The organism is Streptomyces javensis (assembly GCF_039525925.1).
GTDB lineage: Bacteria > Actinomycetota > Actinomycetes > Streptomycetales > Streptomycetaceae > Streptomyces > Streptomyces asiaticus.
The window spans coordinates 1-50,897 of record NZ_BAAAIF010000075.1 but is presented as its reverse complement, the minus strand read 5'-3'; the positions used below and the strand labels follow the sequence as shown (position 1 = coordinate 50,897).

46 protein-coding genes, 1 pseudogene and 1 riboswitch are annotated in these 50,897 nt (G+C 72.2%); of the genes and pseudogenes, 20 read left to right on the top strand and 27 right to left on the bottom strand.

Annotated elements, in window-relative coordinates; translation table 11 throughout:
* The 7 genes from ABD329_RS40325 to ABD329_RS40295 all read right to left on the bottom strand — a co-directional run.
* On the bottom strand, nt 1–610 hold a 610-nt coding region (locus ABD329_RS40325; RefSeq protein WP_344317705.1), incomplete at its 3' end, for a S1 family peptidase.
* Between the two features lie 335 nt (nt 611–945).
* Nucleotides 946–1,296, bottom strand: coding sequence for an L-rhamnose mutarotase (locus tag ABD329_RS40320; RefSeq protein WP_198282106.1), 351 nt, complete (start codon nt 1,294–1,296; stop codon nt 946–948).
* Nucleotides 1,297–1,389: 93 nt separating this feature from the next.
* Nucleotides 1,390–3,282, bottom strand: a complete 1,893-nt coding sequence (locus ABD329_RS40315) for a discoidin domain-containing protein (protein WP_198282105.1) — start codon at nt 3,280–3,282, stop codon at nt 1,390–1,392.
* Between the two features lie 804 nt (nt 3,283–4,086).
* Complete coding sequence (locus ABD329_RS40310) at nt 4,087–5,451, bottom strand: GH1 family beta-glucosidase (protein WP_198276931.1); 1,365 nt, start codon at nt 5,449–5,451, stop codon at nt 4,087–4,089.
* Nucleotides 5,452–5,510: 59 nt separating this feature from the next.
* The gene (locus ABD329_RS40305) at nt 5,511–6,386 is read right to left on the bottom strand and encodes a carbohydrate ABC transporter permease (protein WP_198276930.1); all 876 of its coding nucleotides are present in this window, start codon (nt 6,384–6,386) and stop codon (nt 5,511–5,513) included.
* Nucleotides 6,379–7,377 carry a carbohydrate ABC transporter permease gene (locus tag ABD329_RS40300; protein WP_198276929.1) on the bottom strand — a complete coding sequence of 333 codons (999 nt, stop codon included), beginning with the start codon at nt 7,375–7,377 and terminating at the stop codon, nt 6,379–6,381. Before ABD329_RS40300 ends, ABD329_RS40305 begins: the two co-directional genes overlap by 8 nt.
* Nucleotides 7,378–7,390: 13 nt before the next feature.
* Nucleotides 7,391–8,713 (bottom strand): ABC transporter substrate-binding protein, encoded by a 1,323-nt coding sequence (locus tag ABD329_RS40295; protein ID WP_198276928.1) that lies wholly within the window; start codon nt 8,711–8,713, stop codon nt 7,391–7,393.
* Between the two features lie 182 nt (nt 8,714–8,895).
* Between ABD329_RS40295 and ABD329_RS40290 the strand changes: the two genes are divergently transcribed.
* Entirely contained in the window at nt 8,896–10,203 is a 1,308-nt protein-coding gene (locus ABD329_RS40290) for an ROK family transcriptional regulator (RefSeq protein WP_344317703.1), read from the top strand.
* A gap of 132 nt (nt 10,204–10,335) precedes the next feature.
* Here the strand turns inward: ABD329_RS40290 and ABD329_RS40285 are convergent, their stop codons facing one another.
* From ABD329_RS40285 to ABD329_RS40275, 3 genes and pseudogenes are all read right to left on the bottom strand, one after another.
* Nucleotides 10,336–11,376, bottom strand: coding sequence for a LacI family DNA-binding transcriptional regulator (locus ABD329_RS40285; RefSeq protein ID WP_037950327.1), 1,041 nt, complete (start codon nt 11,374–11,376; stop codon nt 10,336–10,338).
* A gap of 66 nt (nt 11,377–11,442) precedes the next feature.
* Nucleotides 11,443–12,744 (bottom strand): annotated as a pseudogene (locus ABD329_RS40280) (discoidin domain-containing protein).
* Between the two features lie 98 nt (nt 12,745–12,842).
* Nucleotides 12,843–13,988, bottom strand: coding sequence for a DUF1996 domain-containing protein (locus tag ABD329_RS40275; RefSeq protein WP_198276926.1), 1,146 nt, complete (start codon nt 13,986–13,988; stop codon nt 12,843–12,845).
* 440 nt (nt 13,989–14,428) lie between these two features.
* On the opposite strand from ABD329_RS40275, the gene ABD329_RS40270 reads away from it, so the two are divergent.
* Nucleotides 14,429–16,234, top strand: a complete 1,806-nt coding sequence (locus ABD329_RS40270) for a coagulation factor 5/8 type domain-containing protein (protein ID WP_198276925.1) — start codon at nt 14,429–14,431, stop codon at nt 16,232–16,234.
* A gap of 77 nt (nt 16,235–16,311) precedes the next feature.
* Nucleotides 16,312–16,785 carry a type II 3-dehydroquinate dehydratase gene (gene aroQ / locus ABD329_RS40265; RefSeq protein WP_198276924.1) on the top strand — a complete coding sequence of 158 codons (474 nt, stop codon included), beginning with the start codon at nt 16,312–16,314 and terminating at the stop codon, nt 16,783–16,785.
* 96 nt (nt 16,786–16,881) lie between these two features.
* On the opposite strand, the gene ABD329_RS40260 is transcribed toward aroQ, so the two are convergent.
* The gene (locus tag ABD329_RS40260) at nt 16,882–17,667 is read right to left on the bottom strand and encodes a DeoR/GlpR family DNA-binding transcription regulator (protein WP_198276933.1); all 786 of its coding nucleotides are present in this window, start codon (nt 17,665–17,667) and stop codon (nt 16,882–16,884) included.
* A 133-nt stretch (nt 17,668–17,800) separates the two neighbouring features.
* Between ABD329_RS40260 and ABD329_RS40255 the strand changes: the two genes are divergently transcribed.
* From ABD329_RS40255 to ABD329_RS40240, 4 genes are all read left to right on the top strand, one after another.
* Nucleotides 17,801–18,694, top strand: coding sequence for an SIS domain-containing protein (locus tag ABD329_RS40255; protein WP_198276923.1), 894 nt, complete (start codon nt 17,801–17,803; stop codon nt 18,692–18,694).
* Between the two features lie 192 nt (nt 18,695–18,886).
* Nucleotides 18,887–19,726: a class II fructose-bisphosphate aldolase gene (locus tag ABD329_RS40250; protein WP_198276922.1), complete on the top strand. Its 840-nt coding sequence runs from the start codon at nt 18,887–18,889 to the stop codon at nt 19,724–19,726.
* Nucleotides 19,727–19,882: 156 nt separating this feature from the next.
* A complete protein-coding gene (locus ABD329_RS40245) occupies nt 19,883–20,584 on the top strand; it encodes a glycoside hydrolase family 75 protein (RefSeq protein WP_198276921.1) in 702 nt (233 codons plus the stop codon).
* Nucleotides 20,585–20,686: 102 nt separating this feature from the next.
* Entirely contained in the window at nt 20,687–21,106 is a 420-nt protein-coding gene (locus ABD329_RS40240; protein ID WP_246618414.1) for an STAS domain-containing protein, read from the top strand.
* Here the strand turns inward: ABD329_RS40240 and ABD329_RS40235 are convergent.
* From ABD329_RS40235 to ABD329_RS40220, 4 genes are all read right to left on the bottom strand, one after another.
* Nucleotides 21,005–22,006, bottom strand: a complete 1,002-nt coding sequence (locus tag ABD329_RS40235; protein WP_198276920.1) for a sigma-70 family RNA polymerase sigma factor — start codon at nt 22,004–22,006, stop codon at nt 21,005–21,007. The genes ABD329_RS40240 and ABD329_RS40235 overlap by 102 nt on opposite strands.
* Before the next feature lie 123 nt (nt 22,007–22,129).
* The gene (locus tag ABD329_RS40230) at nt 22,130–22,369 is read right to left on the bottom strand and encodes a DUF6296 family protein (protein WP_198276919.1); all 240 of its coding nucleotides are present in this window, start codon (nt 22,367–22,369) and stop codon (nt 22,130–22,132) included.
* 93 nt (nt 22,370–22,462) lie between these two features.
* On the bottom strand, nt 22,463–26,968 hold the full coding sequence (locus ABD329_RS40225) for an HAD-IC family P-type ATPase (protein ID WP_344317700.1): 4,506 nt from the start codon (nt 26,966–26,968) through the stop codon (nt 22,463–22,465).
* Between the two features lie 78 nt (nt 26,969–27,046).
* Nucleotides 27,047–27,340 carry a hypothetical protein gene (locus ABD329_RS40220; RefSeq protein ID WP_198279095.1) on the bottom strand — a complete coding sequence of 98 codons (294 nt, stop codon included), beginning with the start codon at nt 27,338–27,340 and terminating at the stop codon, nt 27,047–27,049.
* Between ABD329_RS40220 and ABD329_RS40215 the strand changes: the two genes are divergently transcribed.
* The 6 genes from ABD329_RS40215 (at nt 27,339) to ABD329_RS40190 (ending at nt 33,873) form a co-directional block, all read left to right on the top strand.
* Complete coding sequence (locus ABD329_RS40215; RefSeq protein ID WP_198279096.1) at nt 27,339–27,794, top strand: hypothetical protein; 456 nt, start codon at nt 27,339–27,341, stop codon at nt 27,792–27,794. The two genes, ABD329_RS40220 and ABD329_RS40215, sit on opposite strands and share 2 nt — an antisense overlap.
* A 297-nt stretch (nt 27,795–28,091) precedes the next feature.
* On the top strand, nt 28,092–28,712 hold the full coding sequence (locus ABD329_RS40210) for a LuxR C-terminal-related transcriptional regulator (protein ID WP_344317699.1): 621 nt from the start codon (nt 28,092–28,094) through the stop codon (nt 28,710–28,712).
* 219 nt (nt 28,713–28,931) lie between these two features.
* Complete coding sequence (locus ABD329_RS40205; RefSeq protein ID WP_198279098.1) at nt 28,932–29,771, top strand: hypothetical protein; 840 nt, start codon at nt 28,932–28,934, stop codon at nt 29,769–29,771.
* Entirely contained in the window at nt 29,768–30,517 is a 750-nt protein-coding gene (gene cseB, locus ABD329_RS40200) for a two-component system response regulator CseB (protein ID WP_198279099.1), read from the top strand. Before ABD329_RS40205 ends, cseB begins: the two co-directional genes overlap by 4 nt.
* Nucleotides 30,518–30,519: 2 nt before the next feature.
* A complete protein-coding gene (locus ABD329_RS40195; RefSeq protein WP_198279100.1) occupies nt 30,520–31,860 on the top strand; it encodes a sensor histidine kinase in 1,341 nt (446 codons plus the stop codon).
* Nucleotides 31,861–31,998: 138 nt separating this feature from the next.
* Nucleotides 31,999–33,873: a transglycosylase domain-containing protein gene (locus ABD329_RS40190; RefSeq protein ID WP_198279101.1), complete on the top strand. Its 1,875-nt coding sequence runs from the start codon at nt 31,999–32,001 to the stop codon at nt 33,871–33,873.
* On the opposite strand, the gene ABD329_RS40185 is transcribed toward ABD329_RS40190, so the two are convergent.
* Together ABD329_RS40185 and ctaD are read right to left on the bottom strand one after the other, a co-directional pair.
* On the bottom strand, nt 33,860–34,207 hold the full coding sequence (locus tag ABD329_RS40185; protein WP_214665227.1) for a hypothetical protein: 348 nt from the start codon (nt 34,205–34,207) through the stop codon (nt 33,860–33,862). The genes ABD329_RS40190 and ABD329_RS40185 overlap by 14 nt on opposite strands.
* A 2-nt stretch (nt 34,208–34,209) precedes the next feature.
* Entirely contained in the window at nt 34,210–35,874 is a 1,665-nt protein-coding gene (ctaD, locus tag ABD329_RS40180) for an aa3-type cytochrome oxidase subunit I (protein ID WP_198279103.1), read from the bottom strand.
* Nucleotides 35,875–35,978: 104 nt separating this feature from the next.
* Here ctaD and ABD329_RS40175 point away from each other — a divergent pair, with 104 nt between their 5' ends.
* Together ABD329_RS40175 and ABD329_RS40170 are read left to right on the top strand one after the other, a co-directional pair.
* Entirely contained in the window at nt 35,979–36,575 is a 597-nt protein-coding gene (locus ABD329_RS40175) for an RNA polymerase sigma factor (protein WP_198279104.1), read from the top strand.
* Complete coding sequence (locus ABD329_RS40170; RefSeq protein WP_344317698.1) at nt 36,572–37,549, top strand: CU044_5270 family protein; 978 nt, start codon at nt 36,572–36,574, stop codon at nt 37,547–37,549. The genes ABD329_RS40175 and ABD329_RS40170 overlap by 4 nt, the downstream gene beginning before the upstream one ends.
* Nucleotides 37,550–37,682: 133 nt before the next feature.
* Here the strand turns inward: ABD329_RS40170 and ABD329_RS40165 are convergent, their stop codons facing one another.
* Nucleotides 37,683–38,471, bottom strand: a complete 789-nt coding sequence (locus tag ABD329_RS40165) for an Fpg/Nei family DNA glycosylase (RefSeq protein WP_198282075.1) — start codon at nt 38,469–38,471, stop codon at nt 37,683–37,685.
* Nucleotides 38,472–38,556: 85 nt separating this feature from the next.
* Here ABD329_RS40165 and ABD329_RS40160 point away from each other — a divergent pair, with 85 nt between their 5' ends.
* Together ABD329_RS40160 and ABD329_RS40155 are read left to right on the top strand one after the other, a co-directional pair.
* Entirely contained in the window at nt 38,557–39,711 is a 1,155-nt protein-coding gene (locus tag ABD329_RS40160; RefSeq protein ID WP_198282076.1) for a PP2C family protein-serine/threonine phosphatase, read from the top strand.
* Between the two features lie 115 nt (nt 39,712–39,826).
* Nucleotides 39,827–39,973: riboswitch (SAM riboswitch) on the top strand.
* 347 nt (nt 39,974–40,320) lie between these two features.
* On the top strand, nt 40,321–41,187 hold the full coding sequence (locus ABD329_RS40155) for a glutathione S-transferase C-terminal domain-containing protein (RefSeq protein WP_344317697.1): 867 nt from the start codon (nt 40,321–40,323) through the stop codon (nt 41,185–41,187).
* A 19-nt stretch (nt 41,188–41,206) separates the two neighbouring features.
* On the opposite strand, the gene ABD329_RS40150 is transcribed toward ABD329_RS40155, so the two are convergent.
* Nucleotides 41,207–42,148, bottom strand: coding sequence for a LysR family transcriptional regulator (locus tag ABD329_RS40150; protein WP_246618703.1), 942 nt, complete (start codon nt 42,146–42,148; stop codon nt 41,207–41,209).
* A gap of 73 nt (nt 42,149–42,221) precedes the next feature.
* Here ABD329_RS40150 and ABD329_RS40145 point away from each other — a divergent pair, with 73 nt between their 5' ends.
* Nucleotides 42,222–42,395, top strand: a complete 174-nt coding sequence (locus ABD329_RS40145) for a hypothetical protein (protein ID WP_198278970.1) — start codon at nt 42,222–42,224, stop codon at nt 42,393–42,395.
* A 34-nt stretch (nt 42,396–42,429) separates the two neighbouring features.
* On the opposite strand, the gene ABD329_RS40140 is transcribed toward ABD329_RS40145, so the two are convergent.
* The 8 genes from ABD329_RS40140 to ABD329_RS40105 form a co-directional block, all read right to left on the bottom strand.
* Nucleotides 42,430–43,173, bottom strand: coding sequence for a Mut7-C RNAse domain-containing protein (locus ABD329_RS40140; RefSeq protein WP_198278969.1), 744 nt, complete (start codon nt 43,171–43,173; stop codon nt 42,430–42,432).
* A 65-nt stretch (nt 43,174–43,238) separates the two neighbouring features.
* Entirely contained in the window at nt 43,239–44,108 is an 870-nt protein-coding gene (locus ABD329_RS40135) for a YihY/virulence factor BrkB family protein (protein WP_198278968.1), read from the bottom strand.
* A gap of 150 nt (nt 44,109–44,258) precedes the next feature.
* The gene (locus tag ABD329_RS40130) at nt 44,259–45,125 is read right to left on the bottom strand and encodes a MauE/DoxX family redox-associated membrane protein (RefSeq protein ID WP_344317696.1); all 867 of its coding nucleotides are present in this window, start codon (nt 45,123–45,125) and stop codon (nt 44,259–44,261) included.
* Nucleotides 45,122–45,757: a cell wall protein gene (locus ABD329_RS40125; protein WP_198278967.1), complete on the bottom strand. Its 636-nt coding sequence runs from the start codon at nt 45,755–45,757 to the stop codon at nt 45,122–45,124. Before ABD329_RS40125 ends, ABD329_RS40130 begins: the two co-directional genes overlap by 4 nt.
* 13 nt (nt 45,758–45,770) lie before the next feature.
* On the bottom strand, nt 45,771–46,193 hold the full coding sequence (locus tag ABD329_RS40120) for a septal ring lytic transglycosylase RlpA family protein (protein WP_020866287.1): 423 nt from the start codon (nt 46,191–46,193) through the stop codon (nt 45,771–45,773).
* Nucleotides 46,194–46,289: 96 nt separating this feature from the next.
* Nucleotides 46,290–47,447, bottom strand: coding sequence for an acetyl-CoA C-acetyltransferase (locus tag ABD329_RS40115; RefSeq protein ID WP_198278966.1), 1,158 nt, complete (start codon nt 47,445–47,447; stop codon nt 46,290–46,292).
* Nucleotides 47,448–47,471: 24 nt separating this feature from the next.
* Nucleotides 47,472–48,116 (bottom strand): TetR-type transcription factor C-terminal domain-containing protein, encoded by a 645-nt coding sequence (locus tag ABD329_RS40110; RefSeq protein WP_198278973.1) that lies wholly within the window; start codon nt 48,114–48,116, stop codon nt 47,472–47,474.
* Nucleotides 48,117–48,245: 129 nt separating this feature from the next.
* A complete protein-coding gene (locus tag ABD329_RS40105; RefSeq protein ID WP_198278965.1) occupies nt 48,246–49,034 on the bottom strand; it encodes an SDR family oxidoreductase in 789 nt (262 codons plus the stop codon).
* Nucleotides 49,035–49,106: 72 nt separating this feature from the next.
* Between ABD329_RS40105 and ABD329_RS40100 the strand changes: the two genes are divergently transcribed.
* Both ABD329_RS40100 and ABD329_RS40095 read left to right on the top strand, forming a co-directional pair.
* Nucleotides 49,107–50,297 carry an acyl-CoA dehydrogenase family protein gene (locus ABD329_RS40100; RefSeq protein ID WP_198278972.1) on the top strand — a complete coding sequence of 397 codons (1,191 nt, stop codon included), beginning with the start codon at nt 49,107–49,109 and terminating at the stop codon, nt 50,295–50,297.
* Between the two features lie 55 nt (nt 50,298–50,352).
* Nucleotides 50,353–50,897: acyl-CoA dehydrogenase family protein (locus ABD329_RS40095; RefSeq protein WP_344317695.1), on the top strand; the 545-nt coding region annotated here is incomplete at its 3' end.

Below are 50,897 nucleotides of genomic sequence, written 5' to 3'. Positions count from 1 at the left end.
CGCCGCCTGCGGCACCGGCACCCGCGTCGCCCGCGCCGCCCGCCGCACCGGCGGCGTCCCCGGCGCCCGCGCCGCCGCTGTCGCCGGGCTCGGCCGCCTCCTCGCCGTCGAACTTCTTGAACTCGCCCTTGCTGCGCTTGACGCTGACCGTGCCCTCCATCTGGCCGGTGGCCTTGGTCAGCGTGTCCCACTTCGTGCCGGTCACCGTCCGGTCGGCGGTCACCTGGACCTTGTTGGTGACCGGGTCGATCGACCAGGCGGTACCGGGCACCGACGCATCGCTGCTCAGCGTCTGGGTGGCGGCCTTCAGATCGGCCATGCTGTTCTGGACGACCTTCGCCACGGCGCCCTTGGCCCGGACGGACTCGGCGGAGTCCTCGTCCACCACATTCATGACCAGCTGGCGGCTGCCGTTGTCGTAGTACCAGCCCGCACCGTTGTCACCGAGGTCCGATGCGAGACTCCTCGCGAGCTTCACCGCGGCCGGGGACGAGAATGTCTTGGCGCCCGACGACTCGTCCGGGTTCGCGTTCGCGTTGGGCAGCAGAATGGCGGCTGCCCCGAGCGCGGTGATGGCGGCTCCGGAAATGGCGAGGGTCCGCTTGTTCACACGTCGGTGGCTCAACTCAGTGACCTCCAGTCGGGGATGCGCGGCAGGCGTGTGCGGAGCGCTTGCCGCGTTCCGCCACGCCCCCGCGCGGGGCCACCACGTCGTACGTGGACGCGTTCGCCCCGTTCTCACCCGTACTCAAGGTCTGATGAATGGCTGCGCCGAACGATCCGGATCGGTAGGCTCCGCCGGTTCGGCCGATCGTCGTGACGCCTGCGACGGGCTACTCCCCTCCCCGCCCCTTCCCACAACTGGGCCTCCGCCCCCGACCCCGGGGCCCAGGGGCGAAGCCCTGCCACACGGCGGACGCGGACGCCCCGTAGCCGGGACCCCGGCTAGCCGCGCTCGGCGGCCTCGGCCTGGGCGCGTAGCTCCCACACCTCGCCGAGCGCCATTCGGTCCCCCTCGGCGGGGGAACCGCCGGTGTCCTCGAAGTGGTCGACATACGCGCCGATGAACTCCTGCCAGCGCTGGTTGGCCGGGTCCTCGTCCAGCGCCGCCATCGCGGCCGCGAAGTCCTCGCAGTCCACGAGGTGGAAGAGATGGCGCCCGCTGCGCCAGATCCGCCAGTTGGTGATCCCGGCCCGGCGCAGCGCCGCCAGCAGGTCCTCCGGGACCGTGGCGTGCACCTGCTCATAACCGGACTCCTGGCCCTCCTTGAGAACCGAGTGCAACGCCACCCGCATCGGCGCACCTCCTCCTTCTTCTGCTTCTTCTTCCACTGCTTCCGTTGCCGGGCGGCCACGGCGGCCGCCCGTCAACGATCCATGATGCAGCGCTCACCCCTTCTGTTCGACGCGCACCCAGTCCACCTCCGCCTGCACTCCCCCGGCCGCGATCCGGTCGACGCTGGACTGCGGCAGGCCCCAGTAGGGGGTGGTGACCTTGTTCCATCCGGCCGGGTACGCCCCGCCCAGGGCGAGGTTGAGGATCACGTACTGGTTGTGGCCGAAGACCCACTGGCCTCGGGTGGATTCGAGCTTGTTGCGGCTCGTCTCCTGGACCACCCGGTCGTCGACGAGGAAGCGCATCCCGGTCGGTGTCCACTCCACCGCGTAGGTGTGCCACTGGTCGGCGCGGCCGCCGCCCGGATAGGTCTGGCGGGCGCCGATATTGCCGTCCGCCGAATAGCCGGGGCCGTGCAGGGCGGTGCTGGTCCAGTCGGCGTAGCCGATGTTCTCCATGATGTCGGTCTCACCGGAGGAGGGCCAGGACACCGAGGGATCGTCCACATCGCTGCCCAGCAGCCAGAACGCGGGCCAGTAACCATCGCCGACCGGAAGCTTCATCCGGGCGCTGACCCGCCCGTAGGTGAAGTCCAGCTTGGTGTGGGTGTCGATGCGCCCGGAGGTGAAGTCGTACGTGCCACCGCCCGCCTGGGTGCACCCCTTGCAGTACTTCGCCCTGAGCACGAGGTTGCCGTTCTCGGTGCGGATGTTGTCGGAGGAGTCGACATACGCCTGCGACTCGCCGTTGACCGATCCCATCTCCTGGCCGGTCCGCACCACACGCCACTTCGAGCGGTCGAGGGAGGCGCCGGTGAAGTCGTCGAAGAACGTCGTCCGGTACGCCCCGGACTGTTCCCCGGGGAGGGCCGGGTACGCGGCGGAGGCGCTTCCGCCGGTGCCCCAGACCTGGAACTCGTAGAGGGAGTAGCCGAATTGGGCGGTGGCCGGGGCCGGGTTGTAGAAGGAGCGGCGCTCCTTCCCCAGCATCCGCACATACCGACCGGTGGCGGGTTGCGACAGCTTCACGGTGTCATGGCGGCCCACCGCGTCCGTGGGGGACTTCACATCCGCGCGGCGGGCGGCCACCTCGGCGGCGGAGGGCTGGTACACCGTGCGCCAGGTGCGGTTGTCGTCGGACACCTGCACCTGGTAGTCGACGGCGTAGGCCGCCTCCCAGTAGAGGTCGACGGTGTCGATCGTGGAGGTCGCGCCGAGGTCCACCGAGACCCAGCGGTTGGCGTTCCAGTCGCTGGACCAGCGGGTCTGGTCGTCCTTGAGGTTGGCGGGCCAGCCGCCGTCGGTGACGAAGGCGGGCGAGTTGCCCGCGTGCTGGTAGTAGTTGGAGTAGGCGGGGTGGTTCAGGGCGAGATTGGTCCGGGTCGTGGACGCCGGGGCGGGCTCGCCGCCGTACACCTTGAACGAGTAAAGCGAGTAGCCGTAGGGCGTGCCGCGCTCGATGCCGCGCATCCGTACGTAGCGGCCGACGACGTCCTGCGGATGGGTGTGGGCGGTGAGGGATCCGCCGGTCCCGGCGTCCTCGGTGTAGAAGGGGGCCCAGTCGGTGCCGTTCCTGGACACCTCCAGGACGTACTTCTTGCCGTAGGCGGCCTCCCAGTCCAGGACGACCCGGTCGATCCGGATGGTGGCGCCGAGGTCGACGCGTATCCACGCGTCGTCGGTGAACGGGCTGGCCCAGCGGGTCGATCCGTTGCCGTCGAAGGCCAGCCCCGGCGCGGTGCCGTCGTTCTCGCTGCCGGACGCGGTGACGGCGCCGGGATTCGCGGCGTACGCGGCCGCCGCCCGGTCGGTGTCCCAGGTCGCCTGGGCGGCGGCCGCGGTGGAGTGCGAGGTGGGTGTGGCGAGGGCCGGGCCCGTGGTCAGGACCGCCACCGTGGCGAGGGTGGCGAGTGCGCTCAGCAGGATGCGGGGGGTACGGGATGGCATGCGGCTCTCCTCGATGAGGTCGTGGGGGTGCACGTGTGATGCCGATGGGTGTTCGTACCAATGGCCGATGTGCCGATGTGCTTTGCGTTGTGCCGATGTGCTTTGCGTTGTGGCTGTGTGCGGCGGGCGGATCTTCCCCTCCCCGCCCCTTCCCGATACCAGGGGCTCCGCCCCTGGACCCCGGTAGCCGCGCCGAGCCCCGCCACGCGGCGGACCCGCACATCGCTGCCGCGAGAAGGGGCGGAGCCCCGGAACGGGTCTTGGAGCGAAGCCCCAGTTACGGGGCCTGGGACGAAGCCCCAGTTGCGGGGCCTGGAGCAGAGCCCCGCCCCGGGGCCTGAGGCGCAGCCCCGGTACGGGATCTGAGGCGCAGCCCGCCCCAGGGCCCGGGCCGAAGCCCCGCAACGGGGCCTGGAGCGAAGCCCCAGTTACGGGGCCTGGAGCGAAGCCCCAGTTGCGGGGCCTGGAGCAGAGCCCCGCCCCGGAACCTGAGGCGCAGCCCCGCCCCGGAACCTGAGGCGCAGCCCGCCCCAGGGCCCGGGCCGAAGCCCCGCAACGGGACCTGGGACGAAGCCCCAGTTACGGGGCCTGGAGCAGAGCCCCGGCCGGGATCTGAGGCAGAGCCCGCCCCGGGGTCCGGGGCGGAGCCCCGGGACGGGGGCCGGGACGGAGCCCCGGGACGGGGGCCGGGACGGAGCCCCGGGATGGGGGCCGGGGCAGAGCCCCGGTTTCGGGAAGGGGCGGGTAGGGGAACAGCTCGCCGCAGGCGGCACGGCCCCCGCGAGCGAACCCATCCGCCGCCCCCTAGGCGGCGCGCCGGGCCCGGCCCCGGTGGTCGCGGATGATCTCCGCGTAGCGGTGGCCGGTCCCCTTGATGGTGCGGACCTGCGTCCGGTAGTCGACATGGACGAGGCCGAAGCGCTTGTCGTATCCGTAGGCCCACTCGAAGTTGTCCAGCAGCGACCAGGCGAAGTACCCGGCCAGCGGCGCGCCCTTGCGGACCGCCGAGGCGCAGGCCGCGAGGTGCTGGACGAGGTAGTCCTGGCGCTCGGGGTCGTCCACGGTCCCGTCCGGCCGTACGACATCGGGGTAGGCGGAGCCGTTCTCGGTGACGTACAGCTTGCGGGCGCCGTATTCGCCGGTCAGGCGCAGCAGCAGGCTTTCGATACCGCCGGCGTCGACCTCCCAGTCCATGCCCGTGCGCGGGACGTCCGGGCGGCGGACGGCGCGGGCGTGCGGGGCCGGGCCGGTGGGGTCGTCGGTGACGGTGGCCGGGAAGTAGTAGTTCAGGCCCAGCCAGTCCAGGGGCGCGGCGATGGTCTCCAGGTCGCCGGGGCGCTCCGGCAGTTCGCCCCCGTACACCTCACGCATGTCGGCGGGGAAGCCACGGCCGTGCACGGGGTCCAGCCACCAGCGGTTGGTGTGGCCGTCCATGCGCCGTGCGGCGGCCTGGTCCTCCGGCCGGTCGGTGGCCGCCGCCACGGTGTTGAGGTTGTTGACGATGCCGACCTCGGCGCGTGGTGCGGCGGCCCGGATCGCCTGGGCGGCGAGGCCATGGCCGAGCAGCAGGTGGTACGAGGCGCGGACCGCCGCGGTCAGATCGGTGAGCCCGGGCGCCATCACGCCCTCGAGGTGGCCGATCCAGGCCGAGCACAGCGGTTCGTTGAGGGTGGTCCAGTGGTGCACCCGGTCGCCGAGGCGGTCGGCCACCACCGCGGCGTACCCGGCGAAGTGCTCCGCGGTGTCGCGCTCGGGCCAGCCGCCCCGGTCCTGGAGCACCTGGGGCAGGTCCCAGTGGTACAGGGTGACGGACGGGGTGATGCCCGCCTCCAGCAGGCCGTCGATCAGCTCGTCGTAGAAGGCGAGGCCCTTGGCGTTGACGGGCCCGTCGCCGCCCGGCACCACCCGTGGCCAGGCGATGGACAGCCGGTAGGCGTTGGTGCCGAGCCGCTTCATCAGCCCGATGTCCTGGCGCCAGCGGTGGTAGTGGTCGCAGGCCACATCGCCGTGGTCGTCGCCCGCCACCTTGCCGGGGGTGTGCGAGAAGGTGTCCCAGATCGAGGGCGACCGTCCGTCCTCGGCGACGGCTCCCTCGACCTGGTAGGCGGAGGTGGCCGTGCCCCACAGGAAGTCGTGCGGGAAGGCTGTGAGGTCCAGGAGTTCGGACACGTACGTCCTTTCAGAGGTGGGAAGGCCAGAGGTGGGAAGGCCGGAGGTGGGAAGGCCGGTCACTTCACGGCTCCGGCGGTGAGTCCGGCCACGAGATAGCGCTGGAGCAGCAGGAAGCCCGCGACCACGGGGACACTGACGACGAGCGAGGCGGCCATGACCTGGTTCCAGTACACCTCGGTCTGGGTGGCGTAGCCCTGGAGGCCCACGGCGAGGGTGCGGGTGGTGTCGTTGGTCATCACGGACGCGAAGAGCACCTCGCCCCAGGCGGTCATGAACGCGTAGACGGCGACGGCGACGATGCCGGGGATCGCGGCCGGGACGACGACCCGGAACAGCGCGCCCAGCGGTCCGCAGCCGTCCACCAGCGCCGCCTCGTCCAGATCGCGCGGCACCGAGTCGAAGTACCCGATGAGCATCCAGATCGAGAACGGCAGCGAGAAGGTGAGATAGGTGAGGATGAGGCCGCCCCGGGAGCCGAAGAGGGCGATACCGGTGGCGTTGCCGATGTTCACGTAGATGAGGAACAGCGGCAGCAGGAAGAGGATCCCGGGGAACATCTGGGTGGACAGTACGGTGACGGTGAACACCCGCTTGCCCCGGAACCGGTACCGGCTGACCGCGTACGCGGCGAAGACGGCGATCACCACCGAGCAGACGGTCGCCGCGCCCGCCACGATGGCCGAGTTCAGGAAGTACTTGGCGAGCGGGACCGTCGACCAGATGTCGATGTAGGGGCGGATGGTCAGCCCGCTCGGCAGCCAGCGGAACGTCCCCGAGACGTCCTCCAGCGGCTTCAGGGAGCTGGAGACCATGACGTACACCGGTAGCAGGACGAACCCGGTGAGCAGGGTGAGGAAGATCCGGCGGGCCCAGAGGAAGGACCGGGGGGCGGCCATCGGTGAGCGGGGCCGCGCCGGGGAGGTGCTAGACATCGGCCGTCTTCCTTCGTCGGGAGGTCAGCAGGAGGTACAGGCCCGTCACCACGAGCAGGAAGAGCAGCAGCAGGACGGACATGGCGGACCCGGTGCCGAAGTTCCAGGTGGCGAACGTCGTCTGGTAGACGTGGATCGAGATGAGGTCCGCGGCCTCCGGTGCTGCCTTGCCGAACAGCACATACGGGGTGTTGAAGTCGTTGAACGTCCACAGGAACAGCACCAGCACCAGCACCTGGTTGACCGGGCGCAGCGAGGGCAGGGTGATGCGGCGGATCTGCTGCCACATCCCGGCGCCGTCGAGGGCGGCCGCCTCGTAGAGCTCCCTGGGGATGTTCTGGAGACCGGCCATGACGACGAGGAACGCGAACGGCCAGCCCTTCCACACCGACACGGTGAGCAGGGCGAAGAAGCTGTTGTCGCCGATCAGCCAGAACGAGGGCTTGTCGGTGAGGCCCAGCTGGTCGTGGAGGACGTGGTTCACCAGCCCGTTGTCATGCTGGAACATGAACGCCCAGGTGATGACGGCCGTGTAGACGGGCAGGGCGTACGGGACCAGGAACAGGGTGCGCAGCACGCCCCGGCCGCGGAAGGTGTCCTGGAGGAAGATGGCGGTGGCGGTGCCCAGCAGCCAGCACAGCCCGACGGACAGCACGGTGAAGCCGCAGGTGACCCAGAACGAGTGGAGCAGCGCCTCACCGGCCGGCGCGTTGATGTCCACCGAGATCTTGTAGTTGTCGAAGCCGGACCAGGGCGCGGCGCTCCAGTCCCGGATGGAGAACCGGGTGAGCGCCTTGAAGCTCATCAGGATGCCCATCACCATCGGCACCAGATGGACCAGGAGCTCGAGGACCAGGGCGGGCAGGAGCAGCAGATACGGCAGTCCGATGCGGCGGATCCGCCCGGGGCGGCGCGGGCCTCGCGCCGCCCCGGGGGTGCTCCCCGACACGGTCCGCCGGTCTGCCTCGGCGGTGGCGGTCGTGGTGGTCATGAGGTGTCCGCGCTCACTTCGCCGGCATCTGCTGCTGGGCCTTCTCCAGCTTGGCCTTCACCGATGCCTTGGTCACCGGGCGTCCGGCGGCGGCGTCCGCGAACAGTTCCTTGACGGCCGTGCCCACGGACGTCTCGAACTGCGACTCGTCGGCCACCTGCGGCAGCGCCTCGGCGCTCTTGGCGAGGGTGTCGCGCAGGGCGGCGGTCGCGTGGTTGTTGAACGCGGGGTCGGACTGGGCGGCCTTGACCGGTGGGATGGAGCCGTACGCCTTGTTGAGGATCTTCTGCTCCGCGTCGCTGGTCATGAACTTCACGAACTTCAGGGCGCCGTCGTGGTTGTCGGTGTTCTTGAAGACGGCCAGGTTGATGCCGGCGACCATCGAGTTGACGGTGGTGCCGGTGCCGGGGGTGCCGGAGCGCACGGGCGCCGGGGCAACGCCCCACTCGTCGTCCTTCATGCCTAGGGAGGCGAAGGTGGCGGAGGCGGTCTGCCACAGGACCATGGCCGTCTTGCCCTTGGCGAAGTCGCTGAGGGACTGGTTCTGCGCGTACTCGGCGTTGCCCGGGGCGATGATCTTGTCCTTCGCCATCAGGTCGACATACTGCTTGATCGCGGTGACCGCGCCGTCCGAGGTGAAGTCGGGCTTGCCGTCGGCGGTGAAGAAGTCGGCGCCGTGCTGTTTGGCGAAGACGAACACCTGGTGGATGTTCTCCGAGAGGTTCGCGCCCTCGGCGCCGAGGCCCCACTTGCCGTCCTTGGAGAGCCTCTTGCCGGCGGCGACGACGTCGTCCCAGGTGGCGGGGGGCTTGGAGATGCCCGCGTCGGCGAACATCTTCTTGTTGTAGTAGAGCGCGTACGCCATCGAGTACAGCGGCACCGCGGCCGGGTCCTCGCCCTTCACCCCCGTCGAGCCCAGGGCGGAGTCCACGAAGCGGTCCTTGCCGCCGATGCTGCCGAAGTTCTTGTCGTCCCACGGCAGCAGTGCCCCGGACGCCTGGAGCGAGGCGCTCCAGGTGTTGCCGATGTTCAGCACGTCCGGGCCCTGGCCGGAGGTGGTGGCGGTGAGGATCCGGTTCAGCAGCTCGGACCAGGGGATGACCTCCAGTTTCACTCTGATCCCGGTCTTCTTCTCGAACTTGTCGAGCTCGGGCTTCAGGACCTTCTTGTCCACCGTGATGCTGGCGCCCTGGTTGGAGGCCCAGTACGTGAGCGTCTTCGGCGAGTCGTTGGATCCGCCGCCACCGGCCGTCGAGGAACCGCCTCCGCAGGCCGAGACGGCGAGGGCGAGTGACAAGGTGACGGCGCCTATGGCCGCGACTCGGATGCTGCGCATGGCTCCTGGTGTCCCTTCCGGGAGTGGTGAATGCCAAGAAGGACCCGGGTACGCCACCGCGTTCAACTCCCGAAGCCTCTCACGGCTTAATTTAGGACGTGAGTTAAACCTCAAGAGAAGGTCGCGTCAAGAGATCCGGCGGAGGTATCTTGCGGCGCGGAGCCCGGAGTTGAGGAGGCCAGGTGACGGCGAGCAACGGCCGTACGGTTCGTGACCTGCGGCGGGAGAACCGCGCCGCCGTGCTGCGCCGGTTGTACCTCGACGGGCCCATGAGCCGCTATTCGCTGGCCCCGGCGACCGGGCTGAGTTCAGGTTCCATCAGCAATGTGGTCGCCGAACTGCTCGCCGAGGGGCTAGTGGAGGAGGCCGGGAGCGTCGACTCCGACGGCGGCCGCCCCCGAACCCTACTGCGGATCACCCCGCACAGCGGCCACCTGATCGGGGTGGATGTCGGCGAGACCCGGGTCCGCGTCGAGCTGTTCGATCTCGCGTTGGCCGAACGGGCCCATGCCGACCGGCCGTTGCCCACGCGCGGCGCCGGGCACCGGGACCGCTACGACAGCGAGCTGATCGCGGGCCATATCCGCGACGGCGTCGCCGAGGTCCTGGAGGCGGCCGGGCTCAGTCCCGATTGCCTGCTCGGCGTGGGCATCGGCGTCCCCGGCATCGTCGAGCACTCCGAGGAGGGCGGTGCGGTGGTGCACTGTCAGCCGATCGGCTGGGAGGCGGTCCCGCTGGAGCGGATGCTGCGCCGGCCGGACCACCTCCCCCGGGAGGTCCCGTACTTCATCGAGAACGGCGCGAAGACGCTGGGGCAGGCCGAGATGTGGTTCGGCGCCGGGCGCGGCGCGCGCAACGCGGTGGTGGTGCTCTTCGGGTCGGGCGTCGGCGCCTGCGTCGTCACCGACGAGGTCCAGCACGGCCGGGCGGTGGAGTGGGGCCATCTCACCGTGCGGGTGCGGGGCCGCCGGTGCCGCTGCGGGGCACTGGGCTGCCTGGAGGCGTACGCGGGCGCGGAGGCGCTGCTGGAGCGCTGGCAGGAGGCGGGTGGACGGCCGCCGTCCGACACCGACGAGGAGACCGCCCTGACGGCGATGCTGGCCGCCGCGTATCCCGCGGATGGTGGCGATCCGGACCCGGTGGCGGCCGCCGTCCTCGCCGAGACCGCGGAGTACCTGGGCGCGGGTCTTTCCGATCTGATCAACCTCTTCCAGCCCGAGCGCATCCTGGTCGGCGGCTGGGCCGGGCTCCAGCTCGGCCCGCGCTTCCTGGACTCGGTGCGCCGCCACGCGCTCTCGTACGCGCTGCCGTACCCGTCCGGACGCGTCGGCATCGACCTGGGGGCGCTGGGGCCGGACGCGGTGACGGTGGGCGCCGCGATCCTGCCGCTCGCGGACTTCTTCGCCCGCGGTGGGCGCCGTCTGCCCGCCGGGCCCTCGCCGGAGCCGTCCCCGGCGTGGCGCGCGACCTTGGGCACGCGGCTGGCGTAGCGCTACGCCGGCTCCTACGTACGCACCGCCACGCCGAATCCTACGTCCGCACGGCCACGCCGAATCCTACGTCCGCACGGCCACGCCGACTCCCACGCACATACCGCCACGCCGACTCCCACGCACGCACCGCTAAGCCGACTCCCGTACCACCAGCTCCGGTTCGAAGAGGACCGCGACCGGATCGGTGCGCAGGCCCCGGACGTGCTCGTCGAGCAGCCGGGCCATCGCCGCCGCCATGTCCTCCACCGGCTGACGCACCGAGGTCAGCGGCGGCCGGCAGGTGGCGGCCACGCTGGAGTCGTCGAAGCCGACGACCGCGACATCCTCGGGCACCCGCCGGCCGCGCTCCCTCAGCACCTGGCAGACCCCCTGGGCCATCAGGTCGTTGGCCGCGAACACCCCCTCCACGTCGGGGTGTTCGGCGAGCAGCGCGGTCATCGCCGCCACTCCGCTGTCCAGCGTGAAGCCGCCCTCGGCCACCGGAACGTACGGGTGGCCGCCGCGCGCCATGGTGTCGCGGAATCCGGCGAGCCGCTCCTGGCTCGCCGCCACGGCCCACGGCCCCGACACGGTGGCCACCTTCCGGCACCGCCGGGCCAGCAGGCGCTCGGCGGCGATGCGGCCACCGTCCCAGTGCGCCAGGTCGACATGGCTCAGCGCCACCGGCCGCACGGGCCGGGCGAACAGCACGGCGGGCAGTCCGGCCTCGGCGAGCAGCGCGGGCAGTGGATCGTCGGGGTGGGTGGACACCACGAGGGCACCGTCCGCGTTCCCCTGCCGCAGATACCTCACCACCTCCTGCCGGGCCTCGGGGGACTCGGCGAACATCAGCACCGGGTGCATCGAGCGCGGCCGCAGGAACCCCACCACGCCACCGACGACCCGGCCGAAGAACGGGTCCGAGAACACCCGCGCGGCGAAGGCGTTCTGCTCCTCCTCCGAGGTGTCCCCGGCCCCGGAGACGACGAGCGCCACGGTGCCGGTGCGCCGGGTCACCAGCGATCTGGCCGCCCGGTTGGGCGCGTAGCCGGTCCTCTCGATCGCCAGGCGGACCAGGTCCTGGATGGCCGGATCCACGTTGCGGACGCCGTTGACGACCCGGGACACGGTCGCCCGGGAGACACCGGCCTCCCGGGCGACATCCTCCAAGGTCGGGGCCTGTCGGTTCATGTCGGCACCCTAGTAGCCGTGCGCCTCGGGGGCATAGAGCGCTCTCCCGCCACCCACTTCGGTGGCTCAGCGGCGGTAGACGCCGAACTCGTAGAGCGAGTAGCCGTAGCCGGTGCCACGGGCCGTGCCGTGGACGCGGACGTAGCGCCCGGTGCCCGAGACGTCGAAGTCATCCACACCGCCGTTGCCGTCGGTCACCTCACGGACGGTGCGCCAGCCGCTGCCGTCGTCGGAGGTCTGGATGGTGTACGCCTTGGCGTAGGCGGCCTCCCACACCAGCTGGACATGGGTGAAGGAGGTGGACGCGCCGAGGTCCACCTGGAGCCACTGCGGATCGCTCCAGTCGGCGGCCCAGCGGGTGTCCGCCTTGCCGTCCACGGCGTTGGCCGGGGTGCAGGGGCAGTCGCCGCCACCCGTCTGGTACGAGGAGGCGGTGGCGGGCCTGCCGAGGGCCACATCGGTGCCGTTCACGGCGGGCGGGACGACCCGTACGGAACGGGTCTCGATGCCCACGTTGCCCTTGCCGTCGGTGGCCTTGACGTACACCTTCCACACTCCGGGGCGGTCCGGCGCGGTGAGCCTCAGCCTGCCGCCGCCGAGGTCGGTGGCGGGCAGCGGGATGAGCCTCTTGTCCTTGTCGAGGTACATCGTGCTGCCCAGCACCTGGTAGGAAATGGCGTCGCCGTCGGGGTCGGTGGCCCTGACCGCGAGCGTCAGGTCGCGGCCCGCCTCCACCTTGGCGGCATCGCCCTCCACGGCCAGCGAGGAGATGACCGGCGGCGTGTTGTCGCGCGAGGTGTCCGCGCCGTACGCCTTCTTCACCGCGTAGTACGACAGCCGCTTCTGGCCGGCGGGCAGCAGATTGAACCAGACGCCGCCGAAGTCGTCCTCGGTGCCGTAGTGGAACATCGTGGCGCCGAGCGCGACGCCCTTGTGGCCGGTGACGCAGTTCCACGCCTTGCCGTAGCCCGCGGCCTAGCCGCCGCTGCCCGGGCCGCCACCGGGCTGGAGCCAGAATCCGGCGATCACCTTGATGCCGTGGGCGGCCGCGGAGTCGAAGAGGGGTTTGCTGGTGGCGTCGGTGCCCCAGGTGCGGATGGTGTTCACGCCCATCGACCGCAGATCGGGGAGGTAGCGGTCGGCGTCCGCGATGGCGGGGCCCCAGGTCAGGCCCTTGATCTGATACGGCTGGCCGTCCACGGTCAGCCGCCAGTCGCCCTGGGCACCGGTGACCTTGACGACGCTTCCGGCGGCGTGTGCCTGCTGGCCGGGCAGCGCGAGGGCACCGGCGACCAGCAGACCGGCGGCGAGGGGCGCCGCGATACGGCGTGGGGCGGTACGGCGTGGGGTGGTACGGATCCGGGTCATGGTGGTGTCTTTCGGTGTGTCGGCGGGGGGAGTCGAGTGCGGACGGCCCGGCCGCGGCGGTGTGTCCCGCGAGCGGCCGGGCCGCGGTGGTACGGCGGCTACGGCAGCTCGTAGTCCTCGTCGAGGGCCGCCCCGGCCTCGGGATGGGTCTGGTCATAGCCGCGGGCGTCGCACTGGAGCGCCCCGACCACGCAGTGGTCGACCAGCGCCTTGAGCGTCGGCGCGTCCCAGGCGTTGAAGAAGTCGTAGTGGAACGACCAGCTCGGACCGCTGGCCAGCCTCGCCCGGGAGAGGTCACCGTTGACCGGGAAGGCCATCTTGAACTCGACCATCGGCAGCGCCACCGGGTGGTCCGCCGGACACACATTGTTGTTCGTACCGGGGTTGACCACCGGGTAGGCCATATGGCTGCGGTGGTCGGGCGTGTCCAGGTACTTGCCGTCCCAGCAACTGGGCGCCTGGAAACGGATGTTGAGCTGGACCTCGGGACGGCTCGGGCAGTCCTTGGGGAACTCGACGTTGAAGTAGCTGTCGCCGCACTCCCAGCCCTCGACGAAGCCGGGGTGGCGGCGGAACTCCTCCGCGGTCTGCATCGGATCGCCCACCACGAACCGCAGCCCCTTGGGGAACGGCCGGACGCTGGTGTAGTCGGTCACGCCCGCCTTGTAGTAGATGGTCTGCGGGCCGGTGGGCAGTACCGGCTTGTCGCCGTCGAAGAGCGTGGGCATCCAGTAGCCCGACTTGTCCCCCGGCGCCTTGCAGGTGGTGCGGCCGGCGTCGAGGGAGGCCGTGGTGCTGGCCGCGTCGGTCGTGGTGTTGCCCATGAAGGTGTGGTCATGGGACGCGCCCGGCCGCTGCGGATACACGATGGGGTCGTCCGGCTTGGTGTGGCTCACCGAGCAGTTGGCCTGGAACTCGTGGAAGTAGCGGTGGGGCGGCTCCTTCGTGGACGGGGTGACACCGGTGACCGGCGGGTTCGCGGGAATGTAGCCGTCGCCGTCCGGGTCCTCGGGCGAGGAGGCGGACGACGACGCCATGGTGTGCCCGGCGTGGGCCGCGTGCCCCGCGTGGGCCGCATGGCCCGCGTGCCCCGCATGGGCCGCGTGGGCCACCGTGACACCGCCGCCCGCGGACTTCGCCGCGGGCGGCTCGGCGCTCATCGCGATACCACCGAGCCCGAGCGAGGTCAGCAGCAGCGCGCCCGCGATCAGGGCGTTTGAAACGATCTTCGATCTCCGTGCCATGGCGACTCCTGCCACATGGAGAGAGGGTGAAGGTGGCCGGGCGGCCCTCGCACGGCGAGGCTCGCGACGCCGTGGGTGCGGGCCGGACCGCCCGCATGACGGACCGTCACCGGCCCGCGACAACTATGGGAGAGCGCTCTCCGAGATGGGAGTGTCCGGGCGGGGACGCGAAGGTGTCAAGGCGTCGAGCGGAAAGGATCAGACGCCGATTTCCGTTTCCCTCTTGAACACAACAGCCAGACGCGGCCGATCACAAATCTCCCCAAGTTCCCCCGAACCAGCGGACTCACCAGGGCAGTTGACGTTCAAAAAGCAACAACATGTAAGGACTGCGGTCACAACTCTTGACGAGTCGTTCACATGGATGAAGCATGCGACGGCAAGAGAGCGCTCCCTCACCCCCCATCCCGTTCATTTACTGAACCAGGAGAGACGCCCCCATGACGCCTTCCCCCACGTCTTCCTCCGCCGACCGCTCCGCGGTCGGCCGCCGGGCGGTGCTCGGCGCCGCGGCCGCCGTCGCATCGGTTCCCGCCCTCGGCGGCCTGGCCACTCCCGCGGCCGCCGCCCCCTCGGGCCGGTCCAAGAGCCCCAAGGCCCTGCCGGGCGGCGGCGACCTCGGCCCGAACGTGATCGTCTTCGACCCGTCCACGCCCGGCATCCAGGCCAAGCTGGACGAGGTGTTCAAGAAGCAGGAGTCGGCGCAGTTCGGCACCGGGCGCTACGCCCTGCTGTTCAAGCCCGGCAGCTACAGCGGGCTCAACGCCCAGATCGGCTTCTACACCTCCATCGCCGGGCTGGGACTGTCCCCCGACGACACGACCATCAACGGCGACATCACGGTGGACGCCGGGTGGTTCAACGGCAACGCGACCCAGAACTTCTGGCGCTCGGCGGAGAACCTCGCTGTCGTACCGGTCAACGGCACCAACCGCTGGGCCGTGGCGCAGGCGGCCCCCTTCCGGCGGATGCACGTCCGCGGCGGGCTCAACCTCGCCCCCGACGGCTACGGCTGGGCGAGCGGCGGCTACATCGCGGACAGCCGCATCGACGGCCAGGTCGGACCGTACTCCCAGCAGCAGTGGTACACCCGCGACAGCGCGATCGGCGGCTGGCTCAACGGCGTGTGGAACATGGTGTTCTCCGGTGTGGAGGGCGCGCCCGGGCAGACCTTCCCCAACCCGCCGTACACCACGCTCAACACCACCCCGGTCTCCCGGGAGAAGCCCTTCCTGTACCTCAACGGCGGCGAGTACCGGGTCTTCCTGCCCGAGAAGCGCACCAACGCCCGCGGCGTCACCTGGGGCAACGGCACCCCCAGAGGCACCTCGCTGCCGCTGTCGCAGTTCTACGTGGCCAAGCCCGGTGTCACCGCGGCCACCCTCAACGAGGCGCTCACCCAGGGGCTGCATCTGCTGCTCACCCCCGGGATCTACCACCTGGACCGGCCGGTCCAGGTGAACCGCGCGAACACCGTCGTCCTCGGGCTCGGCTACGCCACGCTCATCCCCGACAACGGCGTCACCGCGCTGAAGGTCGCCGACGTCGACGGGGTCCGGCTGGCCGGTTTCCTCATCGACGCCGGACCGGTGAACTCCGCCACGCTGCTGGAGGTCGGCCCGCAAGGGGCCTCCGCCGACCACTCGGCCAACCCCACCACCGTCCAGGACGTGTTCATCCGCATCGGTGGCGCGGGCCCCGGCAAGGCCACCACCAGCATGGTGATCAACAGTCGGCACACCATCGTCGACCACACCTGGGTCTGGCGCGCCGACCACGGCGACGGGGTCGGCTGGGAGACCAACCGCGCCGACTACGGCGTCCGGGTCAACGGCGACGACGTGCTGGCCACGGGGCTGTTCGTGGAGCACTTCAACAAGTACGACGTGCAGTGGTTCGGACAGCGGGGCCGGACCATCTTCTTCCAGAACGAGAAGGCGTACGACGCCCCGAACCAGGCGGCCGTCCAGAACGGCTCCATCAAGGGCTACGCCGCCTACAAGGTGGCCGATTCGGTGACCACGCACGAAGGGTGGGGGCTCGGCAGCTACTGCTACTACAACGTCGACCCGAGCATCGTGCAGCACCACGGCTTCGCCGCGCCGAACGCGTCCGGGGTGAAGTTCCACAATCTGCTGGTCGTCTCGCTCGGCGGCCAAGGCCAGTACGAGCGCGTCATCAATGACACCGGATCTCCCACCTCGGGTACCTCCACCGTGCCGTCCACCGTGGTGTCATATCCCTGATCTACGATGCCTCGCGGGTCGGTGCCCCCGGTGAACCGCCCCTCGACGTGCCGACCGCCCAGGAAGGACCACACACCATGACCACCACTCCCGTGCGCGACCGCTCCACGATCATGGTGCTCAACGGACCGAACCTGAACCTCCTGGGCCGTCGGCAACCCGAGATCTACGGCACCGACACGCTGGCCGACATCGAGAAGCTGGTGGCCGAGACGGCCGCACCGCACGGTCTGACGACCGACTGCCGGCAGAGCAACCACGAGGGCCAGCTGATCGACTGGATCCATGAGGCCCGGGAGCGCCACGCGGCGGTCATCATCAACCCCGCGGGGTACTCCCACACCTCGGTCGCCCTGCGCGACGCCCTGGCCACCTGCGACGGTCTGCCGATCGTGGAGGTGCACATCTCCAACATCCACCAGCGGGAGACCTTCCGGCACCACTCCTATGTCTCCGCGCTGGCCAGCGGGGTGATCGCCGGTTGCGGTGTCCAGGGCTACGCGTTCGCCGTCGAGCGGGTGGCGGCCCTGCTGGCCGCCGCCAGGGCGTAGGCGTACGACAGCCGCCGGGGCGCAGGCGTACGACAGTCGCCGGGGCGTAGGCGTACGACACCTCAAGCCCTGAACGGATTTGGGTCCTGATCGGCCTCAGGCCCTGACCACGCGGACACCGGCCTCGGTGTACGGAGCGACCAGCTCCTCATCGGCGCCGGTGTCCGTGATCAGGACATCGATCTCGTCCAGTGCGCAGATCCGGGCGAACGCCCGGCGGCCCAGCTTGGAGCTGTCGGCCACGACCACCACCCGGGTGGCCCGGCCGGCCATCAGGTGGTTGATGCTGGCCTCCCCCTCATGGTGGGCGGTCGCGCCCTGGACCGTGTCCAGGGCGTCCACACCGAGGATCGCCAGATCCAGCGACACCTGGTCCAGCACCCCGGTGGCCAGCGGCCCCATCAGCTCGAAGGACTGCGGACGGGCCACCCCACCGGTGAGCACGATCTTCACCTGGGGGCGCACCGCCAGCTCATTGGCGATGTTCAGGGCGTTGGTGACGACCGTGACGGCGGGACCGCCGCCCGGTGCGGAGAGGTCGCCGCGCGTGGAGAGGGCACGGGCCACCTCGGTGGTGGTCGTCCCACCGTTGAGCCCCACGATCGAGCCCGGTTCCGCCATCCGGGCCGCGGCGGCGGCGATGCGCTGCTTCTCCGAGGCGCGCCGGGCGGTCTTGTAGCGCAGCGGCAGGTCGTACGAGAGATTGTGCGCGACCGCGCCGCCGCGGGTGCGCGTCAGCATCTGCTGCTGAGCGAGTTCATCCAGGTCGCGCCGGATGGTCGCGGCGGACACCGCCAGTTCGGCGGCCGCCTCCTCGACATCGATCCTGCCGTCCCTGGCCAGCAGATCCAGCAGGGCATTCCAGCGCTCGGGGCGTTTCACGCCGATCACCCTACCCGCTCCTCGCATCCATTGACTCTGGACTTCCGTGCGTGATTCTGCGCATTATCGGCCCGTACGAAACAACTCCACGCATCCAAACTGCTCGGGTCATCCGTGCGACGAGGGGAGCTTCATGAGCCACACCGAGGCCGAGATCGCGAGCCAGCCCGACTGCTGGCGGCGCGCCATCGCCCTGGCCCGGGATCCGGAGGGGCCCGTACGGGCGGCACTGCCCCGGGCGGGTGAGCGGGTGGCCGTGGTCGGCTGCGGCACCTCGTGGTTCATCGCCCAGTCGTACGCGGCGCTGCGCGAGGCGGCGGGCCAGGGCGAGACGGACGCGTTCGCGGCGTCGGAGATGCCGCTCGGCCGCGCCTACGACCGGGTGGTCGCGCTGTCCCGGTCCGGCACCACGACCGAGGTGCTGGAGCTGCTGGGCGCGGTGCGCGGCCGGGTGCCCACCACCGTCGTCACGGCGGTCCCCGACTCCCCGGTCGTGGGCGCCGCGGACGCCGCGGTGGTGCTCGACTTCGCCGATGAGCGGTCGGTGGTGCAGACCCGCTGGGCCACCACCGAACTCGCCCTGCTCCGCGCCCACTTGGGCGCGTCCCTGGACCATCTGGAGGCGGATGGGGAGGCGGCGCTCGCCGAGCCGCTGTCCGGGCCGCTCGTGGACGCCGGGCAGTTCACCTTCCTCGGGCGGGGCTGGACCTATGGCGTCGCCCAGGAGGCCGCGCTCAAGATGCGCGAGGCGGCGGGGGCGTGGACCGAGGCGTATCCGGCCAAGGAGTACCGGCACGGCCCGATCAGCGTGACCGGCCCGCGGAGCGTGGTGTGGTGGCTGGGCGAGGGGGCTTCGGACGTGGCGGACGAGGAGATCACCCGCACCGGTGGCCGGGTCGCCGGCTTCGGCCGCGACCCGCTGGCCGAACTGGTGGTGGTGCAGCGGCTCGCGGTCGCCATCGCGGCGGCGCGCGGACTCGACCCCGACGAGCCGCGCCATCTCACCCGCTCGGTGATCCTCGGCTGAGCGGGGCCGAGCGGAGCCGGGTGGGCCGAGCGGAGCCGGGTGGGCCGAGCGGAGCCGGGTGGGCCGAGCGGAGCCGTGGGCTGAGCGGAGCCGAGCGGGGCCGAGCGGGGCCGAGCGGTCCGCCCGGGTATGGGCGGACCGCGGAATACGGGACAGGGCCGGAACACGGGAATGGGCGGAAGGAGCCGGTAGATGCCGCTGGTGGCCACCGGAGAGATCGTCGGGGCGGCCGCACGGGCCGGGCTCGGCGCGGGCGCGTTCAATGTCATCCAGATCGAGCACGCCCAGGCCATCGTGGCCGGGGCGGAGGCGGCGGGCGCGCCGGTGATCCTCCAGATCAGCGAGAACGCGGTGCGGTATCACGGTGCCCTGGCCGCCATCGGGCGGGCGACCGTGGAGGTGGCCCGCGCGGCCCGGGTGCCGGTGGCCGTGCATCTGGACCACGCCACCGGGCCGGAGCTGGTGCGGGAGGCGGTGGGCCTCGGCTTCGGCTCGGTGATGTTCGACGCCTCGGCCCTGGACTACGACGGCAATGTGGCGGCGACCGCCGAGGTGGCGGCCGACTGCCATGCCCACGGGGTGTGGGTGGAGGCCGAGTTGGGCGAGGTGGGCGGCAAGGACGGCGTCCACGCGCCGGGCGCCAGGACCGAACCGGCCGAGGCCGCCGCCTATGTGGCGGCCACGGGTGTGGACGCGCTCGCGGTCGCGGTGGGCACCTCGCACGCCATGGTCGTCAAGGCCGCGGTGGTCGATCTGCCGCTGGTCGCGGCGCTGCGCGCGGCCGTGCCGGTACCGCTGGTGCTGCACGGCTCCTCCGGGGTGCCCGAGGCGGATCTGACCCGGGCGGTGGAGGCGGGGCTGACGAAGGTGAACATCGCCACCCATCTGAACGTGGCCTACACCCGGGCGATCCGCGACCATTTGACCGACCACCCCGAGGTGGTCGACCCCCGCCGGTATGTCGCGGCCGGGCGTGCGGCGGTGGCGCGCGAGGTGACCCGGCTGCTGAAGCTGGTGCGGGCCACGCCCTGACCTGAGACGGTCTGCGGGAAGTTGCTGTGACGGCCGCCGATTCGCGCGGCAATACGCATCGACTTCCGCGGCGCCCAGCATATTGACATGAGCTTATCAACTCGCCCAAGATGCCCCCGTCGAGGTTAGGAAAGGTTCCTAACAAAGGGGTGTCCTATGCGCAAGCGTTTAGCGTTCGTGATCGCCACGGCCGGTCTGCTGGCCGGCTCCGTCACCGCCGGCGCCCACGCCAACACCCGGGGGCCCGCGCCGGCCCCCGCGTCCACCAAGGAGGGCACGGTCACCGCGGCGCAGCTGCTCGCCAAGGTGCAGAGCTGTTCCCAGATATCCAGTGGCAAGTACCGCACCGACGAGGAGACATCGGCCACCGTCCCGGTCTGCGGGGCCAATGGGGCGGTCTTCTGGAAGGCCGACATGGACGTCGACTGCGACGGCCAGGTGACCTCCCGGTGCAACGAGGACACCGACCCGTGGTTCCAGGACGACACCGCCTTCCACCAGTCGGACGGCAAGCCCCTCGTCGCCGACAAGCTGCCGTACGTCGTGGTGCCGAGCCCGAGCTCCACCTGGGACTACCGGCAGGCCGGCATCAAGGGCGGCGGGGTGGTCGCGGTCATCTACAACAACAAGGTCGAGTACGCGGTGGTGGGCGACACCGGTCCGAACAAGATCATCGGTGAGGCGTCCTACGCCACGGCCAACGCGCTCGGCATCGACCCCGACCCGGAGACCGGCGGCGCCGAGTCGGGGGTGACGTACATCCTGTTCAAGAACTCCTCCGTCTCCCCCATCGAGAACCACAGCAAGGCCGTGTCGGTCGGCGACGGCCTGGCGAAGCAGTTCGTCCAGAACAACTGACCCGCCATCATCGGAGAACGTGCGGCGCGGCCGCGTGTTCTCCGATGATTTTTCCCGGGCCGGGCGGTCTGCACCGGTGAACGCCGCGACAGGAGGTGGACGTTGACCGGTCCCGAGCCCGAGAACCCGCCCATGCCGTCCCCGGCCGTGCTGGTGCTGGCCCAGCCGGTCACCCGCGCCGAGGTGGCGCGGCTGTGCGAACGGTTGACCGCGCTGGCGCGCCGGGCCGGTCCGGGGCCGGTCACCGTGGACGTGAGCGGGGTGGGACGGCCGGACCTGGCCGTGGTCGAGGCCCTGGCCCGGCTGCGGCTGACCGCGGGCCGGCTGGGGCGCGGGATCCAGCTCCGCAACGCCCGCGGCGAACTGCGGCGGCTGCTCGCCTGGACGGGACTGGACGAGGCCCTGACGGCCCCCACGGCGTTAGGCCACGCCCTCGGGCCCGAGCCAGGCGGGGAGGCCGAACAGCGGGAAGAGGCGCTCGGTGTCCAGGAAGGAGTTGAGCCCGGTGATCCGGCCCCCTGATATCTCCAGGACCTGAAGCGCCCAGGGCTCATGGCGGCCGTCGGCGCCGCCCGGGCGGTACTGGCCGAAGGCGGGCATGCCGTTGGCCACGGTCGGGACCAGACGGGAGCCGCGGCAGCCGATGCCATGGCCCAGCAGCCACTGGCGGATGTCCTCGTGGCCGCGCAGCCACAGCTCGTAGGGCGGCATGGAGAGCGTGGCGTCCTCGTGCAGCAGGGCGGTGAGGGAGTCCAGGTCATAGCGCTCGAAGGCGTCCACATAGCGGGCCAGCAGCGCGCGCTGCTCCTCATCCAGCGGCTTGACCGGGTCGGAGTCGCTGACCTGGCTCGCGGCGAGGGTGGCCCGGGCGCGCTGAAGCGCGCTGTTGACCGACGCGACGGTGGTGCCCAGCAGCTCGGCGACCTCGCTCGCCTTCCACGCCAGCACCTCGCGCAGGATCAGCACCGCCCGCTGGCGGGGCGCCAGATGCTGGAGCGCGGCGATGAACGCGAGCCGCACCGCGTCCCGCTGGGCCGCCACCTCGGCGGGGTCTCCCCCGTCCGGCAGCACCTGGCCGTCCGGGACCGGCCCGATCCAGGTGGCCTCCGGCTGCTCGGCGAGCGCGGCCGGGAACGGGGTGGCCGCGGAGGTCAGATCCATGGGCCGGGCCCGGCGCTTGCTCCCACTGAGCATGTCCAGGCACACATTGGTGGCGATGCGGTAGAGCCACGACCGCAGCGCGGACCGGCCCTCGAAGCGGTCCAGGCCCCGCCAGGCGCGCACCATCGTCTCCTGCACCGCGTCCTCGGCCTCGAAGGCCGAGCCCAGCATCCGATAGCAGTAACCGGTCAGCTGCGTGCGGTACGGCTCCAGCTGGAGCTCGACACCGGCCGCGCCGTCCACCGCCGCCACATCACTCATCGCCGCACCTCGATCGTTTCGATCGTTCTTCGGACTCCCATGGGCGCCAAACCTAGCGGGCCCCACTGACAACGGCGCCGACCTGCGGAAACGACAGACGGCCCGGGGCGCCGGACGGGTGACTCAGGACACCGGGCGGGCACTGACCGCGGCGGCGTGCACCTGATGACCGCCGCTGGCGATCATCCGTACCTCCGCGCGGTCGCTGATCTCCGCCCGCACGATGCCGGTGTCGTCCACGTACACGGGGTGGCCGCCCGGACCGCTGCTCTCCGTACGGTGCACCACCACGACGTCCTCGGCTCCCGGGTCCGGGACGGTCGTATCCAGGAAGACCAGCTCATACCGCTCTCGGCTCCGCATCACGCCCTCCTCCGCACCGACCCGCCCCCGTCATCTCAAACCGGGACATTCAACACTATCGCTCGGGCCGGGCGGCGCAAGAGGTTCGGTCGCTCACCGCGGTGCGGCGGCCTCCGGCCCGTCCGCGGCGGCCGTGCGCTCCCCCGCCGCCGCCTCCTCGGGCGGCGTCCTGTCGAGGCGCAGCATCGGCGCGAGGACGGGGCCGAAGAGGGTGGCCACGGTGATGGAGCCCAGGGTGATGGCCCAGGCGAACGGACCGAGCGGGGTGCAGTCGAAGAACTGGCTGACGCCCGGGGTCTGGATGATGGCGGCGAGCACCGCGGCGGAGCCCAGGCCGGCGATCAGGACGTGCCGGTCAAGGCCGCCCGTCGTCAGGGTCTGCGCCAGCTGGGTGCCGACCAGGGCGGCGAGCGCCACCGTACTGGCCCGGCGGCGCCGGCCGGTGGCCCGGGCGCCGGTCCACGCCAGCCCGGCCCCGGCGGCCGTGATGACGCCCCGCAGCAGCATCTCCTTGGTGAGCGCCACGCCCAGCGAGCGGCTGGGGCCCTCCTTGAGCAGCCGTTCACCGGTGTGCCCGGTGGGCTCGCGCACCGCGATGGCGAGCGCGGGCGCGAGGTCGGTCAACAGGTTGACCAGCATGATCTGACGCGCGCTCAGCGGCGTGGTGCCGGTGAGGGCGGAGGTCGCCACGCTGAAGGTGACCTCGCCGAAGTTACCACCGATGAGGATGGCGAGGGCGGCCCGGACCGAGGCCCACATGGCGCGCCCCTCCATCAGGGCCGAGACGATGGTCTCCAGGCGGTCGTCGGTGACGACCAGGTCCGCCGCGGCGGTCGCGGCGGGGGTGCCGCGCCTGCCCAGGGCGATCCCGACGTCCGCGAGCCGGATCGCGGGGGCGTCGTTGGCGCCGTCGCCGGTCATGGCCACCACCCGGCCGAGGCGCTGATACGCCTGGACGATGCGGACCTTGTGGTGCGGGCTGCACCGGGCGATCACGTCCACCGTGGGCAACAGCTCGTCCAGCCGTTCGTCGTCCATCTCGTCCAGCTCGGGACCGGTGCTCACCTTGGGCTCGGGGACGTCCATGACGGTGGCCGCGATGGCGTCGGCGGTGGCGGGGTGGTCGCCGGTGAGCATCACGGTCTGCACGCCCGCCTCGCGCAGCCGCTCGGTGGCCGGACCGGCGCTGGTGCGGACCGGGTCGGCGAGCGCGATGAAGCCGAGGAAGTCCAGGTCCCGCACGGTGTCGTCGGTAAGGTCCTCGCCCTCCCGCATCGGACGCTCGGCCACCGCCAGCACCCGTCGCCCCGCTCCGGCCAGCTCCTCGGCGGCGTCGGCCAGCTTCTTGATGTCCTCCGCGTCCAGTGGGGTGGTCCGTCCGGTGCCCGGTGCGCGCCGCCGGGCGACCCGCTCCAGAACCCCCTCGGGCGCACCCTTGACGCTGAGCAGGGCGCCGCGCGGGGTGCGCCCGGCGGTGGCGTGATAAGCGCGGGAGGGTTCGAACGGCAGCGAGTCGGTACGGCGCCAGCGGGGCGCCCCGCGCCGCACCCCGACCCCGGCCCGGCGGGCTCCGACGCTCACCGCGCGGTCGGTCTGGTGCGCCATGGGCTCGGCCTGGCGGGCCGGCGGGGTCGCGCGCAGAGCGGCGGCGAGCACCGCCTTACGGGGCGCGTCGAGCCGGTCGGCGGGGAGCGGGCCGGCGCCGTCGCTGACGGCGGCGAGCTGGAGGGTGCCCTCGGTGAGGGTTCCGGTCTTGTCGAAGCACAGCACGTCGGCGCGGCCGAGGGCCTCGATGGTGCGGGGGTTGCGGACCAGGGCGCCGAGGTCGGCCAGCCGCCGGGCGGCGGCCAGCTGGGCGGCGTTGACCAGGAACGGAAGCCCTTCGGGGACGGACGCCACGGCGAGGTTGACGGCGGAGGCGAGGTTCTCGGTGGGCGGCAGGCCGTGCAGCAGTCCGGCGCCGGCGACCGCGGCGGCGGAGCCGACCGCGATGGGCACGCTGGAGCGGGTGAGCGCGGTCAGCCGGGCCTCGACACCGGTGACGGGGGCGGCCTGGCGGGCGGTGGCCAGGCTGCGGCCGACCTCGGTGGCCGGTCCGGTGGCCACGACGACGGCCTCCGCCCGTCCGGCGGAGACCGTGGTGCCCTCGTAGAGCATCGACCGGCGCTGGGTGATGTGGGCGCCGACGACCGGCGCGGGGGACTTGTGCACGGGGAGGGACTCGCCGGTCAGCGAGGACTCGTCGACCTCGAGCCCCTCGGCCTCCAGCACCCGGCAGTCGGCGGGCACCACGTCCTCCGGGCCCAGCACGACGATGTCGCCGGGGACCAGGTCCCCGGCGGTCACCAGGCGTTCCGTACCGCCCCTGCGGACCCGGGCGCCGATCGCCGACCGGGCGAACAGCTCGGACAGCGCCCGCTCGGTCCTGACCCGCTGGAATCCGCCGACGAGCGCGGAGACGCCGGTGATGGCGGCCACCAGCGCGGCGTCGGTGCGCGAGCCCACGGCGGCGGCCAGGGCGGCCCCGGCGGCCAGTACCGGGGTGAGCGGGTTGGCGAGCTCCTCGATGAACGCGGCGGGCAGGGTGGTGCCGGTGGGCTCGCCCCGGCGCGGCCCCTGCGCGGTGCGGGACGCCGCCTCCTCCGGGGTCAGCCCGTCGGGCCGGGTCCGCAGCCGCTCCAGCACCCGGGGGACGGGCATCAGGTACCAGGGGGTGGTGGTCACCGGCGGGTCCATGGGGCGGGCGAGGAGCTGGCGCGCCCGCCAGTTGCCCAGGGCGAAGGCCAGGGTCCCCGCGGTGGTGCCCGACGCCGCGCCGCGCGCGGTGGCCTGGTCAGGAGGCGCCTGGAGGGCGGCCACCGCGCCGATGGCGCTGCCGCCGGCGGACAGCAGGGCGCTCTCCCGGTCGACCCGCGCGGCCACGCCGACGGCGTCCACGATGAGCCCGGCCGACTCCAGGTCGGCGCCGACGAGCAGATGGGCGCCCCAGGCCGGGGGTTCGCCGTCGCGGTGCACCCCGATGCCGCAGTCGGCGGCTCCCAGGGCCCGGCGGTTACCGGAGAGCAGCAGCACCACGGCGCCGTCGGCCTGGAGGGAGCGTACGGAGGCCACCAGGCGGCCGCCGGAGGGCACCACCGCGTCGGCGAAGGTGATGCCCGTGGGCTGCTGCCGGTCGGTGGCCAGGACGATGCGGGACCCGGCCCGGCGGGCGGCGGCCGCCACGGCCTCGGCGCCCGGCACGGTCTGTGGCGCGAGGCCCACCACCGCCTGGAGCTTGCTCCCCCGGGCCAGGCCGAGCACCCGCTCGCTGCCCCTGCGGCGGAGCCTCGCCGCGGTCTGCCGCCCGGTGCGGCCCGTCAGCTCCAGCCGGTCCAGGGGACCGAGCACCCATCCGCCTGCGCGGCGGGTCTCCAGGGGCTCATCGGAGTCGAAGAGGTCGAAGAGCCGCTCGGCGGTCCGCTCGGGGTCGGCGCCGCCGAGGAGTTCCAGGTCAATGGGCTCGTAGCGGTCGCCGCGCAGCGCCGCCTCGTCCAGCACCACGGTGTCGACCTGGCCCAGCCGCCGCAGCGAGCTGCGGTCCATGGCCAGGACGCCGCGCAGCGCCAGGAACCGGCCGAGGCTGGTCGCGAACCCCTCCCGGCCCGCCCCCGGCGCCTTGGGCACGGAGGAGAACCCGACGGCGAACCCGCGGCGCGGGCCGGCGAAGGGCACGGTGAGGACGCCAGCCATGGCCCCCACCGCCATCGAGCGCTCCGCGAAGCGCTCCACGGTGTCCTTGGGGGACGGCCCGGGCCGCTCGACCACGATCGGCTCGGCCACCACGTCCTGGGGGCCGTGCACCAGCTGCGGCTCCATCGCGGCCCAGGCCCGGCCCTCCGCCTCCGCCTCCCGCCACAGGGCCATCCGCTGGATGAGGTCGAGCGCGAGCCCACCGCCCCGGGTGGCCACGCCCTGGGTCAGCGCGGCCAGCACCGGCAGCGCCGCCTCGGTCGGCTCGCCGCGGGTGATGGCCAGGGCGAGGCGCCGCAGCCGGGGGTGGTTCTGGATGATGGCCATGGTGGCGGCCACCTCGGTGGGCAGCCTGAGCCAGGGGGTCAACCGCAGGGCGGTGGCCACGCCCAGCCCCACGACGTCCGCGGCCACGACGGCCAGCGACTGGGCCTCCCTGCCCCCGCCGGAGGGGTGGTGGGGCTCGGGGGCCCATTCGTCGAACTCCTCGCTGGGCGCGACGGGCTCCTGGACCTCCGCTCGCTCGATCCGGGCGATCAGGTCCTGCTCGGACGGGGGCGGCTTGCCCACGGCCACCACGACCCGCTCGGAGGGCGAGTTCACCCGTGCCCACCGCACCCGCGGATGCTCCTCGAGCGCCCGCTCCACCCGGCGGGCCACCTGCTCGCCGCCGATGCCGTGCACCCCGCGGACCTCGATGTAGTACCGCCCCGGGTAGGACCAGACCCCGCGCTCGGAGGGCCGGACCAGCCGTCCGACGGCTCCGGCGGCATCCCGTACGCCAGCGGCAACACCGCTTTTGATGGGCGCGAGCAGCAGCGAGGGCGGCAGGGGCAGGCGCAGTGCTGACAGCGACGGCAGCGGTGACATCAAGGGACCTCCGCTCTCCGGGCGGCCTGCCCGGTTCATCCCTATTACCCTTAAAAGGGCAGAAGATTCCATTCGTCATCACCGTGTGGACGTGAGACCAGTGAGTACTCCCGCTACTTCACGCAAGCGCAGTTCCTCGACCGCCGCGAAGAAGACGGCATCACCGGCGCGCGGCGGCAAGTCGGCGACGAAGTCCCAGACCACGTCGGCCGCCTCGAAGCCATCGCAGGCCAAGAGGTCGACGAGGGCCACCAGGCCGTCGAAGACCACACAGCGGCAGCGGACGGCGAAGGCCGCCAAGGGCCCCATGGAGACATCGCGCAGCGACGGCAGGCGCCGCCTCACCGTCACGGTGCCCACGTTCAACGCCATGGGCCACGCCACGAAGGAGGGGTTCGACACCGTCGGCCATGCCACCAGGGACACCCTCGACACCGTGGGCCACGCCACGAAGGAGACCTTCGGGACGGTCGGCCACGCCACCACCCGTGCGACCGGTGGCGCGGCGAAGGTGGCGATGAAGCCGATCGAGATGGCCCGCCGGGTGCTGCCCGCCAAGGGCGGACTCCCGCTGTACGTGGGGCTCGGCGCACTGGGCGCCGTGGAGATCATCGAATGGCCGGTGGCCCTCGGCATCGGGGTCGGTTACGCGGTGCTGCGCAAGGGCGGCATCATGGCCGAGCCATCCGAGCAGCGCGACGCGGGCCGCGGCCAGGGTCGCACGGCCGGTCGCACGACGAGTCGCACGACCGGCCGCTCGAGCTCGAGGAGCGCCCGGTCCGGGAGCCGTTCGCAAACGCGTAGGTCCGCCAAGGCCGCGGCGTAACGTTTCGACCAGCGGCTTCCCGCCGGAACGATTTCGTCCGCAAAGCGGTCAAGAAACGGGCAGAACTCTGTTGGAAACGGGCACCCCACAGTCACCGTAGCGTTGGTATACACCAGGAAGCGGGCCTAACACCCGTTACTGAATTCCCCCTGGGGTCCGGCGCATTGCGTGGCCGCGATGCGCCGACCCTCCGTCACCTGGGGGTTCACCCGAGACGGACTGACCACTCCGTCACGAACCGACCGAAAGCGGTGACTCCTCTTGGCCCTCCCCCACAGCGCTCAGAGTGCCCCTCGAGTGCCCGGACAGGCAGTGTCCCCCGCCTCGCGGCACGCCACCGGAATGGCCACGCTCGCCCCCGACCTCCATGTGGTGGCCGGGGACGAGGACTTCTTCCGACACTTCGGGGCCTCGTCCGCCGAGTTGTGCGGCCGCAGCCTGTTCGACCTGCTGCACCCCAGCTCCCCCTCCGTACTGCGGGAACACTTCTCGCGACTGCACGACGGGCGGCGCACCCGCTTCACCGAGCGCGTACTCGGCTACCACTCACGGGGCCAGGTGTTCTCGGGAAAGCTGACCGGCACGGCCATCCAGGGCCGGTCCGACCGACTCGCGGCCATCGTCGTGATGGTCAAACCGGATGACGAACGACCAGAGGAGGAATCAACCCCCACCAGCCAGAAGTTGCTGTCGCCGCTGGAGGCCCGGATACTCGAGGGCGTGGCCACCGGAGCGTCGACCGTGCAGATGGCCGCCAAGCTCTATCTCAGCAGACAGGGCGTCGAATACCACGTGGGATCCATGTTGCGGAAGATGAAGGCACCCAACCGGGCGGCCTTGGTCTCGCGTGCCTACGCGGCGGGCATGCTCACCGTCGGCACCTGGCCGGCCCGCGTTCGCCCGGAGTTCATCAAGTGACGCACACCATGTGACGCCACGTCACACCGAACAGGCCCGGGGCACAGCACCCCGGGCCTGTCGTCTTCGGCGGCCCGGCCGATACGCCACGATTCCGCGGCCCGGCCGATACGCCGCGATTCCCGCGACCCGGCCGATACCTCATCATTCCCGCGACCCGGCTGATACCTCACGGGTCCCGCGTGGCACGCCTCCGTCGCTCAGTAGGCTGAGACGGCCATGCGTTCACTCCCCACCGGATCGCGCACCGCGCGACGCCCCCGCCCCAGGCCGACCCGCGGCCTCCTGCCCACCGTGGTGGCCGCGTGCGCCGCCGTGATGACCGCCGCGGGGTGCGCGGCGCAGGCGGGGGTGCGGGACGACGGCGCGGCGCCCTCGCTCTCGGCACCGGCCAGCGCGGTTCCGCTGTGGCCCCGGTACACCCCCCCGACCGTGGCCACGCCCCGGGAAAAGCCCGACTTCGCCCGCTATCTTCCGGTGGACAAGGTCAAGGTGCCCTCGGGCGGACTGGCCGCCCTGTCCGCGAAGAACTTGCTGCTCCACGACCCCAATGTGCCCGCGGTGGTGCAGAAGGAGGTCTCGCTGTGCCCTGACGGCGGCCACTGCCCGCTGCGGGACACCGCCCATCGCGATCTGACCGGCGACGGCCGGGACGAACTGGTGGTGGCGGCCGATCTGCCGGCGTTCGAGCGGACGCTGCTCCAGGTCTACACCGCCTCGGGCCGCACGGTCCGCCCGGTGCTGATCTACTGGGGCCCGCCCGGGCTCACCGGCGAAACCTTCGGCCGCGATCTGCTGATCTCCGCGATCGGCGGGGACGGCCGGGTCACCACCCGCTTCCGCTGGAACGGCACCGTCATGGCGGCCGTGACGCCCGAGGACGGCACGGCCACCCGGACCCCCGTCCCGGAGGACGGCGCGGCCGCCCGGACCCCGGTCCCGAGGGAGGGCGCGGCCGAGCGGACCGCCGGCCCCGGCGTCGCACCGGAGGTCCTGCCGAGCAGCACCGCCGCGGCGGCGGACACGGGTACCCGTACGGAGACGAGGACGACGCGATGACCACCGCCTTCACCCCGCCCGGCCCGGGCTCCCCCACCGAGGCGCATCTGCTGCTCGTCGAGGACGACGAGGTGATCCGCAACACGGTGCGGATGGCCCTGGAGCGGTACGGCTTCACCGTGTCCACCGCGGGCGACGGCCTCACCGGGCTGGAGATCTTCCGGGAGAGACAGCCCGATCTGCTGCTGCTGGATGTGATGCTGCCCGAACTGGACGGCATCGGACTGTGCCGCAGGGTCCGCGAGTTCAGCCTGGCGCCGATCCTGATGATGTCCGCGCGCGGTGACTCCCTGGACGTGATCTCCGGTCTCGAGGCGGGCGCCGACGACTATGTGGTCAAGCCGTGCGAGAGCGCGGTCCTGGTGGCCCGAATCCGCTCGCTGCTGCGCCGCGCCTCATTCACCCCCGTGGCCCGCGCCCCGCGCGCCGGGCCCACGGGATCGGACGGCACGGCCGATCCCGACACCCTCACCTTCGGCGACCTCACCATCGACACCCGCGGTATGGAGGTGCGCCGCGCGGGGGAGCCGCTGGCCCTGACCCCCACCGAACTGCGGATGCTGCTGGAGTTCGCCGGCTCGCCGGGTGTGGTCCTGGAGCGCCGTACGCTGCTCAGCCGGGTCTGGGACCACGCGTGGCAGGGCGACACCCGTGTGGTCGACCTCCATGTGCAGCGGCTGCGGGCCAAGATAGGCGCCGAACGGATCGAGACGGTCCGCGGCTTCGGCTACAAGCTGCGGCGCTGACGATGACGCTGAGATGGCGGATCGTCGCCCTGGTGGCGGCGGCGACCTGCGCCGCCGCGGCCGCGGTGGGCGTCCTGGTGCACCACGCCTCGCGCGACCGCGAACTGTCCCAGGCGCGCGACGGGGCGCGGACCACACTCGACCGCGCCGCGGTCATCTACGCCCGCACCGGCGGCGTCCAGGGCTCCGGCGCGGTGCTGGACGCGCCCGGGCTCCCCGGGGACCTGCGGCGCCTGGTGGAAGAGGGCCATCAGGGCACCGAGTTCACCACCGGCCCGGGCGGACCCGCGATGTGGGCGGCCCGGCCCGCCGATGACCAAGTCCTGTCCGTACGCGTCGACATGAGCACCGCGATGCGCGACATCGGCGCGCTGGACACCAACATCATCCTGGCCGGGCTGATGACCACCGCCGTGGTACTGCCGCTGGGCGTGCTGACCGCCGAGCGGATGAGCCGGCGGCTGCGGCTGGCGGCGGCCACCGCGCGCCGGATCGCGGCCGGGGACCTGGACGCCCGGATCTCCCCCGCCACCCGCCCGCACGACGAGATCGCCGAAATCGCCGGGGCCGTGGACTCGATGGCCGCCGCGCTACAGGAGCGGCTGCTCGACGAGCAGCGGTTCACCGCCGATGTGGCGCATGAGCTGCGCACTCCGCTGATGGGCCTGGTCACCTCCGCCGAGCTGCTCCCGCCTGGCGAGGCGGCCGGGTATGTGCGGGACCGGGTGCGGGTGTTGAGCACACTGGTCGAGGAGCTGCTGGAGATCTCCCGGCTGGACGCGGGGGCGGAGGAGGCCGATCTGTCCCCCTGCCCCCTGGGGCCGGTGCTCGAGGAGGCCATCGCGGGCACCGGGCTGTCGGCACGGCTGCGGACCGGAGCGGTGGAGGTCGGCGGGCAGCGGGACCGCGAGGACACCGGGCAGCGGGACGCCCCGGCGGAGGACACCGGGCAGCAGGACGTCACGGACGGCCCGAAGGTGTGGACGGATCCCCGCCGGCTGACCCGTATCGTCGCCAATCTCGTGGTCAACGCCCATCGCCACGGCCGCGAACCGGTCGAGGTGACGGTGGCGGCGGACGGCCGGACCGTGACGGTCCGCGACCACGGCACCGGCTTCCCCGACGATCTGCTGGAGAGGGGCCCGCAGCGGTTCCGCACCGGGGTCCGGGAGCGCGGCCGGGGCCATGGACTCGGGCTGACCATCGCGGTCGGCCAGGCCAAGGTCATCGGCGCCACGCTGGAGTTCGGCAACGCACCGGACGGCGGCGCGGTCGCCACGCTGCGCCTGCCCGAGCGGCCCGAGCGGCCCGAATCGCCGGAGCCCGGACCGATACACGGCTGATACACCGTCGAGCGGAAGTCGAGACCCGGCCGAGCCCCCGCCGAGACCGTCCGTTGCGGTTCCGAAGATCTTCGCTGAGGAGGATGGCGCCGACCCGCGCGAAACCTCGCGGCCGGGATCGACGGAGGAGCGATCGGCATGGCAGGTCCCCTGACGGCACTACGCGTACGGTTCACACCGGACTCGGAGCAGACGCCGCGGGACACCAGACCCCCGGGCGGGCGGCGCGGAGCGAGAGGTCGCGGGAGGCGGAAGCGGACCGGCATCCGGAGGTTCTTCACCTGGCGGAAGCTGCTGGCCTATGTGGCCGCCCTGTGCGCCCTGCTGATCGGGGCGTTCACCGTGCTCTACTACTCGATCGACATCCCCAGGGCCAACGCCCAGGCGAAGGCGCAGAGCAACGTCTACAAGTTCGGCGACGGCACGATCCTCGCCCGCACCGGCGAGATCAACCGCGAGATGGTCAACCTCGACCGGGTACCCACGGGTGTCCAGCACGCGTTCGTGGCGGCCGAGAACAAGTCCTTCTACAAGGACTCCGGCGTGGACCCGATGGGCATCCTGCGGGGGCTGGTCAACACCGTGACGGGCAAGGGCACTCAGGGCGGCTCGACCATCACCCAGCAGTACGTCAAGAACTACTACCTGAGCCAGGAGCAGACCGCCACCCGCAAGATCAAGGAACTGGTGATCTCCCTCAAGGTCGATCAGCGCAACTCCAAGGAGGACATCCTCAGGGGGTATCTGAACACCAGCTACTTCGGCCGTGTCGCCTACGGCGTCCAGGCCGCCGCCCGCGCGTACTACGACAAGGACGTGGACGACCTCAGCGTCGAGGAGGGCGCGTACCTCGCGGCGCTGGTGCAGGCCCCCAGCCAGTACGACTGGGCCGTCGCGAGCCCCAAGGCGAAGCGCCTGGTCACCCGCCGCTGGAACTACGTCCTGGACAACATGGTCGACATGCGCTGGCTGGATCCCGCGCAGCGGAAGCGGATGCGCTTCCCCGTGCCGGTGGCCCCCGAGCCCGCCCCCGGTCTCGGCGGCCAGGCCGGGTATCTCGTGGACGCGGCCCGCAATGAGCTGATCGCCTCCGGCGTCAGCGAGCAGGAACTCGCCGCGGGCGGCTGGACCATCACCCTCAACGTCGACCCGGACAAGCAGCGGGCGCTCGAGGAGACGATGCACCAGGGGCTCGACGGCTCCGCCAAGGGCGAGCGGGGCCGTGCCGACGCGGCCGCCACCCAGGGCGGCGCGGTCTCGGTGGACCCGAGGAACGGGCGGATCGTCGCGCTCTACGGCGGCCGGGACTACACCCGGCACTATCTGTCCAACGCGACCCGCGGCGACTACCAGGTGGGCCCCGTCTTCGAACCGGTCACCACCGCCGCGACCCTGGGCGCCAAGATCCGGGACGGGGCCGCCGCCGACGGGCTGCCGGACGTCAAACGCACCGCCGGGGCGCTGGGCATGGACACCGACGGCGGCGGCTTCGCCACCAAGGAGTCCATCGGGCTGGGGCTGATGGGCTCGAGCCCGCTGAGGATGGCCGGTGTCTACGCCTCGTTCGACCACAAGGGCAAGCGGGTCACCCCGAGCATCGTGAAGTCCGCCCGGCGCGGCGATGAGACGGCCGGGCCGCCGAAGGCGGTGGGCGACCAGGCGATCACCCCCGCGGCCGCCCAGCTGATCACCCGGAGTCTCATCGAGGACGGCGGAGCGACCGCGGTACGCGCCGTCAAACGGCCCTCGGCGGGCAAGGGCGGGGTCTCCGACGACAAGAGGGCCGCCTGGTACGTCGGTTACACCCCCGACCTGGTCACCGCGGTCGCCCTCTTCGGCGAGGACGCCAAGAAGCGGAAGCAGATCCCCTTGAGGAACGCCCGTGTCCAGCGGGTCGCCGAGCTCTGGAGCGACTACACCGGCCGGGCGCTCGGCGACGCGCCCCCGGCCTGGTTCGACTTCGGCCCGGGGGCGGTTCCGGTCCCGACGCAGACGGCGCCTAACGCACGGTGAGGGCGGCGCCGAGGCCGCCGGCGAGGGCCGCGGCCCCGAGCAGGCAGGTCAGCAGCAGCCGGCGGCGCAGCGTGCGGTAGACCTCCCGGTACTCCGCCCGCAGCTCCTCGCAGCGGCGCACCACCGTGCGCAGGGTCTGCTCGGTGACGGCCAGCTGGTCCTGGATGTAGACCCGCTCGACCTCCGCCCGCTGGGCGGAGGTCAGCCAGTCGAGCCGGCCGGTGAGGCGGCGGGCCCGCTCCCGGGCCGCGTCCCGCTCGCCCTGGAGCAGCAGATAGCCTTCGATCTGGTTGATTCCGGCGGCGATACCGGGGGGCTCGGCGGCTCTGGCCATACTCACGCCACACTCTCCTTCTGGCCGACATCGGGATGGTGCAGATCGAACGCGGGGGATTCGGAACGGATCTTCGGCAGGCTGACGAAGTTATGGCGCGGCGGCGGGCAGGAGGTCGCCCATTCCAGCGAACGTCCATAGCCCCAGGGGTCGTCGGTGACGACCTTCTCGCCGTACTTGGCAGTCTTCCAGACGTTGTAGAGGAACGGCAGGAACGACAGGCCGAGGACGAAGGAGCTGATGGTCGAGATGGTGTTCAGGGTGGTGAAGCCGTCGGCTGCCAGATAGTCGGGAATTCTGCGGAGCATTCCCTCGGCGCCGAGCCAGTGCTGCACCAGGAACGTGCCGTGGAAACCGAGGAAGAGGGTCCAGAAGGTGATCTTTCCCAGTCGTTCGTCCAGCATCTTGCCGGTGAACTTGGGCCACCAGAAGTGGAATCCGGCGAACATGGCGAAGACCACGGTGCCGAAGATGACGTAGTGGAAGTGGGCGACCACGAAGTAGGTGTCCGAGACATGGAAGTCCATCGGCGGCGAGGCCAGGATCACGCCGGTCAGACCGCCGAAGACAAAGGTGATGAGGAAGCCGACCGCCCAGAGCATCGGGGTCTCGAAGCTCAGCGACCCCTTCCACATCGTGCCGATCCAGTTGAAGAACTTGATGCCGGTGGGCACGGCGATCAGGAATGTCATGAAGGAGAAGAACGGCAGCAGCACACCGCCGGTGACATACATGTGGTGCGCCCAGACGGTGACCGAAAGGCCCGCGATGGAGATCGTCGCCGCGATGAGCGAGATATAGCCGAACATCGGCTTCCGGGAGAACACCGGAATGACCTCGGAGATGATGCCGAAGAACGGCAGCGCGATGATGTACACCTCCGGATGGCCGAAGAACCAGAAGAGGTGCTGCCAGAGCAGCGCCCCGCCATTGGCCGCGTCGAAGATGTGCGCCCCGAATTGGCGGTCCGCCTCCAGGGCGAACAGCGCCGCCGCGAGCACCGGAAAGGCCAGCAGCACCAGCACACCGGTCAGCAGCACATTCCAGGTGAAGATGGGCATGCGGAACATCGTCATGCCCGGAGCGCGCATGCAGATGATCGTGGTGATGAAGTTGACCGAGCCGAGGATGGTGCCGAAGCCGGAGAGGGCCAGACCCATGATCCACATATCGGCGCCGACACCCGGTGAGCGGACCGCGTCCGACAGCGGGGAGTAGGCGAACCAGCCGAAGTCGGCCGCGCCCTGCGGGGTCAGGAACCCGCCCACCGCGATCAGCGAGCCGAAGAGGTACAGCCAGTACGCCAGCATGTTCAGCCGCGGGAACGCCACATCGGGCGCACCGATCTGGAGCGGCATGATCCAGTTGGCGAACCCCGCGAACAGCGGGGTGGCGAACATCAGCAGCATGATCGTGCCATGCATGGTGAACGCCTGGTTGAACTGCTCGTTCGACATGATCTGCGTACCCGGACGGGCCAGCTCGGCGCGCATCAGCAGCGCCATCACCCCGCCGATGCAGAAGAAGGCGAACGAGGTGATCAGGTAGAGCGTGCCGATCGTCTTGTGATCGGTGGTGGTCAGCCATTTCACGGCCGTGGCCCCCGGCCCGGGGCGGCGCGACGGCGGGGCGGCCGGCGCCGCCGCGACAACGGTGTTGTTCCTCATGACCGCTAGGTGTCCGGCACCCCGTGGATCATCACTCCGGTGGCCGGTCGGAATCGCCCGCCGCGAGGTGTGATGATCTGCGGTGTGCCGGACACCTTCGGATCATGAGCACCGACGACGCCTTCGACGCCGCCTACCGTGAGCATTACTGGGCGGTCAGCCGTTTTGTGGCACGGCGGCTGGACGACCAGGCATGGGACGTCGAGGAAGTGGTCGCCGAGGTCTTCGCGGTGGCCTGGCGGCGCCGGGCCGAACTGCCCGAGTCACCACTGCCGTGGCTGTACGGAGTGGCCCGGCACTGTCTGGCCAACACCGTGCGCGGCAAGGGCCGTTACCGCAGACTGCTGCTCAAACTGGGCCACCACGAGGTGACGCGCGGCGGGCGCACCGTGGCGAGCCCGGACGCCGAGCGGCCGGGCTCCTGGGTGCTGGAGGCGCTGTCCCGGCTCGCCGAGGCCGACCAGGAGGTGCTGCGGCTGACGGCGTGGGAGGAGCTGACCGTCGAGGAGCTCAGCACCGTGCTGGGGTGCGGCCGGTCCGCCGCGGCGATGCGGCTGCACCGGGCGCGGCGGCGGCTGCGGGAGCAGATAGAGAACCTGCGCCGGGACGACCGGGTCTCGGTGGGGTGCACGAGCGGCAAGGGCGACAGGGCCCATAGCGCTGACCGGGCCGGCGAGGCCCACAAGGATGGACACGCATGACCGACGAACTGGATCTGCTCCGCGAGGCCAACCCCGTGTCCGCCGACACCGGCCCCTGGCGGGACCGGCCGCTGAACGCGCGCGCCGAGCTGCTGCTGCGGCGGCTGCCGTCCCAGGACCGGGGGCGCCGTACCGTCCGGCGCGTCGTCTGGAGTCTGGAGGCCGCGGCGGCCGCGACGGTCCTCGCCCTCGCGCTGACCGTCTCGGGCACCCCTTCCTCCGCGGTGGCCGCGTCCAGACCAGTGCCGCTGGTGGCGCATGTGTCCCGGGCGGACGTATCGCTCACCGAGATCGTGCGGCGGGCGCGGGCGGCGGCCGAGGAGTCCCCGGGGAGGAGCGAGCGGGGCAGCCATTTCCAGAGCTGGGCGCTGAGCATGAAGTCGGGCGAGGACGCGGTGACGCTGCCCCGGGAGTCGCTGACCCGCTGGAACGCGGACGGCAGCGGTTCCACGCTGGAGGTGGCCACCGATCCGCGCCATCCGGGCCGCCCGGTGATCGAGGACGGACCCCCGCCGCGTACGGTTCACGACGGCAAGGTGCTGAGCGAGGAGCGCTATCCGCCCGGTATCAACGGCGCCAACGAGAGCTATTTCGAGGACCCCCCGACCGGTGCGTCCGCGCTGCGCGAATATCTCGCCGTCTGGACCCCGGACGCGGACCGCGACCCGGCGGAGCTGCTGTCGGCCGTCGGGTCCTTCCTCACGGTGTGGACCCCGGGACCGCGCCAGCGGGCGGACATCGCCACCCTGCTCTCCGGACTGGAGGGGCTTCGCCCGGCGGGCAGGGTCACCGACCGGCTCGGCCGGGAGGGGCAGGGGTTCCGGTTCACCGGCACCCCCGGTGGCCGTTATCTGATCGTCCTCGACCCGGACGACGGCAGGGTGCTGGACATCGAGGAGACGTTCACCCGGGACGCTCCCGAGTACCGGGTGAAGGCGGGCGATGTGATGTCCTACACGGCCTATATCTCCTGACCACCGGCGGCGTCGGGAGGGGCGGGCGAGGCGCGGGGGCGCGATCGGGGCGCGGGGACGCGGGGACGCGGGGACGCGGGGACGCGATCGAGGCGCGGGGGCGCGGGCGGGGTAGGGGTGGCGCGGGCGGACGTCAGGCGTCCTCCCGCTGGCAGTGGGGGCACCAGAGACTGGTCCGCCCCGCGATCCGGCCGCGGCGCAGCGGATTGCCGCAGCGGGGGCAGTGCGGATCCGGATCGTCACGCCGCCCGGTGAGCCAGTCCGGGTCGTCCGGTACCCGCCCCGCCCGTACCGAGGCGCGCAGCACCTCGCGCAGCGCGCCGTGCAGCCGATCGCGCTCGCCTTCGGTCAGCGCGTTCACCGGCCGCCGCGGGTGGATCCGGGCGTGCCACAGGATCTCGTCGCCGAGCAGATTGCCGAGTCCGGCGATCACGGCCTGGTCGGTCAGGGTGGCCTTGACGCGTCCGCGCCGCCCCTCCAGCAGCCGGTCCAGATCGGCCCGGCTCAGCGAGAGCGCGTCCGGGCCCTGGTCACCGATGATCCGGTCGATGTCGTCGTCGGTGGCGGCGAGCCAGATGCCCTTGAGCTTGCGCTGGTCCTCGTAGCCGAGGCGGTGGCCGTCGTCGAGGTCGAAGGCGACCCGCTGGAACCGGCCGGCCGGGTCGGAGTCCGCCGCGCAGACCAGCCGTCCGGTCATGCCGAAGTGGAGCACGACCGTGGGCCCGTCGGTGGGGGCGATCAGCCACTTGCCGTGGCGGCGCGGTGCCGCGAAGCGGCGGCCCTTGAGGTCGCGCTTCAGCCGCTGCGCGGTCACCCCGTGCAGCACCCCCGGATCGGCCACCTCCGCCCGCTCGACGCGGCGGCCCTCGGCGCAGGAGGCGAGCGTCCGCCGGAATCCCTCGACGTCCGGAAGCTCGGGCATAGCGTCAGGCTACGCCCGGGGCCTCCGTCGCGCGTTGTGGAGAGCGCCCCCGTTCGGGGGTCTTCATCGGATAAAGTACCCAATTATGCGATTCATGCGCGCCGCCCCGGGGGTGAGCGGTCGCAACCAGACGCTGTTCGCGATCACACGGTGTCTGCCGTTCCTGGTCCTGGCGGCGGTACTCGGCATCGAGCTCTCCCCCGCGCACACCCTCTACACCGGCCCCCTGCTCTCCCCGGCGCCGGCGCTGGCGGCGGTGACCATGGGGCCGGTCGGCACCGGCGGGGTGGCGGTGCTGGCGGGCGCGGTCAGCGCGATCACCGCCATCCACAACGACGCCTGGGGCACCCCGCAGGTGTACACCAATCTGCTGGCCCTGCTGGTGGTGGCGGTGGCGAGCGTGGCGACCAGCGCGGTGCGGGTGCGCCGGGACCGCGAGTTGGCCCATATCCGCCGGATCGCGGAGGTGTCCCAGAACGTGGTGCTGCGGCCGCTGCCCGCCCGGATGGGCGTGGTGAACACCGCCAGCGTCTATCTGGCGGCCGAGCGCGGTGCGCAGATCGGCGGGGACCTCTACGAGGCGATGTGCACCCGCTACGGAGTGCGGCTGATCGTCGGCGATGTGCGGGGAAAGGGGCTGGCCGCGGTGCGGTCCGCCGCGGCCGTGGTGGGCGCCTTCCGGGAGGCGGTGCACTACGAACAGGACCTCGCCGAGGTGATGCACCGCTGTGCGGCCGCGCTGGCGCGCGAGTACGAGCTGCTGGACCGCTCCCAGCTACAGGATCCGCAGGAGCTCGAGGAGCAGTTCGTCACCGTGCTCCTCGCCCAGGTGACGGACGATTCGCTGGTCCAGCTGATCAACCGCGGCCATCCGCCGCCCCTGGTGATGCGCGAGGGCGAGGTGCGCTCCCTGGACCCGGCGCGCCCGCTGCCGCCGCTCGGCCTCGAGGAGTTCCTCGGCCCTTCCGCGATCGGCGTCGAGACCTTTCCGTTCCTGACCGGTGACCGGCTGTTGCTGCACACCGACGGGGTGGTCGAGGCCCGCAACAACGACAACGAGTTCTTTCCGCTGCACCGGACCATGGAGACGCTGGACCGCGCCACCCCGTCCGAGTACCTGGACGGGCTGCGCCACGCCCTGGTCCGGCACACCGAGGGGCGGCTGGCGGACGACGCGGCCATGGTCCTCATCGAGCGGGACACCGGCGGCGCGGACCGGCCGTTCCGCCGAGCCGGTTGAGCCACCTCCGAGCCCGTTGCGCCAAGGCGCCGTACATCCGCCGTACCGTCGGCCGGTGTTGGCCGCTTCGGCATGGGTTGACGCCCTCGCGGAGCGCGACGACACTGTCAGGGACGGTCACGATTGTCAGCGCCCGCCGTGCGGAACCCCCGCTCAGGCGGGTCATCGGCCCCGGCTCGTTGACAGGCAACCCTTCTCCCGCGACGGGGTGCCCCCGGGTGACGACCAGGTTCCGTCGGCGTGGACGGGACAAGCGCGGTCTCGCTGCCTCGCGAGCCCCCGATGATGGGATCGGTGGAGATGCCCAGGACCGACAGCCACGGGGACGGCGCCCGCCGGCGTTCCCGTCCGTTGTCCCCGCTCCGCCGGCTCCGCCTCCTGACCAGACGGCTGCACATCGATCTGCTGCGCATCTGTAGCGCCTCCAGTCCAGCTCTCTGAGTCGGCCCGAGTCGACACGGTCACCGAGCGCGGTCCCGCGCGCCGGGGGGTCGGGTGTGTCCCGGCCCCGCCCCGGCGGGTGCCCCGCGCGGGCTTCCCCTCCGTCGTGCCACCGGCGCCGCCCTCGACCGGCGGTGGCCGGGGCTTCCGCCACTGCCTTGGAAAGCCATGTCCGAGACGTTTCCGGTCAGTTCAGGTCCTGCCGCTCTTCTCGAACCCGACCCCTGCTCACCCCGCCCCCGGATCGCCCCGCCCGCACCTCCGCACCGCTTCCGCAGCCGCATCGGCGTCGACCTCGCCGGTGGCTTCTATCCGGTGCCGCATCGCTATCGGCTCTACCTCTCCGCGAGCTGTCCGCTCTCACTGCGCGTCTCCATCACCCTCGATCTGCTCGGGCTGCGGGACACCGTGGCCACCACCCTCGTCGGGCTCCCGGACGACACCCCCGAGGCGTACGCCGCGCTGCGCGGGGCCTACGAGGCCACCTGGCACCGCTACAGCGGACCGGTGGACGCTCCCGCGCTGTGCGACGGCTGGACCGGACGGGTCGTCAGCAATCACACGCCCGACATCCTGCGCGACCTCGCCGGCCATCTGAGCGATGGCAGCGCTGCCGGACGCCCCCGGCTGCGCCCGGCGGCCCTCGCCACGGACATCGACGCCCTCCGGGACCTGCTCGACGCGGACGTCATCCACGCCGCCCGGCAGGCCGGGACGGCTGGCGTGGCGGAGTGCCGGGACGCGGCGCTGGAGCGGCTGCTGACCGCCCTCGGCCGGCTCGACCGCGGGCTGACGGCCGCGCCGTACGCCCTGGGCGAGGAGCTGACCGCCGCCGATGTGGACCTGTGGGTGGCCCTGGTCCAACTGGACACCGAGCACCGGCCCCTCCTGGACGCCGACGCGGCCGACCGGGTCTCCCGCCATGGGCAGTTGCGCGCCTATGTGCGCCGGCTGCACGCCCATCCGGCCTTCCACACCACGCTTCCGGAGGCCCTCCAGGACGAGGCGTCCCGAGAGGGCGTCGAGGTGTCCTGAGGGGCGGCACGGTGAGCGGTCAGGCGGCGGATCGGGGCCGGTCGTCCGGGCTCTGATGGTGGCGCACCGCCTCTTCCAGCGCCGCCATCCCGAGGTCGATCAGCGGATTCCGCCGACTTCCCCGGCGCACACAGGTGAGGATCCGCCGCGTCGGCACGTTCTCGCCCGCCACCGGCACCCGTACCACCGCCTGGCCCGCCGGACCCTCGGCCAGCCGCGGGATGAGCGAGACGCCCAGCCCGTTCCCGACCAGCGACCAGACCGCCGACCAGTGGGTGGCGGCGTGCACGATCCGCGGTGAGAACCCGGCCGCCGCGCACAGCACCCGCACCCGCTGGGCGTGGTCGCAGGTGCCCGGGTCGGAGACGATCCAGTCCTCGGCCGCCGCCTCCTCCAGCCGCACCGACGCCGCCCCCGCCAGCCGGTGGTCGGCGGGCACCAGCAGGATGTGCGGCTCCTCCAGCAAGAGGCTCTGCTCGAACCGCGCGTCATCCGGCGGCGGCCCGCCCTCGATGGGCTCCACGACCGCGATATCCACCTCGCCCGCCACCAGCAGGTCCATGCTCTCCGCGGTGTCGCACTCGCGCACCCGCACCAGCAGGTCCGGGTGGCTGTGCCGCAGCCGCCCGGCCGCGGGGGCGATCAGGCCGCTGATCGCGGTGGTGAAGCCCGCGATGCGCAGCGGTCCTGCCATGCCCGCCCGGTAGGACTCCAGCTCCGCCCGCGCCTCCTCCCACCGGGCCAGCAGATCGTCGGCGTGGTCGATGAGCAGGTGCCCGGCCGGGGTCAGCCGGACGCCGCGGCCGTGCGGCTCCAGGAGCGGGACCTTGAGCTCGCGCGCGAGCTCCCGCATGTGGTGGGAGACCGCGGACGGGGTGAGGTGCAGGGCCTCGGCGGCCGCGGTGACCGTGCCCTGCTGGCGCACCACCCGGAGCATATGAAGCCGGCGCAGGTCAATCATGCAATCATTTTGCACATACGACCCGCAAAACATGCAATGGACCTGAACGGTCGTCCGGCGCCATCCTGCTGCTATGAACACCGACACCCACACCATCGTTTCCCGGCACACCACCAGCGAGGGCGTCGTGGTCTGGAGCCGCTGCGCCTGCGGAAGGCTCCAGATGGCCCTCATCCCCTACGGCGCCCGCGGCAAGGGACTCACCGCGGGCGGACACGACTTCCACTGCCCCCGCTGCGGCGGTTAGCTCCGCTCTTGCGGCGCGGCGCACGGCCGGGCGCTCAGGACAGCGCGGACCGCGCGCCGCCGAACTCGCCCATCGCCCCGGCCACGATGGCCTCCAGACGGGCGTGGTGGGCTCCGCGCCAGTAGACCCGCTCACAGACCGTGCAGCGTGCGAAGACCTCGTAGGTGCGCCGGGTGCCGTGCTGGAGCCGCTCCCGGACCGTCTCCTTGTCGGCGTCCTCCAGCGGCCCGTTGCAGGCGGTGCAGCGGGTCCAGGGCGCCAGGCCCGGGGTGAACCGGCCGAGGACGTCGCGCAGTTGCTCATCGGGGCGGTCGCTGTAGACATACGCCCCGGCCCACAGCTCGCGGCGGCGCAACAGCCCCCGGTCGCGGGAGAGCAGCACCCGGCGCTGGGCGGCGGAGCGCGCGGCCAGTTCGGGGTCGCCGATGTCCTCGCTCTCGTACGCGGCGTCCACGCCCAGCAGCCGCATCCGCCGCGCGAGCGTGCCCAGGTGCACATCGAGCAGAAAGCGCAGCGGCGCGCCCGGCACCCGCTGCGGCCGGACGACCGGCTGGACCTCCACGGTCTCCCCCGCCCCCGGCACATGCGAGACGGTGGCCTCCTCGCCGTTCACCAGCAGCCTTCCGACCTCGGTGAGCGGCACCCCGAGCGACTCGACCACATGGCCGAGGGTGGAGACGCCGTCGGTGACGACGGCCGTCCAGGGGCGGCGCCGCTCGGGAACGGCGAAGAAGCGCAGTTCGGGAGCGAGGCTGAGGTGGATTTCGGGTCCGTTCACACCGCCAGCATGCCAGCCGCCCCCGGTCCGGGGCGACGGCGTTTCGGTACGGTGCGGGCCGGGCGTCACTCCGGCGGTCCGGCCGCCTTGGCACGGTCGCGGCGCCGCTTGCGGCGCCAGGCCACCATCCGCAGATAGTCCTCGTGCAGCACCCGCCCGACGAGCGCCCCGCCGAAGACCACGTAGCCGACGCCGACCAGCCAGGACTGGACGACCAGGACGGTGCCGACCGGGCCGTAGGAGACCGTGCTGGAGGCGATCAGCGGGGAGAACACCAGCTGGGAGAAGACCCGCAGCCCCAGCAGCCCGATGCTGGTGGCCAGCGCGCCGGGCAGCAGGGCGCCCCAGCTGATCCGCCCGCCGAGCAGCAGATACTGCGACCACCAGAAGAACAGCAGCGTGCCCAGCGCCGCCACCAGGACCCGGGAGAAGCCGGGCGCCAGATGGGCGGAGAGCAGCAGATAGCAGATCAGCACCACAAGCCACACCAGATGGCGCCAGACGGTGTGCCAGCGGCCGGCCGGCAGCTCCCACACCTTCTCGTAGCCCACCTGGAGCACCGTGCCGAAGCGCAGTCCGAAGATGGCCAGCGTGGCCAGACCGAAGGCGGTGGTGGACTCCAGCGCCTGCTTGGGCGGGGCGAACAGCCGCTGCACCTCGTCCCGTGAGGTCGAGGTGAGCCCGAGGCCCTCGGCCAGCCACTGGGCGAAGCCGAGCCGGTTCACCGGGTCGGCCGCGGCGACCACGATCAGCAGGGGCACCAGGGTGAGGAAGCCCAGGGCGGCGAAGCCCATCGCGCGGTGCAGCAGCTCGAATTCGCTGCCCCGGCGCCATCCGCGTCCGATCGCGGACCGGTCGAACGCGTCCTCCAGCCGTCGCCACCAGGGCCAGGACCTGGGCCCTCGGGAGCCGGACGCGGACCGATTCTCGGACATACCCACTCCCCTACGCGCGCCACCGGCTCGACCTGGGCAGTGCCGTCCAGGCTACTCGGGGTGGTGACGTTCCGCCGGGAGCTCCGCCGGGCGTCCACCCGGAACACCTGTGCGGTGTCCGGGTGTCCGTCGGTGGCCGCTCGGCGGGCCTCACGCCGTGGCCATGACCGGGGCCCCGCTGTCCGCGTCGATGACGCTGACCCGGACGGCGGGCTCGCGCACCGTGTCCAGGCTGGCCCCGGCGTCCACCGCGAAGAGCACCAGCACGGGCCTGGCGGCCGGGCCGCCCCCGTACACCCCGGCGAATTGGAGGATGCGCCAGCCGCCGTCGTCCCAGTGGTCCAGCAGCGCGGAGCGCACCACTCGGGAGACGCTCTGCCAGGCGCGCGAGCGCTCCAGCAGTTCGACGGTCGCGGCGACCGGGACCGCCGTCCGCGCTCGGGTCGCGGCGAGCGGATGGCCGGTGATCCGCAGCCGCAGCCGGCGCAGCGGCGTCCGCCAGCGGCGGTCGGGATCGGCGGAGAGGGCCGTCAGGGCCGCCGCGGCGGCGAGGACCAGGCACGCCGCCGCGGCCGGACGGCGGGCCGCCGCGGTCCACCAGGGCTGCTGGGCCAGGGCCGCCGCGGCCCCGCCCGCGAGGACCGCGGCGGCGCGGACGAAGGCGCGCCAGGTGAGGGGGGTGTCCGGCCGTGCCGTACAGCCGCAGGAGGAGCCGGGCGCGGCGGCGCGGGCGTAGCCGAGATAGCCGAGGAAGCCCGCGCCGAGGAAGGCGGCCGCCGCTCCCGGGAGCGGGCCGGGGGGCGGGGCCAGCAGCGCGGCGGCGAGGAGGAGTTCCACCGCGCCGAGGGCGCGGTGGGCGAGCGCGGCGCGGCCGCCGTCGCGCAGCAGCCGCGCGAGCGCGGTACGGGGCGCCTGCCGGGCGGTGCCCCGGCCGATCAGCTTGCCCGCACCGGCCGAACCCAGCATCCCGGCGAGTACCAGCGGTGCGAGGTCGCGGACCAGGGCCAGGGCGCTCACCGCCGCCTCCCCGCGCCGGGGGCGACCGTGACCCGGACCAGGTCCACGGAGCCGTCGGACGGCCGCCACGCGCCCAGCACCTGGGCGCTCTGCCCGATGGTGAGCCGGGACAGATCGGCGGTGGGCGAGGCGGTGCCGTACGCGGCGCTGGTGGTCTCCGCCATGAGGTTGCCGACGATCTCGTGGTGCCCGTGCGCGAGGTGCAGCCGGGTCTTCTCGATACCGCGGATGGTGGCGTCGAGGTTCACGATGTTGACCCACACCGCGTCGGCGGCGAGGGTGCCGTCGGGCAGCGGGACGCCGCGGGCGTAGAGTCCGTCGCCGGTCTCGATGTCGGCCGCGGTGGTGGCCCGGGCCTTCCAGACGCTGGTGGCGCCCGTGACCCGCACCCGGGAGTGGTCGCCGTAGGAGCCCGCGACCGCCAGGACGTCGCCGTTGATCGCGGTGATCCGCCCCTCGGCGAAGGCGCTCTCGGCGACCGCCGGGTCCAGTGGGCGTATCGGCGCGGCGAAGGCGGCGTCGGCGTCCACCGCGCCCAGGGCGGTGGCCCCGACCACGGTGGCGCCGTGGAGGGCGGCGGCGGTGAGGAAGCGGCGGCGGTCGAGGGGGGTGCCGGTTCGGTACGCGCTCATGGCCGGGCCCGCCTCATTCGAAGATGGAGACCGGCAGGGTGCCGGAGCTCAGACTGCCGATGGCGGAGAAGGCGGCGGGGGTGAGGTCGATGACCCTGTTTGTGCGGCAGACCCCGTCGCAGCAGGTGGACTCGGAGCAGAAGCCGCGGGTGCGCGGGCCGCAGTCGCTGACGGTGACACAGACGCTCGCGCCCGAGCAGTCATGGCGCACCTTCATCACCGAGCCGCAGCCGCGCCGGGGTATGTCCTCGCCGCACAGGTCCGGCCGGGTGATGTCCCAGCACGCCTTGGAGGCGTTGGGCCAGGCGGCCTGGAGGGCGCTGGACCGGCAGGTGCCGCACGCGCCGCCGCCCGCGGAGGCGCACGGACCCCAGGCGCTGCCACAACAGAACCAGGTGGCCTCGCCGTTCCAGAGCTTGGTCGATCCGCACGCCATGGCACTGTCCTCCCGGCCTCGGTCCCGCCCTCGGAGCAGCACCATCATCCGCGGGGCCGGGCGCGGTCGCCACGGGAAGGCGTCCGGTCGGAGTCCTCACAACCGCTCGACGATCGTGACGTTCGCCTGGCCCCCGCCCTCGCACATCGTCTGCAATCCGTAGCGGCCGCCGGTGCGCTCCAGTTCGTGCAGAAGGGTGGTCATCAGCTTGGCGCCGGTGGCGCCGAGCGGGTGGCCCAGGGCGATGGCGCCGCCGTTGACGTTGACCCGCTCGGGGTCGGCGCCGGTCTCCTTCAGCCAGGCCAGGACGACGGGGGCGAACGCCTCGTTGATCTCGACCAGGTCGATGTCGCCGATGGTCAGCCCGGTCTTCTTCAGCGCGTGGGCGGTCGCCGGTATGGGCGCGGACAGCATCCGGATCGGGTCCTCGCCGCGCACCGACAGATGGTGCACCCGGGCGCGCGGGGTCAAGCCGTGCTGCCGTACGGCCTGTTCGGAGGCGAGCAGCAGGGCCGCGGCGCCGTCGGAGACCTGCGAGGAGAGCGCGGCGGTGAGCCGCCCGCCCTCGATGAGCGGCTTGAGCGCGGCCATCTTCTCCAGGCTGGTGTCCCGGCGCGGCCCCTCGTCCACCGAGACGTCCCGGAACGGGACGGTCTCGCGGTCGAAGCGGCCCTCGTCGATGGCGCGCAGCGCCCGCTGGTGCGAGCCCAGGGCGAACTCCTCCATGGCCGCGCGGGTGATGCCCCACTTCTCGGCGATCAGCTCGGCGCCGTAGAACTGGCTCACCGGCCGGTCGCCGTAGCGCGCCCGCCATCCCTCCGAGCCCGCGAAGGGGCCTTCGGTGAGTCCCAGGGACTCACTGGCTTTGCCGCTGGCGAAGCCGATGGGCACCATCGACATGTTCTGCACCCCGCCCGCGACCACCAGGTCCTGGGTGCCGGAGAGCACCGCCTGGGCGGCGAAGTGCAGGGCCTGCTGGGAGGAGCCGCACTGCCGGTCGACGGTCACGCCCGGGACCTCCTCCGGGAGCCCGGCGGCCAGCCAGCAGGTGCGCGCGATGTCCCCGGCCTGCGGGCCCACGGTGTCCAGACAGCCGAAGACGACGTCCTCGACGGCGGCCGGATCGGCGCCCGAGCGCTCCATCAGCGTGCGCAGGACATGGGCGCCGAGGTCGGCGGGGTGGACGGAGGCGAATCCGCCCTTCCGCCGCCCCACCGGCGTCCGCACCGCTTCCACGATGTATGCCTCGGGCATGGCAGCTCCTTGAGGTCCCTCAGGTCATGACGGTCTTACGGTCGTTGTGTCGTGCCTGGTGTCCGGTCTTGAGGTGTCTGTATCTCCGCGCGGGGTGATGCCGTCCAGGACCATCGACAGATACTGGCGGGCGATCTCCTCGGGGCTGTGCAGGCCGCCCGGCCGGTACCACGAGGCGGCGACCCACACCGTGTCGCGCAGGAAGCGGTACGCCAGCCGGATGTCGAGGTCGGCGCGGAAGACCCCCTCGGCCACTCCGCGCTCCAGCACGCCCAGCCACGCCCGCTCGAACCGCCCCTGCGATTCGCTGAGATAACGGAAGCGCGGCTGGGTGGCGAGGTGCTGGGACTCCTTCTGGTAGATCGCGACGGCGGCGCGGTGCCGGTCGATCTCCCGGAAGGACTCGGTGACGAGCGCCTCGACGGTCTCGCGGGGGCCGAGTCCGGCGGCGAGCACCTCGTCGTACCCGGCCCAGAGCTCGTTCAGGAAGGTGGAGAGGATCTCGTCGACCATCGACTCCTTGGAGTCGAAGTGGTAGTAGAGGCTGCCCGCGAGCATCCCCGCCTCGTCCGCGATCCGGCGGACGGTGGTCGCGTTGTACCCCTGGGCGGCGAAGACCTCCGCCGCGGTCGAGAGCAGTTCGCGCCGTCGCTCGGGAGACGGGGTCACGGTCGTCTTCTTCTCGCTGTTCTTCTTGTCGCTGTTCTTCTTCTCGCTGTTCTTCTTCTCGCTGTTCTTCGCGCTGTTTCCGGTGGAAGCGCGGTTCCTGGTGGAATTCGGCACGTGTCCATTCTCGCCTCATGGGTGCTGGCTGCTCACGGACACCGTCTCGCCCGTCATGTACGACGAATAGCCGCTGGCCAGGAAGACGATGACGTTGGCCACCTCCCAGGGCTCGGCGTACCGGCCGAACGCCTCGCGCTCGGTGAGCGCGGCGAGCAGTTCGGGGGTGGTGACCTTCACCAGATGCGGATGCATGGCCAGGCTCGGCGAGACCGCGTTGACCCGCACCCGGTACGCGGCGGCCTCGACCGCGGCGCAGCGGGTGAGCGCCATGACGCCCGCCTTGGCCGCCGCGTAGTGGGCCTGACCGGCCTGGGCGCGCCAGCCGACGACCGAGGCGTTGTTGACCACGACACCGCCGTGGCCGCCCGCCTTCATCCGGCGCAGCGCGGCGCGGGTGCAGCGGAACGTGCCGTTCAGGGTGACGTCGATGACCTTGTCCCACTGCTCGTCGGTCATCTCGGTCAGCAGGGCGGTGCCACCGAGCCCGGCGTTGTTGACCACCGCGTCCAGCCGTCCGTGGCGCTCCTCGGCGAGGTCGTACAGCGCGGCGATCTGGGCCTCGTCGGTCACATCGCTGACGCGTCCGGCGACCCGCTCCTCGCCGAACTCCCCGGCGAGCGTGGCCACCGTCTCCTTGAGCCGGCGCTCATGGGCGTCGCCGAGGACGACGCGCGCGCCCTCCTCGAGGAACCGGCGGGCCGTGGCACCGCCGATTCCGGTGCCCGCGGCGGCGGTGATGACTGCCGTGCGACCGGTAAGGAGGCCGTGGCCGGGGACGTACGGCGCCTTGTTGTCCGTCACGACGCCACGGTAACCTACCAAACACTTGTTAGGGAACCCATCGACGAAGCTGATGGAGGGGGTGCCGTGCCGATGGACCTCGATCTCACCGAGCGGCAGTCGGCGTTCCGGGCCGAGGCCCGGCGGTGGCTGGCCGCCCACACTCCCGCCGCTCCCCTCCCCTCCCTGGAGACCGCCGAGGGGTTCGCGGCGCACCGCGCCTGGGAACGCGTCCTCGCGGCCGACCGCTGGTCGGCGGTGACCTGGCCCGAGGAGTACGGCGGCCGGGGCGCGTCGCTGATCGAGTGGCTGCTGTTCGAGGAGGAGTACTACGCGGCGGGCGCGCCCGGCCGGGTGAGCCAGAACGGGATCAGCCTGCTCGCCCCCACCCTCTTCGAGCACGGCAGCGCCGAGCAGCGCGCCCGGATCCTGCCGCCGATGGCGCGCGGCGAGACCATCTGGGCCCAGGCGTGGTCCGAACCCGAGTCGGGCTCCGACCTCGCCTCGCTGCGTTCCACCGCCCGCCGCGCCGACGGCGGCTGGCGCCTGAGCGGCCAGAAGACCTGGTCGTCCCGGGCCGCCTTCGCCGACCGCGCCTTCGGCCTGTTCCGCAGCGACCCGGCGGCGGACGCGCCGCACCGGGGGCTGACGTATCTGATGTTCGCCCTGGACGCGCCGGGTGTGACCGTGCGCCCCGTCGGCCGCCTCGACGGCAAGCCCGCCTTCGCCGAGCTCTTCCTGGACGAGGTGTTCGTCCCCGACCAGGACGTCATCGGCGAGCCGGAGCAGGGCTGGCGCATCGCGATGAGCACGGCGGGCAACGAGCGCGGGCTGACCCTGCGCAGCCCCGGCCGGTTCACCGCGGCGGCACGGCGCCTGGTGGCGCTGTGGCGGGAGCGGGCGGACGGGGCCGGGAGCGCTGCGGGGATCGAGGCGGCCGCGCTGCGCGACCGGGTCGCGGACGCCGTGATCGGCGCCCGCGCGTATGAGCTCTTCGCCTACGCGGGCGCCTCCCGGCCGGCCGAGGGCGGCTCGCTCGGGGCGGAGTCCAGCCTGAACAAGGTCTTCTGGTCGGAGCTGGACATCGCCCTCCACGAGACGGCCCTGGACCTGCTGGGCCCCCACGGCGAACTGTCCGACGCCGCCGACGACCCGGACGCGCCCGGCCCGTGGTCCGACGGCTACACCTTCGCCCTGGCGGGCCCGGTCTACGCGGGCACGAACGAGATCCAGCGCGACATCATCGCCGAGCGGCTGCTGGGCCTGCCGAAGGGACGCCGATGAGGGTGACGGGCCGGTGGCAGGTGCCGAGCGCATCGGCCGACGAGGGGGCGCCCGGATGAGGTTCACGCTGGATCAGGCGCAGACGGACTTCGGCCGCACCGTGGACCGGATGCTCGGCGGGGCCGACACGCCGCGCGCCGTCCGGGCCTGGGCGCGCGGCGAGCACGCGCCGGGGCGCGCGGTGTGGGGGCGGCTCGCCGACGCCGGGGTGACCGGGCTGGCCGTACCGGAGGCGTACGAGGGCGTCGGGCCGCTCCCCGTCGAGCTGGGCGTGGCGTATGTCGCGGCGGGGCGGCACGCCGTGCCGGGGCCGCTGGCCGAGACGGCCGCCACCGCGGTGCTGCTGGCCGCGCTCGCCGAGAGCGGCACGGCGCGGGGCGGGCAGGTGGCCGGGGACTGGCTGCCCCGGATCGCCAACGGGCGGGCGCTGGTGACCCTCGCGGCGGCCGACGGCGGGCCGTACGCGCTGGACGCGGACGCCGCCGACGCCGTCTTCGCCGTCGCCGGCGAGGAGCTGTGGCTGGCCACGGGGCACGGGCCGGTCCAGCCCTCGTTCGACCCGGCCCGGCGGCTGGCCCGGCCGCTGCCCGGCGGTGAGCC

Coding starts and splice junctions, on each gene's coding strand:
- ABD329_RS40250 (WP_198276922.1), top strand. CDS start 18,887: ATGCCGCTGGTGGCCACCGGAGAGATCGTCGGGGCGGCCGCACGGGCC.
- ABD329_RS40255 (WP_198276923.1), top strand. CDS start 17,801: ATGAGCCACACCGAGGCCGAGATCGCGAGCCAGCCCGACTGCTGGCGG.
- ABD329_RS40285 (WP_037950327.1), bottom strand. CDS start 11,376: ATGAACCGACAGGCCCCGACCTTGGAGGATGTCGCCCGGGAGGCCGGT.
- ABD329_RS40305 (WP_198276930.1), bottom strand. CDS start 6,386: ATGTCTAGCACCTCCCCGGCGCGGCCCCGCTCACCGATGGCCGCCCCC.
- ABD329_RS40270 (WP_198276925.1), top strand. CDS start 14,429: ATGACGCCTTCCCCCACGTCTTCCTCCGCCGACCGCTCCGCGGTCGGC.
- ABD329_RS40175 (WP_198279104.1), top strand. CDS start 35,979: ATGAGCACCGACGACGCCTTCGACGCCGCCTACCGTGAGCATTACTGG.
- ABD329_RS40215 (WP_198279096.1), top strand. CDS start 27,339: ATGGGCCACGCCACGAAGGAGGGGTTCGACACCGTCGGCCATGCCACC.
- aroQ (WP_198276924.1), top strand. CDS start 16,312: ATGACCACCACTCCCGTGCGCGACCGCTCCACGATCATGGTGCTCAAC.
- ABD329_RS40170 (WP_344317698.1), top strand. CDS start 36,572: ATGACCGACGAACTGGATCTGCTCCGCGAGGCCAACCCCGTGTCCGCC.
- ABD329_RS40320 (WP_198282106.1), bottom strand. CDS start 1,296: ATGCGGGTGGCGTTGCACTCGGTTCTCAAGGAGGGCCAGGAGTCCGGT.
- ABD329_RS40195 (WP_198279100.1), top strand. CDS start 30,520: ATGACGCTGAGATGGCGGATCGTCGCCCTGGTGGCGGCGGCGACCTGC.
- ABD329_RS40300 (WP_198276929.1), bottom strand. CDS start 7,377: ATGACCACCACGACCGCCACCGCCGAGGCAGACCGGCGGACCGTGTCG.
- ABD329_RS40225 (WP_344317700.1), bottom strand. CDS start 26,968: ATGTCACCGCTGCCGTCGCTGTCAGCACTGCGCCTGCCCCTGCCGCCC.
- ABD329_RS40125 (WP_198278967.1), bottom strand. CDS start 45,757: ATGAGCGCGTACCGAACCGGCACCCCCCTCGACCGCCGCCGCTTCCTC.
- ABD329_RS40155 (WP_344317697.1), top strand. CDS start 40,321: ATGTCCGAGACGTTTCCGGTCAGTTCAGGTCCTGCCGCTCTTCTCGAA.
- ABD329_RS40235 (WP_198276920.1), bottom strand. CDS start 22,006: ATGAGTGATGTGGCGGCGGTGGACGGCGCGGCCGGTGTCGAGCTCCAG.
- ABD329_RS40115 (WP_198278966.1), bottom strand. CDS start 47,447: ATGCCCGAGGCATACATCGTGGAAGCGGTGCGGACGCCGGTGGGGCGG.
- ABD329_RS40245 (WP_198276921.1), top strand. CDS start 19,883: ATGCGCAAGCGTTTAGCGTTCGTGATCGCCACGGCCGGTCTGCTGGCC.
- ABD329_RS40150 (WP_246618703.1), bottom strand. CDS start 42,148: ATGATTGACCTGCGCCGGCTTCATATGCTCCGGGTGGTGCGCCAGCAG.
- ABD329_RS40120 (WP_020866287.1), bottom strand. CDS start 46,193: ATGGCGTGCGGATCGACCAAGCTCTGGAACGGCGAGGCCACCTGGTTC.
- ABD329_RS40295 (WP_198276928.1), bottom strand. CDS start 8,713: ATGCGCAGCATCCGAGTCGCGGCCATAGGCGCCGTCACCTTGTCACTC.
- ABD329_RS40185 (WP_214665227.1), bottom strand. CDS start 34,207: ATGGCCAGAGCCGCCGAGCCCCCCGGTATCGCCGCCGGAATCAACCAG.
- ABD329_RS40275 (WP_198276926.1), bottom strand. CDS start 13,988: ATGGCACGGAGATCGAAGATCGTTTCAAACGCCCTGATCGCGGGCGCG.
- ctaD (WP_198279103.1), bottom strand. CDS start 35,874: ATGAGGAACAACACCGTTGTCGCGGCGGCGCCGGCCGCCCCGCCGTCG.
- ABD329_RS40220 (WP_198279095.1), bottom strand. CDS start 27,340: ATGGCGTTGAACGTGGGCACCGTGACGGTGAGGCGGCGCCTGCCGTCG.
- ABD329_RS40100 (WP_198278972.1), top strand. CDS start 49,107: ATGGACCTCGATCTCACCGAGCGGCAGTCGGCGTTCCGGGCCGAGGCC.
- ABD329_RS40230 (WP_198276919.1), bottom strand. CDS start 22,369: ATGCGGAGCCGAGAGCGGTATGAGCTGGTCTTCCTGGATACGACCGTC.
- ABD329_RS40145 (WP_198278970.1), top strand. CDS start 42,222: ATGAACACCGACACCCACACCATCGTTTCCCGGCACACCACCAGCGAG.
- ABD329_RS40190 (WP_198279101.1), top strand. CDS start 31,999: ATGGCAGGTCCCCTGACGGCACTACGCGTACGGTTCACACCGGACTCG.
- cseB (WP_198279099.1), top strand. CDS start 29,768: ATGACCACCGCCTTCACCCCGCCCGGCCCGGGCTCCCCCACCGAGGCG.
- ABD329_RS40205 (WP_198279098.1), top strand. CDS start 28,932: ATGCGTTCACTCCCCACCGGATCGCGCACCGCGCGACGCCCCCGCCCC.
- ABD329_RS40315 (WP_198282105.1), bottom strand. CDS start 3,282: ATGCCATCCCGTACCCCCCGCATCCTGCTGAGCGCACTCGCCACCCTC.
- ABD329_RS40165 (WP_198282075.1), bottom strand. CDS start 38,471: ATGCCCGAGCTTCCGGACGTCGAGGGATTCCGGCGGACGCTCGCCTCC.
- ABD329_RS40160 (WP_198282076.1), top strand. CDS start 38,557: ATGCGATTCATGCGCGCCGCCCCGGGGGTGAGCGGTCGCAACCAGACG.
- ABD329_RS40135 (WP_198278968.1), bottom strand. CDS start 44,108: ATGTCCGAGAATCGGTCCGCGTCCGGCTCCCGAGGGCCCAGGTCCTGG.